A 55,517-nucleotide genomic window follows, 5' to 3' on the forward strand; every position below is an offset into this window, starting at 1 on the left:
CCCCAGGGGGATTACGCGCACTTCCGAACCCGCCCCTGACACCACGCCTCGTCCCCCCCCCCCCCCCGGGGGGCCCGCCCCCCCCGGGGGGGGGGGGGGGGGGGGGGGGGGGGCCCCCCCCCCCCCGCCCCCGAGGCCCCCCGCTGGGTGGTGCACGGGGACTCCATCACCGAGGGCTGGTGGTCCACCCGCCCCGCCCACGGCTGGCCCGCCGTCGCAGGCCGGGCGCTGGGCTTCGACACCGTCAACCTCGGCTACGCGGGCGCCGCGCGCGGCGAGCTCGCCACCGCCGAGCAGCTCGCCGCGCTCCCCGCCGACGTCCTCACCCTCGCCTTCGGCACCAACTGCTGGTCCCGCGTGCCCTTCACGGCCCCACTGCTGTACGAGACCACGCGCGTGTTCCTCGACCTGGTCCGCCAGGGCCACCCGACCACCCCCCTGCTGCTCCTGTCCCCCGTGCTGCGCCCCGACGCCGAACGCACCCCCAACCGCCTGGGCGCCACCCTGGGCGCGCTGCGGGACGCGATGGAGCGGGCCGTCCGGGACCGGATCGGCGCCGGGGACGGCCGCCTCGCCCTGCTGCCGGGCCGGGACGTGCTCGGACCCGAACACCTCGCGGACGGGCTGCACCCCGACGACACCGGACACCAGGTCCTCGGCCTCGCTGTGGTCACGGCCCTGAGGCGGGCCGGGTTCGACGGCGGGTGAGTGAAACACGCCATACCGCTCCCGCTGAACAGGGCGCCCCCGCGGCGCCGTGTCCCCCACAAGCAGCCGGGGTCCCGGGGCCGCGCACGACGCACCGGACCGGCCCCGGACCCGGCGGAGACACACGTGGGAGAGAACATCATGGGCATCAAGCGCGGAACCACCCTGGCCGCCGTCGCGGTCGTCGTCACCCTGGCGGCGACCGCCTGCGGCACGGACGTCAAGGGCGGCGCGACCGGTCCGGCCGGGGCCGCGTCCGCCCAGGCTCCCGCCGCCGACCCCTACGCCGACGGGCAGCAGCCCGCACAGCAGGCCGGTGACGCCAAGCCGGCCGGGCAGCTGGCGATCGCGTCCACCGACCAGCTCGGGTCGGTGCTCACCGACAGCGCCGGCTTCACCCTGTACCGCTTCGACAAGGACACCGCCAAGCCGCCCGCCTCCAACTGCGACGGGGACTGCGCCAAGGCCTGGCCGGTGGTCGCGGCCGGCGAGGTCACGGCCGCCGCCGGCATGGACCCCGCCCTGCTGGGCGAGGTGGTCCGCAAGGACGGCGGCAAGCAGCTGACGGTGGCGGGCTGGCCCGTGTACCGCTTCGCCAAGGACACCAAGGCGGGCGACCTGAACGGGCAGGGCGTCGGCGGCACCTGGTTCGCCTTCGCCCCCGACGGCAAGAAGGCCGCGAAGGCGGCGGCCTCCCCCGCCCCCGCCGGAGCCGGCCAGGCCGCTGGCGCGCTGACGGTGGCCAAGGACCCCAAGCTGGGCGACCACATCGTCGACGGCAACGGCATGACCGTCTACCGCTTCAAGCCGGACACCGCCTGGCCCATGGTCTCCAAGTGCACCGGCGACTGCCTGGCCAAGTGGCCGGTGGTGGCGCCGGTGGACCGGGCCAACGCCAAGGGGATCACCGAGAAGAACTACCTCGTCCTGGACCGCCCCGACGGCAAGAAGCAGCAGACGGTGAACTGCTGGCCCGTCTACACCTTCACCGGCGACAAGAAGCCCGGCGACACCAACGGCCAGGGCGTCGGCGGCACCTGGTACGCCGTCGCCCCCGACGGCGGGCTCATCACCCAGTAGCCCCCCGCCCCCACCCACCCGGAACCGCGCGGTCCCCGCCCCCATCCCCCCGGGCGGGGGCCGCGCACCGTTTGCCCTCGCACGGGCCCTGCCTAGACTCGGCCCCATGCTGCGCGTACTGGCCGTCGACGACGAGAAGCCGCTCCTGGAGGAACTCCTCTACCTGCTGCGCTCCGACCCCCGGGTGCGCAGCGCCGAGGGCGCCTCGGACGCCACGGAGGCGCTGCGCCGGATCACCCGGGCGGTGGAGAGCGGGCCGGACGGGCCCGACGCGATCGACGTGGTCTTCCTGGACATCCAGATGGCCGGGCTGACCGGGCTGGACATCGCCCGGCTGCTGGCCGGGTTCGCCCGGCCGCCGCTGATCGTGTTCGTCACCGCGCACGAGGGCTTCGCCGTACAGGCCTTCGACCTCAAGGCGGTGGACTACGTGCTCAAGCCCGTGCGGCCGGAGCGGCTGGCCGAGGCGGTCCGGCGGGCCCGCGAGCTGCTGGGCCGGCCCGTGCGGGAGCAGGAGCCGGAGCGGACGGCCGTCCCGGCGCTCCGCCGGCCGGCCGCCGAGGCGTCCGCCGCCGAGCGGGCTCCGGAGCAGATCGCCGTCGAACTGGGCGGGGTCACCCGGTTCGTGGCGATCGCCGACATCGCGTACGTGGAGGCCCAGGGGGACTACGCCCGGCTGCACACCGACGAGGGCAGCCACCTCGTGCGGATCCCGCTGTCCACGCTGGAGGAGCGCTGGGCGGCCCGCGGCTTCGTCCGGATCCACCGCCGGCACCTGGTGGCGCTGGGCCGGATCGACGAGCTCCGGCTGGACGCGGGCACCACCAGCGTCCGCGTGGGCCCGGCCGAGCTCCAGGTCAGCCGCCGGCACGCGCGCCAGCTCCGGGACCTGCTGATGCGGCAGGCCACCGGCTGACCCGGGCCCGCGGGCGGACCGGCGTACGACCGCCCGGCGTACCGGCGCGCCGTTCGTCGCGCGGGGACGGGCGTACGGCGATCCGCCGGGCCCGTCGGCCGCAGGGCCGCCGCCGGCGGCCCGTCGCGGGGACCGCGCGCGCCTATCGTGGACCATCCGGCCCAGGAGGAGCGATATGTCCGAGATCCAGGCGCTGTTGGACGCGCTGAGCGGACTGCCCCGCACCCGGCCCTCGGGGCCCGCCGAGGCCGAGGAGCTGCTGGCCCGGCTGCGCAGCGCGGCCGCCCGCTGGGCCGATGTGCTGTACGAGGCCCAGGAGGGCACCCGCTGCGTACTGCCGCCGCGCGCGGAGGCGGCCCTGACGCTCGCCTTCCGGCGCGCGGAGGAGTCGTACGTGGAGCTGGAGATCGCCCTGCGCGACTGCGCGGAGCACCGCGACCCCGCGGTGTGATCCAGGGGCCGGAACGGGCCTGTTGTCCCGTCGGAGGCGCTGCGTAGACTCCCAGGATCCCCTCCCCCGTCGAAGGACCCTCCCGTGAACCAGACGTATGCGCTGACCGCGGTCACCGTCGTCGTCCTGGTAACGGTGCTGGTCGGCGCGCTGGGGCTGCGGATATCCCGGACCACCTCCGACTTCTACGTGGCCTCGCGGACCGTCGGCCCCCGGCTGAACGCGGCGGCCATCAGCGGCGAGTACCTCTCCGCCGCCTCCTTCCTCGGCGTCGCCGGGCTGGTCCTGCTCCAGGGGCCGGAGATGCTCTGGTACCCCGTCGGCTACACGGCCGGGTACCTGGTGCTGCTGGTGCTGGTCGCGGCACCGCTGCGGCGCTCGGGCGCGTACACCCTGCCGGACTTCGCGGAGGCCCGGCTCCAGTCGCAGGCCGTGCGGCGGATCGCGGTGGTGTTCGTGCTCGGGGTGGGCTGGCTGTACCTGCTGCCGCAGCTCCAGGGGGCGGGGCTGACCCTGACCGTGCTGACGGGGGCCCCGCACTGGGCGGGCGGGGTGGTCGTCGCCTTCGTGGTCACGGCGGCCGTCGCGGCGGGCGGGATGCGCAGCATCACCTTCGTGCAGGCCTTCCAGTACTGGCTGAAGCTCTGCGCCCTGCTGGTGCCCGCCTTCTTCCTGCTGGCCGCGTGGGCCGGGGACGGGGCGCCGCGCGCCTCCTTCGACGGCGCGGCGGTCTTCCGCGAGCACACGGCCGTCACCCTCGGGCAGGACGTCCGGCTGTCGCTGGACGAGCCGCTCACCGTGACGGTGACGGGGCGGGTGGACGGGCTCGACCACGCGGACGCCCCGCTGACCCTGGCGGCCGGCCGGCACACGGTACGGGCGCACACCCGGCTGGAGTTCGCCCCGGGGACCGCCGTCCCGGAAACGGCGTCCCGGGCGGGCGCGGCGCCGGACTCGCCCGGCTGGGCGAAGCCGCTGTCGGCGGGCGACCGCGAGCACCGGCTGTACGCCACGTACGGGCTGATCCTGGCCACCTTCCTCGGCACGATGGGCCTGCCGCACGTCGCGGTGCGCTTCTACACCAGCCCCGACGGCCGGGCCGCCCGGCGGACCACCCTGGTGGTGCTGGGGCTGCTCGGGGTGTTCTACCTGCTGCCGCAGGTGTACGGGGCGCTGGGCCGGATCTACGCGCCCGAGCTGGCGCTGACCGGGGACGCGGACGCGGCGGTGCTGGTGCTGCCGGAGCGGATGCTGGGCGGGCTGCTCGGGGAGCTGCTGGGGGCGCTGCTGGCCGGGGGCGCGTTCGCGGCGTTCCTGTCGACGGCGTCGGGGCTGACGATGGCGGTGGCGGGGGTGCTGCACCAGGACGTGCTGCCGCGGCGCGGGGTGGGGAGTTTCCGCCTGGCGGTGGTGGTGGCGATGGCCGTGCCGCTGGCGGGCGGGGCGGTGGGGACGCGGGTGCCGGTCGCGGACGCGGTCGGGCTGGCCTTCGCGGTGTCGGCGTCCTCGTTCTGCCCGCTGCTGGTGCTCGGGATCTGGTGGCGGGGCCTGACCCCGCCGGGTGCGGTGGCCGGGCTGCTCACGGGGGGCGGTGCGGCGCTGGGCGCGGTGCTGGCGACGCGGGGCGGGATGGCGCCGCGGGGGTGGGCGCACGCGCTGCTGGCGTGGCCGGCGGTGTGGTCGGTGCCGCTGGGGTTCCTGACGATGGTGCTGGTGTCGCTGGCCACCCGGTCCCGGGTCCCGGCGGGGACGGCGGCGGCGCTGGCGCGGCTGCACCTGCCCGAGGGCGTGGCCGGTGAGCGGGCGGCGGGGGGTGCCTGGTGACCGGGGCGGCGCTCGGGGTGCTGGCGGCGGCGGGGGCGGTCCTGCTGCTGGGGCTGGGCTGGGCCGGGGGCCGGTGGCAGGCGCGGCGCGGGGAGCGGGCGGCGGGGCTGGGCCTGGGCACCCCGGTCGAGCGGGCCACCTTCCACACGCTGCACACCGCTTCGCTGGCCGCTCCCCCGCTGCGGGCGGGCCTGACCGAGGACGCCGCCCGCAAGGCGGCGCGGCGGCTGCGGTCGCTGCTCGGCACGGAGGCGCTGTGCCTGACGGACCGGGAGGCGGTGCTGGCCTGGGACGGCCCGGGCGCCGACCACCACCAGCGGCGGGCGATGGCCCGGGTGGCGGTGATGCTGGAGTCGGGGCGCAGCCAGAGCCTGCGTACGGACTGCCAGCGGCCGGAGTGCCCGCTGAAGTGGGCGGTGTTCGCGCCGCTCACCGGCGAGGACGGGGTGCTGGGGGCGCTGGTCGCGTACGGGTCGCGGGAGTCGGCGGTGCTGGTGCGGGCCGCGACGGAGGTGGCGCGGTGGGTCTCGGTGCAGCTGGAGCTGTCGGAGCTGGACCGGGCGCGGACGCGGCTGATGGAGGCGGAGATCAAGGCGCTGAGGGCGCAGATCTCCCCGCACTTCATCTTCAACTCCCTCGCGGCGATCGCCTCGTTCGTGCGGACGGATCCGGAGCGGGCGCGGGAGCTGCTGCTGGAGTTCGCGGATTTCACGCGCTACTCCTTCCGCCGGCACGGGGAGTTCACCACGCTGGCCGAGGAACTGCGGTCGATCGAGCGGTACCTGGCGCTGGCCGGGGCCCGGTTCGGGGACCGGCTGAAGGTGACGTTGCAGGTGGCGCCGGAGGTGCTGCCGGTGGCGCTGCCGTTCCTGTGTCTGCAGCCGCTGGTGGAGAACGCGGTCAAGCACGGGGTGGAGGACTCCACGGAGGAGTGCCGGATCACCATCGCGGCGCGGGACGCCGGCTCGGAGGCGGTGCTGACCATCGAGGACAACGGCGTGGGGATGGATCCGGAGCGGCTGCGGCGGATCCTGGCCGGGGAGCGGGCGGGGTCCGCGTCGGGGATCGGGCTGCCGAACGTCGACGAGCGGATGCGTCAGGTGTACGGGGACGAGTACGGGCTCGTCGTGGAGACGGGTCTCGGAGCGGGGACGAAGGTCACGGTCCGGATCCCCAAGTACCGCGCGGGAGTGCACACCTCGGCCCCGGGGGCGGGCAGGCCGGGCCCGCCGCCCGCCTAGGGGGTGTGGGCCGGGAACGCCCGTGGCCCCGGCCCCGCCGGAGGGCGGGGGCGGGGCCACGGGGACGGCGGACTAGCTCCAGCTGGCGTGCAGCGGCTTGCCCTCGGCGTAGCCGGCGGCGGACTGGATGCCGACGACCGCCTTCTCCTCGAACTCGGCCAGCGAGCCGGCACCGGCGTAGGTGCAGGAGGAGCGGACGCCCGCGATGATCGAGTCGATCAGGTCCTCGACGCCCGGGCGGGCCGGGTCGAGGAACATCCGCGAGGTGGAGATGCCCTCCTCGAACAGCGCCTTGCGGGCGCGGTCGTAGGCGGACTCCTCCGAGGTGCGGTTGCGCACGGCGCGTGCCGAGGCCATGCCGAAGGACTCCTTGTACAGGTGGCCCTCGGCCGACTGCTGGAGGTCGCCCGGGGACTCGTACGTACCGGCGAACCAGGAGCCGATCATGACGTTGGAGGCGCCGGCGGCCAGCGCCATCGCCACGTCGCGCGGGTGGCGGACGCCGCCGTCGGCCCAGACGTGCTTGCCGTACTTCTTGGCCTCGGCCGCGCACTCCAGCACCGCGGAGAACTGCGGGCGGCCCACGCCGGTCATCATGCGGGTGGTGCACATGGCGCCGGGGCCCACACCGACCTTGATGATGTCGGCGCCGGCGTCGATGAGGTCCTTGACGCCCTCGGCGGCGACGATGTTGCCGGCCACGATCGGGACCTTCGGGTCCAGGGCGCGCACGGCCTTGATCGCGTTGATCATCGACTCCTGGTGGCCGTGGGCCGTGTCGATGACGATCGTGTCCACTCCGGCGTCGAGGAGCTGCTTGGCCTTGCCGACGAAGTCGCCGTTGATGCCGACGGCGGCCGCGATGCGCAGCTTGCCGTTGGCGTCGGTGGCCGGGGTGTACAGGGTCGCGCGCAGGGCGCCCTTGCGGGTCAGGATGCCGACCAGCTTGCCGTCCTTGTCGACGGCCGGGGCCAGCTTGCGGTGGCCCGCGTCGAGCTGGTTGAAGGCGTCGCGGGGGTCGATGTCGGCGTCGATGAGCAGGAGCTCCTTCGACATGACCTCGGAGAGCTGGGTGAAGCGGTCCACGCCGGTGAGGTCGTGGTCGGTGACCACGCCGACGGGGCGGTTGTCCGCGTCGACGACCACGCCGGCGCCGTGGGCGCGCTTGGGCAGCAGCGACAGCGCGTCGGCGACGGTCTGGGTGGGCGCCAGCGTGATCGGGGTGTCGAGCACGAGGTGGCGGGTCTTGACCCAGGAGATGACGTCGGTGACGACCTCGATCGGGATGTCCTGGGGGATGACGACGATTCCACCGCGGCGGGCGACGGTCTCGGCCATCCGGCGGCCCGCGATGGCGGTCATGTTCGCCACGACGAGCGGAATGGTGGTGCCGGTGCCGTCGGGCGAAGAGAGGTCCACGCCCTGGCGGGAGCCGACCGCGGAGCGGCTCGGCACCATGAACACATCGTCGTACGTCAGGTCGTACGGCGGCTTCAGGTCATTGAGGAAACGCACGTGCTGAACATCCCAGTCGATCGAAGGATCTTTCTACGGCCTCGACGGGGCAGCCAGCCGAGGAAACGCACGTACTTCATTCTCCCACGACCTGGCGTTCACGCCGCCCGGGCTGATCGTCCAGGACATTCCGGGCCGGGTGGTCGTTTCCTACGGGACCTTGGTCCCGCGGGGCGGGAACGACCCGCCGGGCGGACAGTGGAAGGAGGGGGAAAAGCACCGACCCGCCGGGAGGAGCCATGACGAAGACGACGTGGGAACGGGCGACAGTCGAGGTGAAGGACGGGGGCCTCGAGTTCCGGGTCGAGGAGATCGGCGGGGGCCTCAGCGTGGGGTTCTTCCGCCTCCCCGAAGGGACCGACATGACCGGGCCGGTGCAGGGGCTGCCGGGAGACATGTGCCCGTGCCCTCACTGGGGCTACGTCACCAAGGGCCGCCTCCGGATGCACACCGCGGACGGGGACGAGGAGTACGCGGAGGGCGACGCCTTCTACTGGGCCCCCGGCCACATCCCCGTGGCACTGGCCGACACCGAGTTCCTCGACTTCTCCCCGACCGACGAGCTCCGCAAGGTCATCGACCACGTGAAGGCCCAGGCCGGGTAGCGGCCGGGCCGCGGCGGTGGATCGGGGTCCGGCCGCCGGTCAGCGGGGTCGCGGGGGCCGCGTGGCGGGCGGCGGTGAACTCGGCGGCGATCGACAGGGCCGTCTCCTCGGGGGTGCGGCCGCCCAGGTCCAGGCCGATCGGCGATCTGAGCCGGGCCAGCTCGGCCTCGGTCACCCCCTCGGCGCGCAGCCGGGCCGCCCGGTCCTCGTGGGTGCGGCGCGAGCCCATGGCGCCCACGTAGGCCAGCGGCAGCCGCAGGGCCCGGGTGAGGACGGGTACGTCGAACCGGGCGTCGTGGGTCAGTACGCATACCGCCGTACGGGTGTCCAGGCGCCCGGCGGCGGCCTCCGCGGCCAGGTGCCGGTGCGGCCAGTCCACGATCACCTCGTCGGCGCCGGGGAAGCGGTCCGGGGTCGCGAAGACGGCCCGGGCGTCGCAGACGGTGACCCGGTGTCCGAGGAAGGCCCCGATCCGGGCCAGGGCGGCGGCGAAGTCGACGGCCCCGTAGACGATCAGCCGGGGTCGGTCGGCGGCGGATTCCACCAGCAGGGTCAGCGGATCGCCGCAGAGCCCGCCGGCGGTGCCCAGCTCGGCGGTGCCGGTCCGCCCGGCCAGCAGCAGGGCCCGGACCCGCTCGGCGGCGGCCCGGTCCAGGGCGGCGCCGCCGCCGAGGCCGCCTTCCCAGGAGCCGTCGGCGTGGACGGCCAGGGCCCGCCCGAGCCGGCCGGGCGGGCCGGAGACCACCCGGGCCAGGGCGGCGCGGGCCCCGCCGGCGGCGGCGTCCAGCACCGCGCCGAGCACGGGCCGCACGGGGTCCTGCCCGCGTACCGGGGTGACCAGCACGTCCAGGGTCCCGCCGCAGGTCAGCCCCACCGCGAAGGCGTCGTCGTCGCTGTGGCCGAAGCGGTGTACGCCGCCGGTCCCGGTGGCGATGGCCTCCAGGCACAGCTCGTGCACGGCGGACTCCACGCAGCCACCCGAGAGGGAGCCGAGCGCGGTGCCCCCGGCGTCCACCGCCAGCGAGGCCCCGGGTCCTCGGGGCGCGCTGCCGCTGACGGCGACGACGGTGGCCAGGGCGAACTCCCGGTGCTCGGCGTACCAGGCCCGCAGCCCGGCGGTGATGTCGAGCATCAGGGGATGTAGGCGCGGCGCGCCGACTGTCCGGGGATCAGCGGCCGGGGCGGCAGTACGGCCGGCGGCCGGGCGGCGCCGGGGCCCGGGTAGCGGGCGGGGGCGCTGCGGGGCACCGGGTCGGGGGTCCGCCCGCCGGTGCCGAGGAGCCTGGCCGCGTGGGCCACGCTGGCGAGGGTGGCGTGGTGGTGCCAGCCGCGGAAGGAGCGGCCCTCGAAGTCGCGGATGCCGACGGGTTCGCAGGTCTCGGTGAAGTCCAGCGCGACCCGGTCGGTGAGTTTGGCCAGCAGGAAGAGCTGGGCGAGCGGCCGGTCGCCGATGTTGGTGATCCAGAACTCGGAGGGCAGCAGGGAGGTTTCGGTCCATGCGCCCATCAGGAGCAGCGGGGTGGGCGGCGCGGGCGCGGGGCGTTCCTCGCCGGGGGTGGCGAGTATGGCGGCCGAGGTGAGCAGGGTCACCGCTCCCTCGGTGCGGCCGTGCCGGGTCCATTCGACGACCCGCCGCTGGGAGCGCAGCGAGTCGATCAGTTCGCGGGCGGGCGCGGTGTACGGCCCGGGTTTGTGGCGGCCGGTGCCGCCGAAGGAGACGGGCAGGGAGCCGTCGACCTTGAGGACGAAGGGGATGTCCTGGAGGGCGAAGGCCTCGATGGTCTGCGGGAGGTCGGCGTTGGAGACCTCCATGACGACCGGCCGGCGCTGGAGCTGCCAGGTCGCGGCCATGCGCTGTACGGCGTGCACGGCGTCCTGTGCGGGGGTGAGGGACCGTGCGGTGTCGGGTATTCCGGCCCGCCGGCGGCGCAGCAGTTCGCTGGTCCAGGGGGCGGGGAGGGTGAGGGTCCATTCGACGGGGAAGCTGGCCTCGCTGGAGGCGAGCCAGATCCCGGAGGCCTGCTGGCAGTTGGCGGTGCGGCCGAGCTGGGGTACGAACTGCCTGCCGACGCCCACGGAGCGGTCGCCGGCCTTCTCGATGACCATGGGCTGTACCACCCAGGCCAGCGGGCGCTGTGCGGTGCGTTCGAGGTGCTGGGCGAGGGACCGGCGTACGGGGGTCCAGTCCCAGGGCGATTTGCTGATGAACTGCTGGAGGCTCTGCTCGACGGAACTCGCCCCTGTTCCGGCGATGTTTCGGATTGTTTTCTTCCCGGCGGTGCGGACGAGCCCGTTCAGATAAACGCGGGCCCAGTTTCGCTGGTCCCGCCGGGGTAAGGACTCGAAGAAAAGCGAGATCAATACGTCGATCAATTCGGAGATTTCCCTGGTGGAATCCTCCGGCAGCACTGCGCGAACCATCTGGAGCCTCCCCCGCGACCAGACTAGATCCTTGACCCTACTGGACCGCGGAGAACGGCCGTAGGCCCGGGCGGCTACTTCCTGAGGTCGCTGGCAGATTCGAGCCGCTCTTCCTCTACCACGAGCGGGATCGGGATTTGGTTCGCCGCATAGTAGAGCGCGATCAGGAAGTGTGCGACGAGAGTGAGAGGTGCCGAGAAGAAGGACAGGACCACGGTCAAGGGGTAGGCGACCGCGCCGAGCCCGAATCGGACGCGAGTGGCCCGGGCCCCTTCCTTGTCCACCGTTTCGTGGAAGAGGTGCCCGACCTTGGTGACGTACCACCAGAAGGCCAGGAAGGCGAGAGCGTACACGACGGTCCACGCGCTGTAGAGGATTGCGGCCACATTGGCCGATTCCCCGTCCGTGAGGTGCTCCGCGAGCACGTTGGTGGTGTACGGAATCACCGATACCACCATCAGCACCAGGAGATTCAGGAACAACAGCGGCCGGTCGACCCGCTTGAGGTGACTGAAGATCGTGTGGTGGTTCACCCACATGACGCCGATGATGAGGAAACTCACGAGATAGGCCGCGTAGTGCGGCCATTGCTCCCAGAGTCCGTGCCACAGCTCCGACCCCTGCTCTTCCGGAACCTTTAACTCCAGCACCAGAATGGTGATCACGATGGCGAATACGCCGTCGCTGAACGCCTCCACCCGGTTGGTTTCCTGCTCCATGGCCTCCCCTTCGTGAAAGTCATTCACGCGTGCGGGGAGGGCGCGGTCCCCGCCCTCCCCGCTCACGCTACCCAGGAAAGGGCCGTCAGCCGCCGAAGCCGGCCGTCTGGCGCCAGATCCGGCCATCGCGGACGACGAGCGTCCCGAACGCGTGCTCCGGCTCGCCGTTCAGGTTCATGATCGCCCGGTAGAAGATGGTGTCCTCGGTCTCGATGTACTCCTGCAGTTCGACCAGCGTGGGCTTCACCGTGAGATAGCCGGTGAACGTCTCGCGAACGGCCTCGATGCCCACCGACACGCCCTCGAAGCGCAGCAGCACGGCGTCGTCGGTGTAGTTCTTCATCACCGCCTCGATGTCCAGGGCGGCCAGCGCCTCCATCTGGCGGACGAAGACCGGGTGCAGCTTGGCGATGTCGTACTTGGCCATGTTCGACTCCCTTTCAGGGCGTGGAGGTTGTTTCGGATCCGGCGGGCGGTTCGGCGCAGGCGGCGGCCGCGCTCAGCGGCAGCCGGACGACCATCCGGGTCTCCCCCGGCTTGGAGCGGGCCGTGATCGACCCGCGGTGGCGCTGGGTCACGATGCGGTAGCTCAGGTGCAGGCCGAGGCCCGTCCCCTTGCCGACGTCCTTGGTGGTGTAGAAGGGCTCGAAGATCCGCGGCAGGGAGTCCGCGGGGATCCCGCGGCCGGTGTCCGTGATCTCCACGACCAGGCAGGCGCCCTCGGCGCGCACCCGCAGGGTCAGGGTGCCGGCGCCCTCCATGGCCTCGGCCGCGTTGTCGACCAGGTTGGTCCACACCTGGTTCAGCTCGCTCGGGTAGCCGTCCAGTTCGGGCAGCCCGGCCTCGTACTCGCGCACGATGGTGATCCCCGGCAGCTTGGAACGCAGCACGATCAGGGTGTTCTCCAGGCCGTCGGGCACGGAGAACCGCTGCTCGGGGGCCCGGTCGAGGTTGGCGTAGTCCCGGGTGGCCGAGACCAGCTGGGAGATCCGGGGCCCGGCCGCCCGCAGCTCGGCGGCCAGCGAACGGGCCTCCAGCAGCGCCGCCAGGTGGTCGAGGGCAGCGGGCAGGGCGGCCTCGCCGACCCCCTCCAGCCGCTCCAGCAGCCAGCCCAGCTCCAGCCCGAGGTCGGCCGCGCCGGAGCCGAGCAGCCCGGGGCGTTCGGCACCCGCCTCCTCGGCCCAGTCGGCGATCTCCTCCTCGGCGTCCGCCTGGGCGAGCGGATCGGTGGTGTCCGGCGGCGGGAGCTTGTCCAGCTCCTCGGCGAGCCGGTCCAGTACGGGGCGCTCCGCGCCGGAGGCGGCCGCGCCCCACGCGCAGGCGGTGGCGGTGAGCCGGTCCAGGGCGGGCGCCAGCTCCTGCGCGGCGCGGGCGACCGCCGCGGCCGGGTTGTTCAGCTCGTGCGCGAGGCCGGCGGCCAGGGTGCCGAGGGCCTCGACGGTGGCCCGTTTGCGGGCCTGGACCTCGGAGGACTTGATCCGCCACGCCAGTACCGGGATCAGCACGGCGGCCACCCCGTGGCAGCGGGTCAGCATCTCGAAGAACACCGGCTTCGGGTAGGCGACGACCGTGGTCGCGGGCCCGCTCGCGGACGCGGTGGCCACGTAGGAGCCGTCCGTCAGCAGGGGCAGTTCCCCGGTGAAGCGGTGTGCGGCGGAGGGCTTGCCGTCGTGGTCCTCGGCGGCCGCGCTCTCCTCCTCGGTGGAGTGCCGGGTGAGGACCTCCTCCCGGCCGTCGACGACCTTGGTGACGACGAGTCCGCCGGAGAGCAGGACGTGGAAGCCGGTGGCCTCCTCCCCGTCGCGGAAGAGGACCTCCCCGTCGGCGAGGACGCGCGGATCGGAGACGGAGGCCAGCCAGTCCAGCTGGTCCTCGGTGATCTGCGCGAAGATCTCCAGTCCGCGCAGGGCCGTACGCAGTTCCCCGGTGTTCACGCGGTGCTCCCCTCGGCCCTGGTGCGCGCGGCCAGCCGCAGGGTCGTCAGCAGGGCCAGCGCGCACACCCCGGCGACGGCCGCCATGAAGCCGACCGAGGTGCGCTGCAGCCCGTGGATGTTGGTCAGGAGTCCGGCGAGGACCGCCGGGACGCTCATGGCGAGGTACGCGAAGACGTAGACGGCGGCGGTGAGTTCGCCGCGGTGCGCCGGCTCGGCGAGCGAGCTGAGGGCGCGGAAGGAGCCGAGGAAGGCGGCGCCCCAGCCGCTGCCGAGGACGGCCGTGGCGACGAGGAACACGGCCGCCGAGCCGGTGCCCAGGGACAGCAGCACCAGGGCGAGCCCGGCGAGCAGCCCCAGCAGGCCGAGCACGGCGGTGCGCAGGGCCTCGGTACGGCCCAGCAGCAGCTGGGCGGCGGTGGCTGCGCCGGCGAGCAGGGCCACCGTGGCCCCGCCCAGCAGGTAGTTGGTGCTGCGGAACAGGGCGAGGGCCAGGTGCGGCCCGAGCGAGAGGTAGAAGCCGCCGACGGTCCAGACGGCGACCACGGTCAGTACGAGCACGGCGAACCTCCGCCGCACGGCGGCCGGCACCCGGATCCGGTGGGGTACCACCCGCAGCCGCCCGTCCGCCCCGGGGGCGCTCTCGGCCATCCGGGCCACTCCGACCAGGGTCAGTGCGAAGGCCCCGGCCAGCAGGAGGTAGCTCAGCACGGTCGGCGCGGGCGCGTACTGGACGAGCAGTCCCGCCCCGAGCCCGCCCAGGCCGATGCCCACGGTGGGCCCGGCGCTGTTGACCTGGGCGCCCAGCGCGGGCCGCGAGCGCGGGCTCAGCTCCAGCAGGGCGGCGCCCATCGCCCCGGTGGCCAGGCCCACCGCCAGCCCCTGTACGGCGCGGGCGGCGAGCAGCAGGCCGAGCCCCCGGGCCCCGGCGAACAGGCCCATGGAGACGATCGCGAGGACCAGGGCGGCGGCCAGGACGGGCCGCCGGCCCAGGGTGTCCGAGAGGGACCCGAACAGCAGCAGGCCGGCGAGCACGGTGACGGCGTACACGGCGAAGACCACCGTGACCACGCCGGAGGACAGCCCCCATTCCTGCTGGTAGAGCACGTACAGGGCCGAGGGCACGGAGGAGGACAGCATCAGCAGGACGAGGACCGTGCCCACCACCCGGAAGCCGGCGGCCCTCGCCGTGCGGGCGGTGCCCCCGCTCGCGGTGTCTCCCGTGTCCCTCGTCTCGGTCGGTTCGGCCACTGCGGTCAACTCCCCTCCTCCCGGCGGCCCCTGGGGGCGGTCAGGCGGTGATCAGGGCCGCCCGGGCCAGCGCGCGGGCGGTGAGTACGCCCGCGAGGTGGCCCAGGTATTCGGCCGAGGTGCCGCGCCCGGGGACGAACAGCTCCCGGGGCTCGGCTCGGAAGGCCGCCAGCACCGTCTCCGTCGTGTACGGGCCCCCGCGCAGCCGGTCCTCGACCCCGCGCAGGCGCAGGGCGCGCGGGGTGGCTCCGGTGACCGCGATCCGCGGCCCGTCGGGGGTGATGCGCACGGCGGCGGCGCACAGCGGGTAGCGGGTGGCCCGGTCGGCGGCCTTCTCGAAGGCGGCGGCCGGGCCGGCGGCGGGCACCAGCAGGGCGGTGACCACCGATCCGTCGGGCACTCCCGAGGCGGCGAGCCGCTCGGCGCCGACGGTGGTGCGCCCGCCGGGTCCGGCGAGCTCCACCCGGGCGTCGGCGGCCAGCGCCGCCACGGGCAGGTCGGTGGCGCGCCCGGCGGCGGCGAGGTTCCCCCCGGCGGTGCCGAGGTTGCGGACCTGGGGGTCGCCGTTGGCGCGGGCGGCGGCGGCCAGCTCCGGTGCCTCGGCGAGCACCAGGGGGTGCGCGGCGAGTTCGGCGAGGGTGGTCAGGGCCCCGATCCGCAGGGCTCCGCCGCCGCGGCCGACGCCGCGCAGCTCCTCCAGGTGCCGTACGTCGACCAGCAGGCGGGCCCGCTCCGCGCCGGTGCGCAGCCCGGGCAGCAGGCTCTGCCCGCCGGCCAGCACCCGGGCGCCGGGGGTGGCGAGCAGGCCGAGGGCCTCGTCCAGGGCGGCGGGCCGGGCGTAGTCGAAGTCGGTGAGGATCACGGGGCTTCCCCTCTCAGGCGGCGCCAGACCTTCTCGGGGGTGAGCGGCATGTCGATGTGCCGTACGCCCAGGTCGGACAGGGCGTCCACGACCGCGTTGACGACGGCGGCGGCGGGCGGCACGGTGGCGATCTCCCCGGCGCCCTTGGCGCCGAGCGGGTTGTGCGGGGAGGGCGTGACGGTCTTGTCCAGGGTGAAGAAGGGTGCGTCGGCGGCGCGGGGCAGGGCGTAGCGGTCCAGGTCGGAGCTGATCAGGATGCCGTTCTCGTCGTACTCGGCGGCCTCCATCAGGGCCTGGCCCAGGCCGTGCACGATGCTGCCCTCGATCTGGCCGAGGACCACCTTCGGATTGCCGATGTTCCCGGCGTCGTCGACGGCGGTGTAGTCCACGACCTCGGTCTCGCCGGTGAGTTCGTCGACCTCGACGACGGCGACGTGCGTGCCGAAGGGGTAGTTGAAGTCCGGCGGGTCGAAGTGGGTGGTCTCGTCGAGGGCCGGCTCGATCTCCGGGGGCAGCCCCCAGCCGTACCACATGGCCATGGCCAGTTCGGCGAAGGTCTTGGCGTTCCGCGGGTTGCCGTCCTCGTGGACCCCGCCGTCGGCGTAGACGACCTTCTCCTCGGGGACGCCCAGGAAGACGGCTCCGGCCCGGACCAGCTTCGCCTTGATCTTGCGGGCGGTGAGCGCGATGGCGGGGGCGGCCATGCTGTAGGAGCGGGAGCCGTAGGTGCCCTGCCCGTAGGGGGCCTTGAGGGTGTCGCCCTCGTACACCTGGACCTGGCCGGGGTCGATGCCCAGCTCGTCGGCGGCGACCTGCGCGAAGACGGTGCCGTGGCTCTGGCCGGTGGAGGCGGAGCCGACGGTGACGGTGACCTCGCCGGTGGGGTGGACGCGGATGTTGGCGCTCTCCCAGGTGCCGCCGAGCATGCCCTCCTTGGACATGCGGGTGGAGGGTCCGACGCCGCAGACGGCCACGTAGGTGGCGATGCCGACGCCGAGGCGCTTGCCGCGGGCGCGGGCCGCCGCCTTGCGGGCGGGCATCGCGTCGTAGCCGGAGAGTTCGAGGGCCCGGTCGAAGTTCAGCCGGTAGTCCCCGGAGTCGTAGGTCCAGCCGAGGCCGTTGTCGTAGGGGAACTTCTCCTTGGGCACCAGGTTCCGGCGCCGGACCTCCGCCGGGTCCATGCCGATCTCGGTGGCGTAGCGGTCGACGAGCCGTTCCATCAGGAAGGCGGCCTCGGCGCGCCCGCTGCCGCGCTGGGCGCCGAGCGGGACGGTGTTGGTGAAGGCCGCGTACACCTCGCAGAAGGCGGCGGGGATGTCGTACATGCCGCTGATGGAGCGTCCCATCAGGGCGGTGGCGACTCCGGGGCCGATGGTGGAGGGGTAGGCGCCGAGGTTGGCGTAGCTGGTGCAGCGCACGGCGGTGATGCGGCCGTCGCGGGTGCCGGCGAGGGTGACGTGCTGGCGGTGGTCGCGGCCCTGGACGGTGGAGTTCATCAGGCCGGTGCGGGTGTCGACCCATTTGACGGGGCGGCCGCCGAGCGCCTTGGAGAGGAGCAGGACCAGCGCCATGTCGGGGTAGAGGTAGCCCTTGGTGCCGAAGCTGCCGCCGACGGTCGGGGCGGTCACCCGGAGCTTGTTGAAGGGGATGCCGAGGACCAGCGCGGCGAGCAGGAAGCGGTGGTTGTGCGGGCCCTGGGTGGAGGCGTGGAGGGTGTACTCGCCGGTCGCCGGGTCGTACACGCCGACGGCTCCGCGCGGCTCCATGGGGCTGTTGATGGTGCGCTGGTTGACCAGGTCCAGCTCGACGGTGACCTCGGCGGCGGCGATGGCCGCGTCGGTGCGCTCCTCGTCCCCGCAGGTCCAGTACGCGTTCAGGTTGCCGGGGACGGCCTCGTGGAGCTGGGGCGCGCCTTCGGCGAGGGCGTGGTCGGCGCGGGTGACCACGGGCAGCGGCTCGTACTCGACGCAGATCGCGGCGAGCGCGGCGGCCGCCTGGCGCGGGGTCTCGGCTACGACGACGGCGATCGGGTCGCCGACGTGTCGGACGGTGTCGCCGGTGAGCACCGGGCGGGCGCCGGGAAGTCCGTACGGGTGGGGCGGGAAGTGGCTCTCGACCCCGCCGGGTATCCAGATGCAGGGCAGCGGCATCACGTCGGGGAAGTCGGCGGCGGTGGCCACCTTCAGTACGCCCGGGAGCTGCTCGGCGGCCTTGGTCCCGATGGACAGGATCCTGGCGTGGGCCACGGTGCTGCCCAGGATGGCCATGTGGGCGGTGCCCGGCAGGTCGATGTCCGCGACGTACACGGCTTCGCCGCGCAGCAGTCCCGGGTCCTCGCGGCTGTCCAGGGGCCGGCCGAGGACGCCGCCCCGTGCCTGTGCTTCCCGTTCCGGCTGGACGGTGGTCATCGCGGTCACCGCCCTTCGGGTTCGGCGGGGGCGCAGGCGCGCTGCACGCCCCGGACCACGCTGTGGTAGCCGGTGCAGCGGCACAGGTTGCCGGTGAGCCATTCGCGGATCTCGGGCTCGGTGGGGGGCGGGCCGCCGGCGGCGCTTTCGCCGAGCGCCGTCTCGACGAACTCGCCGAGGGCCATCACCATGCCGGGCGTGCAGAAGCCGCACTGGGTGCCGTGCTCCTGGCGCAGCGCCTCCTGGAGGGCGGTCAGCTCCCCGCCGGGGGCGGTGACGCCCTCGATGGTGGTGACCTCGGAGCCCGCGGCCGAGGCGGTGAGGATCAGGCAGCTCTTGACGGACCTGCCGTCCAGGCGGACCACGCAGGTCCCGCACTGGCCGGTGTCGCAGCCCACCTTGGTGCCGGTGAGCCCGAGTCCGTCGCGGAGCCGTTCCACGAGGAGTTCGCTCGGCGGGGCCGCGAACTCCTCGGGTCTTCCGTTCACGTGCAGGGTGAGTTCGATGCGCGTCAGATCCATGCGAGCGCCTGCGCTTCCGTGAGCGACCGGTTGAAGAGGGGACCGCCGGGCTGCTGGAGAATTCCTCCGGAGTGCAGCGGGCCGGTGTCGACGGGGGCGTATCCGAGGTCGGTGATGATTCCGGCGACGATTTCCTTCGCCTTCGTGTCGTCGCCCGCCGTGTAATGGGCGAGGCGCTCCGACGCCGTGCGGCCGGAGGCGGTACCGGCGACGGCGAGGGTTTCGAAATGCATGGTGTTCAGGGATTTCACGACCCTGGCTCCGGGGTACCACTCGGCGACGAGTTCGCTGGAGCCGCGCCCGCCGAGGTCGGCGGGGGTGCCGGGGCCGCTGAACGCGTTGGTGGCGTCCACGAGCACCTTGTCCTGCACGACGTGCGGGGGCAGCAGCCCGCGCACGCCGGCGAAGGGCACCATCAGCACCAGCAGGTCGGCCTCGCCCGCCGCTTCGACGGGGTGTGCCGCCGTGGCGTCGGGGCCGAGTTCGGCCAGGAGCGGGGTGAGTGAGCCCGGCCCGGTGGCGTTGGCGAGGACGACCGGATGGCCGGCCGCCACCAGGATCCTCGCGAGGGTCGAGCCGATCCGGCCGGTGCCGATGATGCCTGTCCGCATGAGTGGCTCCTCGATGGTGTGGTGTCAGTCCATGCCGATCCAGACCGACTTGGTCTGGGTGTAGCTCTCAAGGGATTCCGGTCCGCACTCGCGCCCGTAGCCGGAGGCCTTGTAGCCGCCGTAGGGCACGGAGGGGTCGTACTGGTTGTAGCAATTGACCCAGACCGTCCCGGCCTTGATCTGGGAGGCGACCCGGTGGGCGCGCCGCAGGTCCTTGGTGTGGACCCCGGCGGCGAGGCCGTACGCGCTGTCGTTGGCGATGCGTACGGCGTCCTCCTCGGTGTCGAAGGGGATGACCGACAGGACCGGGCCGAAGATCTCCTCCTGGGCGATCCGCATGCCGTTGTCGACGCCGGTGAAGACGGTGGGCAGGAAGTACAGGCCCTGGCTGGAGGCCCCTTCGGGGGTCCAGCCGGTGCCTCCGGTGCGCAGCAGGGCGCCTTCCTTCTCGCCGACCTCGATGTAGGAGCTGACCTTGTCGAACTGGGCGCGGTGGGCGAGCGGCCCGAAGAGGGTCTCCGGGTCCCTCGGGTCCCCGGGCTTGAGGGCGGCGGCCCGGCTGACCAGGCGTTCGACCATCTCGTCGTGGATGGGGCGGTGGAGCAGGAGGCGGGAGCCGGCGGTGCAGATCTCGCCCTTGTTGTAGTAGATGCCGAAGAAGGCGAGTTCCTCGGCGGCGTCGAGGTCGGCGTCGGCGAAGACGATGTTGGCGGACTTGCCGCCGAGTTCCATCGTCACCTTCTTCAGGGTGCCGGCGGACTTGCGGATGATCGACTGGCCGACCGCGGTGGAGCCGGTGAAGGCGATCTTGTCGATGTCCGGGTGGCCGGTGAGGGTCTCCCCCAGCTCGACTCCGGGACCGGTGACGACGTTCAGCACCCCGTCGGGGATCTCCGCCTCCTGGAAGAGCTCGGCGATCTTCAAGGCGGTCAGCGGGGTGGCCGGGGAGGGTTTGTGGACGACCGTGTTCCCGGCCGCGAGGGCCGGGGCGATCTTGGTCATCGACAGCAGGAGCGGGAAGTTGAACGGGGTGATGGCGCAGACCACGCCCAGGGGTTCGCGCAGGGTGTAGGCGAGCTGTCCGCCGGCCGGGGCCCGGGAGGAGCCGTCGACCCGGGTGACCGCGCCGGCGTAGTAGTGCATCAGCTGGGCGGCCATGGGCGCGTCGACGGTGCTGGAGAAGGCGAACGGCTTGCCCATGTCCACCGTCTCCAGCAGGGCTATCTCCTCCAGGTCCCGTTCGATCAGCTCACCGACGCGGTTCAGCCGCAGCGCGCGCTCCTGGGCGGACAGCCGGCTCCACGGACCTTCCTCGTACGCCGCGCGGGCGGCCGCGACGGCGGCGTCCGCGTCGGTCGCGGCGGCCTGGGCCACCGGCACGATCTCCTGACCGTCGATCGGGCTGATGTCCGGCTCCGTACGGCCGTCCCGGGCGGGGACCCATTGGCCGCCGATGAACAGCTTCCCGGGGTTGGCCAGGGGGTGGTCGCTGAGCACGCGCTTGGTCATGGCTGCACCTTCCGGTGTCTCGGGGGCTAGCCCTCTCCGAGCTGCCGCAAGAAGGTCTCGGCGAGGGCCTTGGAGGAGTAGGGGTTCTGACCGGTCGTGAGCCTGCGGTCCACGACGACGTGCGAGTCCCAGATCGCGTCGGCCTTCTCGTAGCGGGCGCCGAGTCTGGTCAGCTCGGCCTCCAGGATCAGCGGGAGCCGGCCCGCCATGTTGGTGACCAGTTCCTCACTGTGCGAGAACGCGGTCATCCGGTAGCCCTCGAAGGGCCAGTGCCCCTCGCCGTCCCGCAGGGACAGCAGTGCGGTGTGGCCGTGGCAGACGGTGGCGATCGGCTTGTCCTGTCCGATGGCCCAGCGCAGCAGCTGCGCCAGTTCGTCGGACTTGGGCAGGTCTCCGATGGCTCCGTGGCCGCCGCTGATGTAGATGCCGTCGTACTCGGCGACGTCCTTCTCGCCGAGGGATTCCACCGCGAGGGGCTGCTTGAGCTGGGGGGTCTGCTCGATGACGCGGACGTACTCGGCGGCGTTGGCCGCGTCCTGGTCCGGTGAGCCCTCGGGGCGGACCCACCGCAGGAAGTCGGGGTCGATGCTGGTCCGGTCGACCGTGGGGACCTCGCCCCCGATCGTCGCCACGTCGACGGTGTGGCCGGCTGCTCGGAAGAGGGTATAGGGAACGGCGAATTCCTCGGCCCAGAATCCCGAGGGGTGCTGTTCCCCGTCCAGCAGATGGAGGGTGGCCTTTGCCGTCAAGACGACGAGAATCCTCATGATTCTCTCCTTGTTCTGGATCGCTGCCGATTCAACACGCCCTCTCGCGAGGGGCGTAAGGGGGCGGCGTCAGGCCCGCGATACTTCGTCACGTGCGTCCAACGCCGTGAGGATCGTGCGGAATTCACCGACCAGGGGGTGGTCGGGAAGGGCTTCCGCGAATATGCGCTCTCCGTAGAGGGCCGCCATTTCCGGAACGTACGGGAGAATTCCGGCCAGGGGGGCGCCGTATACCTCCTCGGCCCTGCGGGCCACCGCCTCCCGGTCCACGCCCTCGGGTGCCATGCTCAGCACCAGGGCCCGCCGGCAGGCCAGCCGCCCGGCCAGGGCGATGGTCTCCTCCGCTCCGGAGAGGTCGACCCGGTCGGCCCTCGCCATGATCAGTACGATGTCGGCGCTGCCCATGGCGGTCACCGACTCGTTGTTGAGCCCGGCGTGCGTGTCGAGCAGCAGGACGTCGAGTCCGTGGCTCTCCGCCAGCCGGTCGAAGCCCTCCGGGAGCAGGCCCACGTCGTACCCGGTGGTCATCAGCTCCCGCAGGGCCGCCGTCCCGGTCCGGGCCGGTACGACGTACAGCCCGGGCACGGCGGTGCCCCGGGCCGCGGTCTCTATCTCGCAGCGGCCGAGGAGGTAGTCGGCCAGCGAGCCGGTGCCGGGACCCAGCCGGAACAGCAGGTCCAGGGTGGGTGACTGGAGGTCGGTGTCGACCACCCCCACCCGGCGCCCCCCGGCCGCCAGCAGCAGCGCGAGGTTCGCCAGCACCGAGGACTTCCCGGTGCCGCCGCGGTGCGAGTGCACCACGATGGTCCGGGTCATCACGCCACCACCCGGTAGCCGGTGTCGTCCGCGTGCGGCCCCCGCGCCGTACGCGGCCGGTGCACGGCCAGCATGGTGACGTCGTCGTGCTGTTCGGCGGTGCCGGTGTGCTCGCGCACCGCCCGGTCCATCAGGTCGACCGTGTCCCTGCCGCTCGCCGGGGGGCCGGCGAGCAGTTCCAGCATCCTCTCGTCACCGAGGAAGCTGCCGTCGGGGCAGCGGGCCTCGGGCACTCCGTCGGTGAACACGAAAAGGGTGTCGCCGGGGTTCAGCTGGGCGTAGCCGAGGGTGTAGACGCAGTCCGGCAGCACCCCGACCGCCGGCCCCGTGACCTCCAGGGCCCGGGGCACGGAGCCGTCGCCGGAGAGCAGCAGGGGCGGGTTGTGGCCGCCGTTGATGTAGACGAGGCTTCCGGTCAGCGGGTCCAGGACGCCGAAGAACAGGGTGGCGAAATAGCCCTGCCGCAGGTGGTTGCGGGTGAGGTAGCCGTTGGTGGCGGTGACCGCGTTGAGCAGCGGTGTGGCGCCGACGACCGGGGTGCGGCGGCTGCCGCCGGTGCGGCCTGCGGCCATCAGGTGCTGGAGCCCGCTGTTCTCGGCGGTGTGGCGCAGCAGGGAGCGGATGAGGGCCATGAACAGGGCCGCGCCGACGCCCTTGTCGCAGACGTCGGCGACGACCACCGCGAGGCGCCGGCCCCGGGAGATCTCGAAGACGTCGTAGAAGTCCCCGGCGACCTGCCGGGCGGGCCGGAAGCGCACGTCGATCTCCCAGCCGTCGGGGACGGGCAGCGCCTCGGGCAGAAAGCCGGCCTGGATCTCGCGGCCGATCTCCAGCTCCTTCTCGTACCCCATGAGTTCGGCGCGGGCGTCGGCCTCGCGCAGGGTGCGGCCGAGTCCGGCCCGTTCGGTGCAGCTGTGCAGGCGGGCTCCGACGAGGGCGGGCAGGAAGGGCGGGACGAGGTAGTCGTGGCCGAGGCGGACGTGCCGCTCCAGGGCGGCGAAGTCCCGGACGGTCCAGACGACGACGATGGGCGCGCCGGCCCACCGCCGCAGCCGGCGCACGGCGCTGCGTACGGTCTCCCCGTCGGCCTCGGCGGGGGCGAGCAGCACGTCGGCGACGGGCAGCAGTTCGAGGCGGCCGCGAAGCAGTTCCCCCAGGGTGCGGGGAACGAGTTCGGCGTCCATCCGCCGCAGCGCGTCCAGCAGTTCGATGGGCGGCGGCGGGTACACGTCCAGGATGATCACGGTCGTGGAGGGCATGCGTCCGTCCCCTCATCGGCCCTCACGGTCAGCGTGCTGATGTTCCGGCCGTCCGTGCGGGCATAGGCGTACGAGTCCACGCTGGTCAGGGCCAGGTGGATGCCGAGGCCGCCGACCCGGCGCCGTTCCGGGGGGATCCCGGGGGCGGGGGGCAGGCGGCCGGCGACGGGATCGAACGCGGGGGCGGTGTCCTCGATGACGATCCGCACCCCGTCGGGACCGGAGCGGCCGCGGATGGTGATCCGTCCGCCGCCGCCCCGGTACCCGTGCATCACGATGTTGGTGGCCAGCTCGTCCACGGCCAGCCGGATCCGGTACGTGGCCCCCTTGCCGAGGCCCGCCCGTCCGGCCAGCCGCAGGACGAACGCGGCGATCTCGCCCAGTGCCCCCACCGTCGCGGGCACGTCCAGCACGGCGGGCTTCCTCGCCAGTTCCACCATCTCAGTCACCGTTCCGGGCGTCGTGCTCAGTCATCGGAGAGGACGATGCTGCGGTCGAGCCCTGCCGTACGGATGGTCCGGGCGACGGGCTCGATGGCGCCGGTCACCTTGATGGTGACCTCGCCCCCCACCTTCTGCTGGGCGAAGACCAGGGAGCGCAGGCCGGCGCTGGCCATGTAGCCGACCCCGGCCATCCGGATCTCGACGGTGCCGGTGCCGTGCCCGGCGGCCTTCTCGATCGTCTGGTGGAACTCCGGGGCGGTCTTGGCGTCCAGCTCGCCCGTCAGCTCGATCACGGTGGTGTCGCCCTCGATGCTCAGGGACACGGAAAGCGGCATGTCAGGTCTCCTTCGGTCTGGGCGTGTCAGTCGTCTCGGGGCTCGGGGTCGTTGGCGCGGCCGACCAGGATGACGACCGAGCGCGGGCCGATCAGGTACTTGCCGGCGTTGTCGAGCTCCTGTTCCGCCCCCGGGGTGCGGATGTCGTGCGGTGCCTCGGCGCCGGTGTCGGCGAACAGGTGCCAGCTGCGGCCGCCGGGCAGTGCGGGCAGTTCCAGGTCGTGCGCCTCCCAGTGGGAGTTCATGGCCACGTACACCACGTCCTGGTCGCCGGTGCCGCAGCGGGCCACCGCCAGCAGCCGGCTGTCCGCCGACCAGTCGGGCTGCCAGGCCCGCTCCCCGTGCCAGCTGATGTCGGGCAGGCCGAGGCCCTCCCGGAGCCGTCCGGTGGGGTGCGAGGTGGAGCGCAGCTCGCGGTGGTGTCCCCGGAAGGCGATCATCTGGCGGGTGAACCGGAGCAGTTCGGCGTTCTCGTCGACCTGGTCCCAGTCGAACCAGGACAGTTCGTTGTCCTGGCAGTACGTGTTGTTGTTGCCCTGCTGGGTACGCGCGACCTCGTCCCCGGACAGCAGCATCGGGATGCCCTGGCTGGTGAAGAGGATCGCGAGCGCGTTCTTCATCTGGCGCAGCCGCAGGGCGTTGACCTCGGGGTCGTCGGTGGGGCCTTCGGCCCCGCAGTTCCAGCTGTTGTTGTCGTTGGCGCCGTCGGCGTTGCCCTCGCCGTTGGCCTCGTTGTGCTTGTCGTTGTACGAGACCAGGTCGGCCAGGGTGAAACCGTCGTGCGCCGTCAGGAAGTTGACGGAGGCCGAGGTCCCGCGGCCGGAGTAGAGGTCGGGCGAGCCCGCGACCCGGGTGGCCAGTTCGCCGGTGACCCCGGGGTCGCCCTTGAGGAAGCGGCGGACGGTGTCGCGGTACTTGCCGTTCCACTCGGCCCAGCGCCCGTAGGCCGGGAAGTTGCCGACCTCGTAGAGGCCGCCCGCGTCCCACGCCTCGGCGATGAGCTTGGTGTGCCGCAGCACCGGGTCGAAGGCGAGCAGTTCCAGAAGCGGCGGGTTGGGCAGCGGGGTGCCGTCCAGGTCCCGGCCGAGGATGGCCGCGAGGTCGAAGCGGAAGCCGTCGATGTGGTAGTCGGCGACCCAGTGGCGCAGGCAGTCCAGGACGTAGTTGCGGACCACGGGGTGGTTGCAGTTGACCGTGTTGCCGGTGCCGCTGAAGTTGAAGTAGTACCCCTCGGGCGTGAGCATGTAGTACGTGGCGTTGTCCAGGCCCTTGAAGGAGATGGTCGGGCCCTGCTCGTTGCCCTCGGCGGTGTGGTTGAAGACGACGTCGAGGATGACCTCGATGCCGGCGGCGTGCAGGTCCTTGATCAGGGTGCGGAACTCGTCGCCCTGCATCCCGTAGCGTCCGGTGGCCGCGTAGCCGGCCTTCGGTGCGAAGAAGGAGACGGTGTTGTAGCCCCAGTAGTCGTAGAGCTTCTCGCCGGTCTCGGGGTTGGTGCGCGGGTTGTCGCTCTCGTCGAACTCGAAGACCGGCAGCAGCTCGATGCAGTTGATCCCGAGCTCCTTCAGGTACGGGATCTTCTCCCGCAGCCCCGCGAAGGTGCCGGGGGCCGTGACCTGCGAGGACGGATGCCGGGTGAAGCCGCGCACGTGGGCCTCGTACACGACGAGGTCCTCGGCGGGGATCCGCAGCGGGGTGTCGTCGCCCCAGTCGAAGTCCTGGAGGCAGACCCGCGAGCGGTACTGGTAGCCGCGGCTGCGGTCCGGTTCCACGCCCCACACGTCGCGGCCGGCGATCAGCCGTGCGTAGGGGTCGGAGAGGACCTGCCGGGCGTCGAAGCGGTGGCCGATGGCCGGGTCGAAGGGGCCGTCGGCCCGGTAGCCGTACTCGATGTTCTCGTGGTCGAGGCCGAAGACCGTCATGGCGAAGACGCTGCCGGTGCGGAACTCCTCGGGGAATTCCAGCTCGGCCATCGGCTCGGGCTCTCCGCGCTTGTAGATGACCAGCGACATGGAGGTCGCCTGGTCGGAGAAGACGGAGAAGCTGACCCCGCCGGGGACCACGTTGGCCCCGAAGGGGAACGGCTTGCCCGCGCGGACGCGGTACCCGCCCACCTCGTGGGTCGGGTACGCGTCCACGCGCAGCACCTGCTCGGAGCGGGCCTCGCTCATCGCGCGGCCTTGGCCCTGGTGGCGGCCGCCTCGCCGGTCTCGAAGAAGTCGAGGAACCCGGTGGCCGACATGACGAACCGGACTTCCTCGCTCACCCCGTACAGGGTGACCGCGACCCCGGCGTGCTGCGCCTCGCGGTAGACGACGAGCAGGGTGCGCAGCCCGGCGCTGGAGACGTAGGTCACGGCGGTCAGGTCGATGCGCAGCGGCCGGCCCTCGCGGACCAGCGGCAGCAGGGACTCCAGCAGGGTGCCGGAGGTCTCGCTGTTGATCTCACCGGTGGCGACGAGCACGGTGGCCGTCTTGTTCCGGCGTTCCTTCACGTTCAGACTCATTGCTGCTTCCCCTCTTGTTGGGGCGCCCCCCGTTGGGCACTACTGCTTGGTCACCGGCCGGAGCCGGACCTTGACCTTGACCCGCCCCTGGACGTCGGGGAGGTGGACGGTCAGCGCCTCGGCGTCGAACTCCTCGTAGGGCTTCTCGTCGATCTCCACGGACGCGATCCGCACCGAGCCCGCGGGCAGCAGGTCGGGCGAGACGCGCAGGATCCGGTCGGGCAGGTCGGTCGGGTCGGGCTGGAAGTGGAAGTCCATCTCCCGGCCGTTGATGAGAAGGTTGTTGTAGACGGCGGCCAGGTAGCAGAGCTCCGCCGAGTGGTACATGGACATCGAGTGGCTGCCCTTGAGCCGCTCCGTGCCGAGCAGGTACGGCGTACCGCTGGCGAGCACGTTGAAGTAGACCGCTCCCTCGTCGTGGTCGAGGAAGAAGGTGTTGTAGAAGGCCTGGGCCTGGCGCGCCTCGCGCAGGTTCGCGTCGCCGCCGACCGTGCCGTTCAGGATGAGGTAGGCGAGGATCGCCTGCTCCTGCTGCCACCAGGCCTTGCGGTCGTGCCAGGCGAACCGGTACGACTCCTGGTCGCCCTCCTTCACGCGCTCCACGACGTCGTACCAGCCGCCGCGCTGCCGGTCGCTGCCGACGGCCGGCATGATCTCGCCGATCTTCCTGGCGAGCTGCTCGTAGGCGGGCTTGGCCTTCAGCGAGTTCATCCGCATCAGGTTCCAGGCGATCTTCAGGTTGTGCCCGACGACCGCGCGGTTCTGCTGCCAGCTGTGCGCGGTGTCGTGCGACCAGTCGCGGAAGAAGCGCTCCTGGACGAACGGGCTGTTCTTGTAGTCCGGGAACCTGTCCGCGATGGTGTCGAAGGTGTACTCCAGGAAATCGGCGTACTTCTGCTCGCCGGTCGCCAGGTACAGGTTGATGAGGTACGCGGGCGCGTGGTCGCCGACCGAGTTCCAGTTCTTGCGCTCGGCGTTCTCGCCCAGGGACTCGTGGTCGGCGCTGAAGAGGATCGGGTCGATGTGCGAGTAGTAGCCGCCCTGCTCCTCGTCCTTGAAGAACTTGTCGAAGAGCCGGATGGTGGCGTCCGCGTCGTTCCTGATCCGGACGTCGCCGGTGACCCGGTAGGTCTGGACGGGTCCGGCCAGCGCGTAGATCTGCTCGTACATCGGGATCGCGTCGTAGTCGTCGGAGAACTCCGAGGTGAAGAGCTTGCGCTCGCTGTCACCGTCGACGCTGATGCCGTGGTACCAGAAGACCACGTCCTCCTCGCTGTCCACGACCCGCATGTGCTTGCGCAGGTACTCGGTGCCGCGCTCGGCGATCTCCAGGTACTCGTCCTTGCCGGTGAGCAGGTAGGCCGAGGCCATGCCGTAGACCAGGCGGGAGATGGTGTCGGTCTCCTGGACGTGGCTGGCGGTCTTGTCGCCGCCGAGGCGGATCTCGGTGCGGTACTCGGTGAAGTCCACCGGGCCGTCGCCGAACTGGGCCCGCTTGTAGAAGTCGGCCAGCGACTCGATCTGCCGGATCCACCAGCCGGCCTCCTCGAAGCGGTAGTCCTCGGCGCCGCGGCCCAGGAACACCAGCCGCTTGGCGTCGAAGCGCCCGCCCTGCTCGGGGTAGTGGACCCCGTAGGCGAAGAGGAACCGGCCCGGGGAGAGCATCTCGTCGACGTGCCCGGAGGCGTCGACGTACGGCTCGTCCAGGTTGCGCACCAGCTCGGCGCTGGGCCCGGAGGCGAGGGAGACCTCGAACTCGCGGTCGTCGGTGGTCTTCAGCCGCAGCAGCCGGGACGAGGAGTCGAAGCGGACGACGTAGCCCGCGATCGTGTCGGAGAAGGAGAAGTTCAACGAGCCCGCCATGTCATGCACCGTCCTTGTCGTGTGAGCGGTCGTCCTCGTACCCCTGGCTGACCTCGACGATCACCCCGTCGGGGTCGCGCACCCAGACGGTCCGCCAGCCGCAGATGAAGTCGTCGAAGTCCAGGGGCCCCAGGGTCACCTCGGCCGCGTCGCCCAGTTCCGCGAGGAAGGCGTCGACGCTGTCGGTCTGGAAGGCCAGGTGCCGTATCCGGCCCGGGGCCGGCGGGCCGTCTTCGTGCGCCGCGCGGGCGGCCGGCTCGGCCCCCACCGCGAAGAGCTCCAGGTACGCGTCCCCCTTGCGCAGGAAGACGATCTGCGTGCCGCCGAGGTCGACGACCCGGGCCCGGGCGAAGCCGAAGTACCGGGTGTAGAACTCCTCGGTCGTCTTCTGGTCGGCGCAGTTGAGGCCCACGTGCGACCAGACCATCGTCCGGTCCCCGGCGGCCGGCATCAGCCGGCCCCCCTGCCCCGGCCCGCGGCGACCAGTTCGATGATCCGGCGGGCGAAGAGGTGGTGGTGGGCGCCGGTGCGGCCGGTGACCAGGTCCCCGTCGACCACCACGTCCTCGTCCACGTACTGGGCGCCCATGTTGCGGACGTCCCCGATGAGGTTGTTGTGGCAGACGACCTTGCGGCCGCGCACCTTCTCCGGGATCGAGGAGGCCAGCCACATGCCGTGGCAGATGATCCCCTTGAGCACGGTCGGCTCCTCGAAGGCCCGGCGCAGCAGCTCGGTCGCCGGGGCGAGGACGTCCACGTCCTCGGTGTAGCGCAGCCGGTCGGCGACCATGCCGGAGGGCACGATCAGGGCCGCGTAGCGGCGCAGCTCCTCGTCGTCCAGCCCCTCCAGGGACTTGGCCGCGGTGAAGGGCGCCCGGTACTCGTGCCCGGTGAAGGTGATGGAGTCGTTGCCCCACAGCCGGGTCAGGAAGTCGACCTCGGCCCCTTCCTCGGCGAAGCGGCGCTGGTAGTAGAAGATCTCCGGTTCGTAGAAGTCGCTCTCGACCAGGACCGCGATCCTGGTCCCGGTCAGCGCCCCCTCGCGCAGGACCACGTCAGGCACGGGAGATCCCCCTCAGGAAGTCCGCCGCGCGCTCGGCGATCATCGCGATGGCGGTGTGGCAGTTGCCCGACGGGACGGCGGGCATCACGCTGGCGTCGACGACGCGCAGGTTGCGTACGCCGTGCACCCGCAGCTCGGGGTCGACGACCGCGAGGTCGTCGATGCCCATGCGGCAGGAGCCGGCCTGGTGGTGGTAGCTCTCCGACTTCTGCCGGACGAAGGTCCGCAGCTCCTCGTCGGAGACGAAGCCCGGGCCGGGCTGGAGCTCCTGCTTGTACCAGGGCGAGAAGGCGGAGGTCGCGAAGAGCTCCCGGGCGAGCTTGACGCCCTGCACCATCCGTTCCAGGTCCCACCGGTCGCCCAGGTAGTTCGGGTGGATCAGCGGGTGGGCCAGCGGATCGGCGCTCGCGAGCCTGATCCAGCCGCGCGAGACCGGGCGTACGACGCCGGGCAGGATGGAGACGGTGTTCGGGTGGTCCTTGCCGACGATCACGTCGAACGGGACGTGGACGAAGGCGATCTGGAGGTCCGGGGCGGGCAGTCCGGGCCGGGAGGACAGGAACAGGGCGCTCTCGGACAGGTTCTGCGCCGGCGGCGGGAGTTCCTGGGTGACCTCGGCCATCAGCCCGGTCAGGACGTGGTTGTGGAAGTTCTCGCCCACCCCGGGGACGGCCGCGGTGACCGCGATGCCGTGCTCGCGCAGCCGCTCGGGGTGCCCGATGCCGGAGAGCAGCAGCAGCTTCGGGGACTCGATGGCCCCGGCCGCCACGATCACCTCGCGCCGGGCCCGTACGGTGTGCGCGCCGGGGCCCGCGGTGGTGCTGTGGCGGTCGCGGACGGTGCGGCCCGGAAACTCGGCAGGGGCCTGGAGCTGGACGTACTCGACGCCCGTGCAGGTGTCCCCCTCGAAGAGCAGCCGGGTGGACTGGGCGCTGGTGCGCAGGGTCAGGTTGGGGCGGACGAGCGCCGGCTCCAGGTAGGCGGCCAGGGTGCCCTGGCGGCGGCCGTCGGCGACGTCGATGTGGTGCCAGCCGGTGCCGAAGAGGCCGCGCCGGGGGCCGTCGGTGTTGAAGTCGGCGATCTCCTGGTGGCCCAGCTCGACGGCGGCGTCGATGAAGGCGCGGGAGACCGGGTTGGGGCCGTGCCGTCCGGCGTTCGTGATCCGCTGCGGTCCGGTCGTGCCGGTGGTGGCGGCGGTGGCGTCCTCCTGGGCCTCCAGCAGGGCGAAGTACGGCAGCACGTCCTCGTACGCCCAGCCGGCCGCGCCCTGGTAGGCCCAGTGGTCGAAGTCCGAGGCGTGGCCCCGGATGTGCATCATGATGTAGAGGTTGCTGCTGCCGCCGGGGGCCTTGCCGCGCGGTTCGTACGTACGGCGGCCGCCGAGGCCCGGCTGCGGGACGCTGGTGTAGCCCCAGTCGACGGGCCCGCCGAGCAGCTTGTACCAGGAGGACGGGTCGTCCACCTCGGGCGGGACGCGGGGGCCGCCGGCCTCCAGGACCAGGACGGAGACGTCCGGGTCCTCGGAGAGGCGGTTCGCGAGGACGCTGCCGGCGGTGCCGGAGCCGACGATCACGTAGTCGTACTGTTCCGTGGCCACGAGTCCGGTCCCCTCAGTCCTGGCTCAGCACCTGGAAGGGGGCGGTGTCGTGGTAGTTCGCCATGTAGGCGATCCGTCCGTCCACGATCTCGAAGTAGTTCATCACCTCGGCCTCGATGGCCTCGCCGGAGGCGCTGACGGCGCTGAGGTGGGAGACGGCCGCGGCCTTGGTCCCGTCGACCAGGAAGTGCACGGGCTCGTTGCGGAAGACCCGGTACATGGTCCCCATGCCCTTCATCATCGAGCGCAGGGTCTCCAGGCCCTCGATGTGTCCGGCGAGCTGCTCGTCCATGACCTGGTCGTCGGCGAACAGGTCGCACCAGCGGTCCCAGTCCCCGGCGTTGGCGTACTGGTAGTACTTGGTCAGGATCTCTCGGGCGTCCATCGCGTCTCTCATCCCCCTATCGGTCCCTTCGGGTCCCGTCCGGCGCGAACGGTGCCCAGAACTGGCTGAAGGCGGCCGCCGTGTCCCCGAAGAGCCCGTCGCGGCCCTCGGTGATCCGGCCGTCCCGCCACCGCATGAAGTGGAAGACCTGGTAGTCCATCCGCTCGTACGGGGAGGCGCTCGCCGGGTCGGCGCCGTCGCGCAGGGCGACGTTGCGGCACACGTCGGCGCTGCAGTCCTCCCCGACGAGGACCGCCTCCAGGTCCATCCGGAAGGTGCCTCCGGTGAGCTTGTGGGTCTGGCCCATCAGCTCCAGGAAGGCGTCCAGGCCCTCGTACCAGCCGGCGAGCGGGTGGTTGCCCGGCACCAGCCAGCGCAGGTCCTCGGCGTAGTAGTCGAGGATCCGGGCGCGGTCGCCGGAGCCCAGCGCCCGGTAGGCGGCCTCGACCCGCTCGCGTGTCACTCCGGTCATCGCCGCCGCCCCCTCAGAGCGAGCCCGAACCGGGCATCGGCGCCAGTTCGTTGACGGTGTACTGCTTGATCAGCGGTCCGTCGTCGCCGGCCACGAGCGTCCAGGTCTGGTCGGCGTCGAAGCCCAGCCACTGGCTGCGGGCGGCCGGCGCGTCCCAGATCTTGGCCTGCCAGTTGACGAGGACCCGGACGATGGCGCGGTCGCCCTCGATGACCGGCTCCACCTTGGTGACCGTGTGCACCTCGTCGAAGAACCGGTGGGTGACGGCGTCGTACCACCGGCCGAAGCCCTGGTGCCCGAGGAAGGTGTCCTCGGGGACCTTGAACTCCAGGTCCTCGGTGATGAGGGCGAGGACCTGCTCCAGCGGGAGGTGCCGGTCCAGGGCCACGTACCAGTTCTCGGCGAAGGCGCGGATCGCGTCCTCGGTCAGCCGCTCGGCGGGCATGCGGTCTCCTCCTGTCCGTCGGTGTGTCGCGTGGTGTGCCCCGGCCGGGCCGGGTGCGGGCACTGCTCAGACCTGGACGTCGACCAGGTACGGGCCGGAGTGGGCCAGCATCCGGGTGACGGCGGCCGCGGCCTCGTCGGGCTTCTCCACCCGGGTCCCCTCGGCGCCCAGCGCCCGGGCCAGCCCGGCGAAGTCGATCTCGGGGTGGGAGAGGTCGAAGGAGCCCGGGAAGGGGTGCTCCGCGATGTCCCGCTCCCGCCAGTACTGGGCGATGTTGTCGTCGAGCAGCCGGTACTTGCGGTTGTTGCAGACCACGAACTTGGCGGCGATGCCGTGCCGGACCGCCGTCCACAGCGCCTGGTAGGTGTACATCGACCCGCCGTCGCCCGCGAAGCCGACGACGAGCCGGTCCGGGTGGGCGAGCTTGGCGCCGACCGCTCCCGGGAAGCCGACGCCCAGCGAGCCGCCGCGGGTGAGGTGGTAGTCGCCGGGCCGCTCGGGCGGCAGGTGCCGGGTGACCAGCGGGGAGGTGGTGAGCGCCTCGTCGAAGACGATCAGGTCCCCGCCGGTGCGTTCCGCGAGCGTCCGCAGGAAGACGGCCATCGGCGTGTCGTCGTCCGTCCGCTCCAGGGCGGCCCGGGCCCGCTCGCGGGTCCGTACGTCCAGCCGGGCGGCCGCCGCCGCCCGCCGGGCCGGGGTCAGCCGCTGTTCCAGTACGCCGGCCAGCGCGCGCAGCGCGTGCCGCGGGTCGGCGGCCAGGCCCAGGTCCACGGGGTGGTTCTTGGCGATCTCGTAGGCGTTGAGGTCGATGTGCACGACCTTGGCTCCGGGCCGGAAGGGGTTCTCCAGTTCGGGGAACACCTCGGGGAAGACGTAGGTGCCGACGATCAGCACCCCGTCCGCCGCCGCGACCAGTTCCTTGCTGTGCGGGCCGAACATGTGGCCCGTCTGGCCCCGGCGCAGCGGGTGCGAGGCGGCGATGTTCACCTCGGAGGAGTCGACCTCGTAGACGTCGGCGCCCAGCAGCTCGGCGACGGCGGCGAGTTCGGCCTGCGCCCCGGAGAGCGCGACCCCGTCCCCGACGAGGACCACCGGGTGCTCGGCGCCGGCGAGCAGCTCGGCCGCCCGGCCGACCGAGGCCGGCGAGGGTGCCACGTCGGTGAGCGGCACCGTGGCGGGCAGCACGGGCTCGGAGTTGAGCTCGTCCAGCACGTCCATCGGCAGGGCCACGAACACCGGGCCCCGCGGCGGGGTCAGGGCGATCTTGACGGCCCGCCGGATCGTGCGGAGCACGGACCGGGGATCGGTGACCCGGGTCGCGTACTTGGTGACGGGTTTGGCCATGGCCACCAGGTCGGAGGCCATCTGCGCGTCCATGGCGTCGTAGCGCACCCCGGCGTCACCGGCGACCACCACGAGCGGGGTGTGGCCGCGCAGCGACTGGTAGAGCATGCCGATGCCGTTGCCCAGCCCCACGCCGGAGTGCAGCTGGAGCAGGGCCGCGCCGCCGGTGGCGCGGGCATAGCCGTCGGCGATGCCCGCGGCCACGGTCTCCTGGAGGGCGAGGACGTACTGGAAGTCCGCCGCCGCGTCCACCGCGTCGAGGAATCCCTGTTCCACCGTTCCCGGATTTCCGAACATGACGTTCAGGCCGTCGGCCTTGAACTGTTCGATCAGCCTTTCCCGTCCGGGAGTGGCTTCGGTATTCATCGGACTCCCCCTTTTTCCCCTACCACCCGTAGCGGGTGAGACCGTCCTCCAGGACTTCCACTATCTTCTGCCCCGTGAGGTACGAGTCGGGGGTGGAGCGGCCGGTCACGAAGGGATAGTCGACTATCACCGAAAGGGGGTGGCCAAAATTCCCGTGATAGGCGCCGCGCGGGCCGGTCGCATCGCGCAGGATGTACTCCAGCGGATACGGGGGCGGGCCCATGTTGAAGTCGGTGCCGAGGAATCCGGTGCCGTCCTTGTAGTCGTACTCCTTGCAGTGGCCGGTGACGTGCTTGCCCCAGATGATGCTCCTGCGGTCGTCCCAGTCCCGGGCGAAGGCCAGGCAGGCGACGCCGTAGCACTCGGCGGCGACGACCTTGCCGGCCTTCTTGAAGGCCAGGATCAGGGCGTGCACCCGCTCGTTGTTGGCGAGGTCGGCGATCGGACCGCTGCCGCCGACGATGAGGATCGCGTCGTACTCCGCGATGTCGGCGTCGATCTTGTCCAGGTCCCGGTGGTACTGCTCCAGCTTGCGCAGGTATCCCTCGTCGCTCGTGTACGGGCGTTCGGGGACCCACGCCTCGATGTCGAGGGGTGAGTCGAGCCGGTTCGACTGCTCGAACTCGCGGCCCAGCCGGGCGTTCTCCTCGGTGGTCACCGAGCGGCCCAGCGGGGGGTCGACGTAGTTCGCGTCGAGGCTCGGCGGAAGTGCGTGCGCGCGCTTTCCGGTCGGTGTGGCGAATACGATCTCGTAGCCCCGCTCGTCGAACTTGGAAACGGGCCCGATCAGTTCCTCGGACCAGTAGCCGTGTTCGGAGACAATGACCAGAATCTTTCTGCTCACAGATTCCTCCAGGCGCCGCCTGTTGTCGTTTGCGTCCCCCACACTGCGTGCGCCCGGGGCCCTCGTCAAAGCGCGTGAAGGCGACTTCGTGAGGTAGCGGGCAAGGTCGTGGCACCACCTCACCTAGTCGCCCGCCGAGGTCAGGAAGTACCCGCCGGACTTCCTGACCTCGGCCGGATCGGTGAACCGTTTCGGGTTCCCCGATTTATGGTCTGGACGCGCCGTGATGGACGGGCGCGACGGGGCGTACGAGTGCGCGAGGAGAGGGACGGGGACGATGACGATGGAGTTGTTGTGCACACACATCGACCAGATACGTCCGGTGAAGCCATCCGCGGAGGGCTGCGAGGAGTGCCTGCGGCTCGGTGACGGCTGGGTGCACCTGCGGATGTGCCTGAGCTGCGGACACGTCGGGTGCTGCGACTCGTCGAAGAACCGCCACGCCACCCGGCACTACAGGGCGACCACCCACCCGATCGCGGCCTCGCACGAGCCCGGCGAGGACTGGGCCTGGTGCTACGCCGACCAGCTGATGCTGGACCCGGCGTGAGCGCGGCACCGGAGGGCGCCGCCGCCCCCGCCACGACGGCCGCCACGGCGAGGACGACCGCCACGGCCACCGCCGCGGGCGCCGCCGAGCGCGCCGAGAGCCGCAAGCCCGTCATCCTGGCCGTGGACGACGACCCGCAGGTGCTGCGGGCCGTCCGCCGTGACCTGCGCAGTGCCTACGGCGACCGCTACCGGGTGCTCGGCGCCTCCTCGGCCGCCGACGCGCTGAAGATCCTGGACTCCCTCGACGAGCGCGGCCACGACCCCGCACTGTTCCTCGTCGACCAGCGGATGCCCGACGTCACCGGGGTGGAGTTCCTGCTGGAGGCGGTCAGCCGCTTCCCGGACGCCCGCCGGGTCCTGCTGACGGCGTACGCGGAGACGGACGCGGCCATCACCGCCATCAACCGGGTACGGCTGGACTACTACCTGCTCAAGCCCTGGGACCCGCCGCACGAGCGGCTCTTCCCGGTGCTGGACGACCTGCTGTCCGACTGGCTGGCCACCTACCGGCCGGCCTACGACGGGATCATCGTCGCGGGCCACCTGGTCTCCCCCGGCACCCACGCCGTCCGGGACTTCTTCACCCGCAACGGGCAGCCGTTCCGCTTCCTGAACGTCGAGCGGGACCCCGAGGCGCTGACGGTGATCGCCGCCGCGCAGGCCGACGCGGCGCTCCCGCTGGTCCGCTTCCCGGACGGCTCGGTGCTGGCCGCCCCGACGGACACCGAACTCGCCCAGCGGCTGGGCCTGGCCACCACCGCCTCCCGCCCGCACTACGAGTGCGTCATCGTCGGCGCCGGCCCGGCCGGGCTCGCCGCCGGGGTGTACTCGGCCTCCGAGGGCCTGTCCACGCTGATGCTGGACTCCCGCGCCCCCGGCGGCCAGGCCGGCACCTCCAGCCTGATCGAGAACTACCTGGGCTTCCCCTCGGGCCTCTCCGGCGGGGACCTGACCCGCCGGGCCACCATCCAGGCCTCCCGGTTCGGCGCCGAGATCCTGCACCCGGTCGAGGTGGTCTCCCTGACCCGGGACGACCCGGCGAAGATCCTGACCCTGGCGGACGGTACGGAGATCAGCGCGGAGACGGTGCTGCTGGCGACCGGGGTCTCGTACAACCGCCTCGACGCGCCCGGCGCGGACCGCTTCGAGGGCGCCGGGCTCTACTACGGCGCGGCGACCACGGAGAGCTCGGCCTGCATCTCCCAGCACGTGTTCATCGTGGGCGGCGCCAACTCGGCCGGGCAGGCGGCGGTCCACTTCGCCAAGTACGCGGCCAGGGTGACGATCCTGGTGCGCGCGGCCTCCCTGGACGCGAGCATGTCCCGCTACCTGATCGACGAGATCGACCGCACGCCCAACATCGAGGTGGAGGTCCGCACCACCGTCACCGCCCTGCACGGCGGGGAGCACCTGGAACGGATCACACTGCACGACGCCGACACGGGCGAGGACCGCGAGGTGCCGGCGCGGTTCATGTTCACCTTCATCGGTGCCCGCCCGCACACGGACTGGCTGGCCGGGGTGGTGGAGCGGGACGAGTACGGCTTCGTCCTCACGGGCTCCGACCTGATCGCCAACGGCGGCGAACTCCCGGCGGAGTGGAGCCTGGAGCGCGCCCCGTACCCGCTGGAGACCAGCGTCCCCGGCGTCTTCGCGGCGGGCGACGTGCGCGCCCACTCGGTCAAGCGGGTCGCCTCGGGCGTGGGCGAGGGCGCGATGGCGGTCTCCCTGATCCACCGCTACCGCTCGATGGGCTGAGAGCGAACGCCCTGCCCCTTGCGATCACGAGGAGAGCGGATGCAACGTTGATTACATGATTACAGCCGAACAGAGCGAAAAGCTCCGCGCGTGGTTCGCCGAGCGCCTGCCGGTGGACGTCTACGAGTCACTCGTCTCGGTCACCGTCGACCGGGAGGAGATCACGGTCGTCGGCAAGGCCCCGGCGTCCGAGTCGGTCAAGGAGTTCCGCGAGCGCACCCGCGAGCAGCGCGTCGAGGTGGCCCGCGAGGCGGAGGAGCTCTACCGCCGCAAGGTCGCCTGGGGCGTGAAGTCGGGTGAGGAGACGGTCCTCTTCACCCACCTCGCCGTCCCCGTCATGACCCGGCTGCGCCAGTCCGAGCGCCAGGTGCTCGACACCCTGGTGGCCGGCGGCGTGGCGCGCAGCCGGGCGGACGCCCTGGCGTGGTGCGTGCGCCTCGTCGGCGACAACGCCGACGCCTGGCTCGCCGAGCTGCGGGACTCCCTCGACAAGGTGCGGCAGGTGCGCGCCCAGGGCCCGGACATCCAGAAGTCTGGGTCCGAGTGACGGAAAACCTGTCCGGGTACGCATGATCCCGGAAAGGTAGCCGGGACGACCTGACCCCAGGGAGAGGCACGCAACCCATGACCACCACCGTCGAGTACATCCGCTACCGGATCGCCTCGCAGGACCAGCAGGCGTTCGAGGACGCGTACGCGAGGGCCGCCGAAGCCCTGGCCGCGTCGCCCGAGTGCATCGACTACGAGCTGGCCCACAACACGGACGACACCGAGCGGTACATCCTCCGCATCCGCTGGACCTCGGTCGACGCCCACCTGAACGGCTTCCGCAAGGGTGAGCACTTCCCGGCGTTCTTCAGCGCGATCCGCCCGTACGTGACGAACATCGAGGAGATGCAGCACTACTCCGTCACCGGCGTGGCGGGTCCGGGAAAGGCCGCCGGACAGTCATGAGCACGACGCCCACGATCTACGAGTGGATGGGCGGGGCACAGGCCCTGAAGAGGCTCACCGACGCCTTCTACGCCCATGCGCTGCGCGACGAGATCCTGGCCCCGGTCTTCGCGGGCATGGACTCGGAACACCCCCAGCACGTCGCGGTCTGGCTGGCGGAGGTCTTCGGCGGCCCGGCCGACTACTCGGCGCACCACGGCGGCCACCAGCACATGGCCACCAAGCACCTGGGGCGCGGCATCACCGAGGAACAGCGCCGCCGCTGGGTGGACCTGCTGCTGGACACGGCCGACGAGGCAGGCCTCCCGACGGACCCGGAGTTCCGGGCGGTGTTCGTCTACTACATCGAGTGGGGCACCCGGATGGCCCTGATCTACTCGGGCCCGAACCCGCCGCCGGTGGACGCGGCGAAGATCCCGGTCTGGTCCTGGGGCCAGACCCCGCCCTGGCAGCCGCAGGCGGCCGAGGCGGAGTGACACCCGGTCGGGGGCCGGTCCGGGCCGGCCCCCAACCGGACGTGCCACGGCCACTTGGGCGGAACGGTGACGTCCTGTCATGAGTCGGCAACAGAGCGCCGGTGGAGGGGCTCCGGGGCTTTCGCGGGGGGCATGACCGGGAGGTCGGCAACACCTCTCGACCCATGCGAAGCACACGGGGGCCCACCATGAGCACCGCCCGCAACAGATGGCAGACCTACGCCCTGGGAGCGGCGGCCGTCGCCGCGCTCCTCACCTCCACCGCCTGCGACTCCGGCAAGGACGACGGCAAGAACCCGACCGCGTCCGCCTCCCCGACCGCGTCCGCCCCCGCCTCCCCCGGTGCGAGCGCTTCCCCGAGCGCGGGCCCGTCCGCCTCCGCGAGCACGCCCGGAGGCGGCAAGGCGAGCCCCTCGCCGAGCGGCTCCGCCTCCCCGGCCGGGAGCGGCAAGCCCGCCGCCGCGGCCTGCACCGACAACGACCTCTCGATCACCCCGTCGCTCTGGCGGCAGGACTCGGGGCAGAACCTCCTGATCACGGCCACCAACATCAGCGACAAGCCCTGCACCCTCTACCACTACCCGTACGTCGGCTTCGGCACGGTCATCGAGGGCCCGCTCGCCCCGATGGGCTCCGCGCCGCGGGCGGTCGCCACGATCGGGCCGAAGGAGAAGGCGTACGCGGGCGCGTACCTCTTCCGCGGGGGCGAGCGGACGGTCGCCGTCACGGCGCTGTCCATCGGCTACCAGGACCGCGCGCTGGGCAGCAACAGGGAATCGGCGTGGCTCGAACTGGGCCTGGCCGCCCGGACCGGCGACCTCAACGTCGGCGGCAGCCCCAAGGTGACGTACTGGAACCTCGACCTCCGCGCGGTCGAGGACCAGCTGTTCAGGCCGGGCAAGGGGTAGGGCCAGGGCTAGGCCCTGGCCGGGCGATCTTCGCGGGCCCGCGACGTCCGGCACGGCACCTCGCCGCGTTGTCGGAGCGCACGAGTACGGCCGAGTACGAGCTGCGCTCCTCCGCCTTGCGATGCACCGCACCAGACCCCGCGGCCTGATCCACGAAGATCGCCCGGACAGGACCTAGGCGGAGAGCAGTACCGTCAGCGGGGGCGCCCCGTCGCGCTCCCGCTGCTCCCGCCAGAAGTCCGCCGCCCCCTCCAGTACCTCCGTGAGGGTGTCCCAGTCCTCCGGCCGCTCGGCCGCGTAGCCGCGCCACGAGGTCACCGCCAGCAGCCGTCCGGGGGCATCGGGCAGCCAGGACAGGTCGGCCAGCACGTCGGCCAGCGCGTCCCAGTTCCCGCCGAACCACTCCGGCGCCCGCAGGGCCCGCGCGCACCGCCGCATCAGCGCCGCCTTGCTGCGTACGCCGTCCAGGTCCAGCCGTACGACGCTCCAGCCGGCTTCCCCGGCGGTGGCCAGGGCGGGGGCGAGCGGCTGCGGGTCGAGGGTCATCGCAGAACCGCCTTGAAGGTCTCGTAGTGGTCGTCCGTGTAGTAGAACTCCCCGCCCCCGCCCGTCACGATCCGCCGGGCCCCGCGGTCACGCTCGCCCGGAGTCTTCACGGTGAACTCGTGGTAGTAGCCGCGCTTCTGCTTCGGCAGGGCCTTCTCGAAGTTCCCGAAGACGGTCCCGTCCTGCCGGTACGGGTACGGCCCGCCCCTGTCGATCAGGGCGAGCACCTCGCGCGCCTGCGGGGGCAGCGCGTCGGCCCGTACGGTGGGCATGCCCTTCGCCCAGGCCGGAGCGGCCGCGGTGGTGCTCGCGGCGGACGACGGACGCGCCGGGGCGGCCCCGCCGCCGCAGCCCGCGAGGGCGGCGGTCAGCGCGGCGCACAGGAACAGGGCCCCGAGCACGCGCGACAACGACCGGGGCACGTTCCTGAGGATCATGCCCTGATCGTGTCAAATATCCAATTCGGTGGCGAATCGCCCGGCGGCGTCAGAGCACGGACATCTTCCCGTAGGGACTCAGGACGCGCATTTGTACGGAACCGAAGTCGACGAGAACGGCCCCTTCCTCGACACCGACGACACGGCCGAGGCCGTGCTGGTCGTGGCTGACCCGGTCGCCCACGTCGAACCGCCTGACCGGCGGCTCCACGGGCGCCCTGAACGGGCTGGACGGCAAATGACGGCGAGGTACTGCTGATTTGGTCATTGGATCCAGTATGCGCCCGCGAGGGCGCTCCGCGACCACTCTCGCGGTCTCGATTGCAGCACCGTTCGCCCCGTGCGCCGCCGGGGGGCCTCCACGGGGAGGGTCCGGAGCGCGGGCCGGGGCCCCGTCAGTCGTCCGGGTCGGCCCGGTCCAGCGCCGGCCGCAGCCCGGGCTCGGACTCGGTCAGCAGGTAGTCGGCCACCGCCGTGTCCGTGACGAGGCTGGTCACCAGCCCGGAGCGGAGCACCGCGCCGATCGCCGAGGCCTTGCGCAGCCCGCCCGCGATCGCCACGACCTCGGGGATCCGGCGCAGCCGGTCGGCCTCGACGGTGATGCAGCGCTCGCCCAGGTCCCGGCCGACCCGGCGGCCCTCCTTGTCGAAGAGGTGGGCGGACATCTCGGCCGCGACGCCGAGCGAGGCGTAGTGCGCCCGCTCCTCGTCGGTCAGCATGTCGTGGACGGTCGAGATCCCCGGCTCCCAGGAGCCGATGGACACGGCGGCGACGGTGACCTTGTCGAAGTACTCGAAGGCCCGCGCGATCCCGGTCTGGCTGCGCAGCGCGGCCGCGGTCGCCGGGTCCGGGAGCAGCATCGGGGCGTAGATGGGGTGCGCGTCCCCGCCGGAGACCTGCGCGGCCCGGCGTACGGCCTCCACGGAGCCGCGCTCGGCGGTCCCGGCGTCGTACACGCCGGTCAGCTGGACGACGGTACACGGCGGCAGCCGGTGCAGGGAGGCGGCCATGTGGATGGTCGACCGCCCCCACGCCAGCCCGAGCACGTCGCCCTCGTTGACCAGTTCGCCGAGCAGGTCGGCCGCGACCGCTCCGAGGTTCTCCGGGTCCGGGGCGTCCTCGCTCGCGTCGGCGGGCGACTCCACCACGACGGCGTGCCGCAGCCCGTACCGGGCGCGGAGCGCGTCGGAGCGCTCCGCGTCCAGTTCCGCCGGTACCCGGATCTCGATGCGGACGAGGTCCCGTTCGAGGGCGGTCTCCAGGACCCGGGCCACCTTGAAGCGGCTCACGCCGAACTCCTCGGCGATCTGGATCTTGGACTTGCCCTCCAGGTAGAAGCGGCGCGCCATGGCCGCCGCCTGCACCAGCTCCGCGGGTCCCATCCGCAGGGCTGACCGTCCCGCCGACATTGCAGACACCGCGCTCTCCTCACTGCTGTTCACACTGTCGTGTTCACACTCTCGACTCGCCGTTCATCCTGTCAGATCCAACGGCCATTGATCAGCCTGGACGGCTTCCGTTCACCGAGCCGTCCTCTGGCGCCCGCCTCAGTGGTCGCAGGCCCAGGGCGCGGCGGCGATCGCCGCGCCCGCCTGGTCGCGCAGAGTACGGACCGCGGCGGCCGGATCGACCGCCCCGTAGACCGCGCTGCCGGCCACGAAGACGTCGGCGCCGGCCTCGGCCACCCGCTCGATCGTCGTGGCCGAGACCCCGCCGTCCACCTGGAGCCAGAGGTCCAGCCCGTGCTTGGCGATCAGCTCCCGGGTCCGGCGGACCTTGGGCAGCATGATGTCCAGGAAGGACTGGCCCCCGAAGCCGGGCTCGACCGTCATGATCAGCACCATGTCGAGCTCGGGGAGGATGTCCTCGTACTGCTCGATCGGGGTGCCGGGCTTGAGGGCCATGGCCGCCCGGGCACCCTTGGCCCGGATCTCCCGCGCGAGGCGCACCGGGGCCGCGGCGGCCTCGGCGTGGAAGGTGACCGATCCGGCCCCGGCCTCCACGTACTGCGGCGCCCAGCGGTCCGGGTCCTCGATCATCAGGTGCAGGTCCAGCGGGATGTCCGTGGCCCGGCTGAGGGACTCCACGACCGGCACGCCGAGGGTGAGGTTCGGGACGAAGTGGTTGTCCATGACGTCGACATGCAGCCAGTCGGCCCCCTCGACGGCCTTCGCCTCCTCGGCGAGACGGGCGAAGTCGGCGGACAGGATGCTGGGATTGATCTGAACGGCCATGCCCCCAAGCCTGCCATGCCTGCGGGCACTTCCGGCCACGGCCCCGGAACTCGGGGTTTTCGTAGCAGAGCTTAATTGATCATGACACGGATACTCGCTTGTCCTTCGCGGTGAAGTGCGACCAACGTTACGTACATGACAATCGCCACCCCCGCTGGCACCCCCACCGGTACCCCCACCGCTCCCCCGCCCGGAGCAAGTCCCTGGCGCAACCCCGACTTCCGCGCCCTGTTCGGCGCCGCGACCCTGAGCCAGTTCGCCGCCAACACCGGCTACATCGCCGTCCCGCTGCTCGCCCTGACCGCCCTCGACGCGGGCCCCGCCCAGGTCGGCGCCCTCGCGGCCCTGTCCACCGCCGCCTTCCTGCTCATCGGCCTCCCGGCCGGCGCCTGGGTGGACCGCATGCGCACCCGCCGGGTCCTGATCGCCGCCGACCTCTCCCGGGCCGCCCTCGTCGGCTCCCTGCCGCTCGCCTGGTGGCTGGACCTGCTCACCCTGCCCCAGCTGTACGCCGTCGTCCTCCTCACCGGCTGCGCCGCCGTGTTCGGGGAGGTCGGCTCCCAGAGCGTGCTGCCCCGGCTCGTCGGCCGGGACGGCCTGGTCCGGGCGAACGCCGCCATGGTGACCCTGATGGCCGTCGCGAACATCGCCGGGCGGGGCGCGGGCGGTGCCCTGATCGCCTTCCTGACGGCCCCCGTCGCCCTCGCCTGCGCCGCCCTCGGCCACCTCGGCTCGGCCCTGCGGATGCTGGCCGTCCGGCCGGTCCCGAAGCCGCCCGCCGCCGGGCGGACCCGGCTGCGCACCCAGGTCTCGGAGGGGCTGAGGCACGTACTGGGCCACCCGGAGCTGCGCGCCCTCGCGCTGACGGCGAGCATGATCAACCTGGGCGGCTCCGTGATCAACGCCATGCTGCCGGTGCTCTTCGTCAGCGAGCTGGGCCTGTCCGCCGCGGCACTCGGCCTGTTCTGGGCCGCCGGCGGGGTGGGGCTGCTGTGCGGAGCCCGGCTGGCCCGGCCCTTCGCGGCCCGGGCCGGCTACGGCCGCGCCCTGACCGTGAGCCTGGCCCCGGCGGCCCTGCTGGTCCCGGCGGCGGACCGCGGGCCCTGGCTGTGGGTGGCCGGGGCGGGCTGGCTGGTGTCCACGGTGACCGTCGGCTCCGGCAACGTCCTCGGCGTCAGCCTGCGCCAGCACCTGACCCCGGACCCGCTCCTCGGCCGCATGAACGCCACCTTCCGGTTCATGCTCACCGGCGCCATCGCCCTGGGCTCCGCGGCCTCGGGCCTGCTCGCCGAGCTCATCGGCCTGCGCGGCGCCCTCTGGACGGGCGCGGCGGTCGTGGCGCTCTCGTTCCTGCCGATCCTGCTGTCGCCGGTCCGCGGCCGGCGCTCCGCGGGGCAATGACCGACCCCACGGCTCCCTGGAGGACCGCGTGAAGACGGCTCCGGCGAACGTCCGGGGCCTGGACGGCCACCGGATCCTCGATCCCGGCGCTGTGGTGGCCGACGGCGCGGTGACTTGCACCGGCCCGCGCACCACCGCCCTGGACACGGCCACCCGGCCGACCGCGCCGGCACGCCGCCGGCCGGGACCTCAGGCCGTGCGGCGCAGCAGGGCCAGGTACATGGCGTCCGTACCGTGCAGGTGCGGCCACAGCTGGACGTCCGGGCCGTCGCCCAGCGCCGGCACGCCCTCCATGTACGGGCGGGCGTCGACCAGTTCGGCCGCCACCGGGAGGTTGCCCGCGCCCCGGCCCTTGAGCACGTCCTCGACGACCACCCGGGTCTCCGCCAGGTGCGGGGAGCAGGTCGCGTAGCCCACGACACCGCCCACGCGCACCGCGGCCAGCGCCTCGCGCAGCAGCGCCCGCTGGAGCGGCGCGAAGCCCTCCAGGTCCTCCGGGCGACGCCGCCAGCGGGCCTCCGGACGGCGCCGCAGCGCTCCCAGGCCGGAGCAGGGGACGTCCATCAGGACCCGGTCGAAGGAGCCCGGCAGCCACGCCGGACGGGTGCCGTCGGCCGCGATGACCTGGTACGGGCCCGGGTTGCCGGACAGCGCCTTCTCGACCAGGCGCGCCCGGTGCGGCTGCTTCTCCGAGGCCAGCAGGAAGGCCCCGCGCCGCGCCGCCAGCGCGCCCAGCAGCGCCGCCTTGCCGCCCGGGCCCGCGCAGCCGTCCAGCCACCGCTCGTCGCGGCCCTCGACCGGCACCGCCGCCAGGGCCATGGCCACCAGCTGGCTGCCCTCGTCCTGCACACCGGCGCGGCCCTCGCGGACCGCCTCCAGCGCACCCGGCTCACCGCCCTCGGCCATCCGGACGGCGTAGGGGGACCAGCGGCCCGGCAGCGCCGACTCCTCGCCGAGCGCCTCGACCAGCTCCTCGGGCGTGGACCGGCCGGGACGGGCCACCAGCGTCACCTCGGGCCGCTCGTTGTCGGCCTCCAGCAGGTCCTCGATGCCGGCGCGGCCGCCGCCCAGCGCGTCCCACAGGGCGCTGACCACCCAGCGGGGGTGCGAGTGGTACACCGCAAGGTGCTCCTCGGCGTCCTCCTCGTACGGCGGCGCGACCCGCTCCAGCCAGCCGTCCAGGTCGTGCGCGGCGATCTTGCGCAGCACGGCGTTGACGAACTTCGCCCGCCCGTCGCCGAGCACCACGCGGGCCAGCTCCACGCTGGCGGACACCGCCGCGTGGGTGGGGATGCGGGTGCCCAGGAGCTGGTGCGCGCCGAGCGAGAGCACGTCCAGGACCGGCGGGTCCACCTCGCGCAGCGGCCGGTCCACGCAGGCGGCGATGACCGCGTCGTACGTGCCCTGCCGGCGCAGCGTCCCGTAGACCAGCTCGGTCGCCAGGGCCGCGTCCCGCGCCTGGAACCGCTCGTCCTGCCGGGCCTTCTTCAGCAGCGGGGGCAGGACGAGGTTCGCGTACGCGTCGCGCTCGTCCACCGCCCGCAGCGCCTCGAAGGCCAGCATCCGGACGGGGTCCTTCTGCGGCCGGCGGTAGGGCTTGGCCTGCTTGCCGGCGCCCGTCTTGGGGGCGGGACGACGACGGGGCTGTTCGCTCACGTGAAAGGTGCTCCGGAGTTACGAGGTGCGGTTGCGTGGGGGCGGCTCGGGATCAGCCTACGTCGGCGGCGCCCAGGCGCTCGCCGGGAGCGATGCGCACCCCGCGGGCCCAGTCGGCGCCCTTCATCGGCTTCTTGCCCTGCGGCTGCACCCAGAGCAGCTCGACGGCGTGCGAGCCGGTGCCCACGAAGACGTTGTTCTTGGCCGGGGCCAGCACGCCCGGGGCGAGGTCCGTGCGGTCGGGGACCAGCCCGAGGGAGATCAGCTTGAGGCGCTCGCCGCGGAAGACGGTCCAGGCGCCCGGGGCCGGGGTGCAGCCGCGCACCACGCGGTCGGCGCGCAGCGCGGGGGCGTTCCAGTCGACGCGGGCGTCCTCGACGGTGATCTTCGGCGCGAGGGAGACCCCGTCGGCGGGCTGCACCATGGCGCGCAGGCTGCCGTCCTCGATCCCGTCCATGGTCGCGGACAGCAGTCCGGACCCGGCGAAGGCCAGGCGGGTCAGCAGGTCGCCGCTGGTGTCGGTCGGGCGGATCTCCTCGGTGAGGACCCCGAAGACCGGGCCGGTGTCGAGACCCTCCTCGATGCGGAAGGTGGAGGCACCGGTGACCTGGTCGCCCGCCATGATCGAGTGCTGCACGGGGGCGGCGCCGCGCCAGGACGGCAGCAGCGAGAAGTGCAGGTTGACCCATCCGTGGCGGGGGATGTCGAGCGCGCTCTTGGGGATCAGCGCCCCGTACGCGACGACGGGGCAGCAGTCCGGGGCGATCTCCCGCAGCCGGGCCTGGAACTCCTCGTCGCGGGGCCGGGCCGGCTTGAGGACCTCGATCCCCGCCTCCTGCGCGCGCTCGGCGACGGGGCTGGCGACCAGCCGGCGGCCGCGCCCCGCGGGGGCGTCGGGCCGGGTGACGACGGCGGCGACCTCGTGGCGCCCGGAGGCGATCAGGGCGTCCAGGGCGGGTACGGCGACCTCGGGGGTGCCTGCGAAGACCAGCTTCACTGGGTCCTACCTCGCTATCTCGGCTGTCAGCAGCACACCAGTCTATGGGACGCCCACCCCGGCCCACCTGCGGTATCGGGGGGCGTACGCACACACGCGCGCCTCTCGCATATGCCGACACGCCCCCAGTGCGTGACCTGGGCGCCCGGTGGCGCGTTGGTCAAGAGAGATTGACCGAAACGGGCCGCGATCAAGACGGTGTCTGCGGCCCGATCCGCTCTCCAGCACCGGTTCGAGAGGCTTCTCCATGGCCGACCACGCCACCCATGACGCCCAAGCACGGGCCAGCCTGCACCTCCTGGTGCGGGACATCGAGCGGGTTCGCCGACAGGTGGACGCACTGCGTACGCTCACGGCCCAGCTCGGCAACGTGTACCGCCCGCGCCGCTCCGGGCCCTCCACGGGCTTCGTCGTCTACGGCAGGGCCCCCGCCCCCACCGTCCGGCTCGCCCAGGAACTGAGGGACAGCGTCGAGACGCTGGTCACCGCCGCGGTGGACTTCGACCGCTCCCTCGGCTTCTCCTGGGACGCCGTCGGCTCGGCGCTCGGCGTCACCAAGCAGGCCGTGCACCGCCGCTACGGCGCACGCCGCGCGCAGGCCGCCGAGGCCGCGGAGCCGCTGGCCGAGGGCACCACGACCCGGACGCTGGGCCCGCTGCCCACGATCCCGGCGGCGCGCTCGGTGCCCCCGCAGCCCGTCCGCGAGGAGGTCCAGGCCGCCCGCCAGTCGGCCTTCCCCGGCCCCCGCAACGGCTGACGCCACCCCCGCCGCCGGGCCGCCGACCCCCGACGGCACATCCCCGGGCCCGTTCCCCGGGGGCTCCGCCCCGGACCCCGTTGCGCTCGAACGCCGCGCGGGGCTCCGGGGCGCAGCCCCGGGGAACGGGCGGAGGGCGGGCAGCGGACCACGGCCCGCGCAGCGGCCCACCCGCCCGCGACGAACCACCCGCCCCGGCCGAGGGCACCGGCCCGGCCGGCCAGGGGCCGGCGGACGGAGTGCGGCGCGTCGGAAATCGGGCCGGCTCAGCCGATGTCCGGCGGGTCGATCCGGATGCGGATCGGCTCCCCCGCCTGCGCGCCCCGCGCCATGCGGGCGGCCTGCGCGGCCTTGAGCGCCGCGGCCAGCGCCGCCCCGCTCCCCGGAGGGACCCGCACCAGCGCCCGTTCCCCCGCCGACGGCTCCCCCCGCCGCCCGGGCAGCGGCACGGGACCCAGTACCTCCGCGTCGGCCGGCAGCTCGACCGCTTCGAGGAAGGCCTCCAGGGCGTCCCCCCGGCCGGCCACCGCCGCCATCCGGGACACCGGCGGGAAGCCCAGCTGGGCCCGCTCGGCCAGCTCCCGTACGGCGTGCCCGACCGGGTCCCAGCGCACCAGGGCCTGCACGGGCCGCAGCGTCGGCTCGGCGACCACCACCACCTGCCCGTCCGCGCGGACCAGCGAGGCCGCGGCGATCCAGCGGCGCAGGGCGTCCTCCCCCGCCCGCAGGTCGGGCCGGGTCAGCATCGCCCAGCCGTCCAGCAGCAGCGCCGCCGCGTACCCGGCGCCCGTCGCGACCGGCTCGGCACCCGGGGTGCACACCACCAGCGCGGGCCGGTCGGACACCTCGTCCAGCACGTGGTCCCGCCCGGAGGTGCGCACCGGCACGGCGGGGAAGGCCCGGCCCAGCTCCTCGGCGGTCCGCCGCGCGCCCACCACCTGGGCCCGCAGCCGGAACGAGCCGCACTCCTCGCAGTGCCAGGCGCTCTCGGCGCGCCCGCACCAGCCGCAGTGCAGCTCCCGCTCGTCGGGAGCCTCCAGCGGCCCGGCGCACACCGTGCAGCGGGCGGGCGTCCGGCAGCGCTCGCAGGCCAGCCGGGGCACGTACCCGCGCCGCGGCACCTGGACCAGTACGGGCCCGCTCTTCAGGCCCTCCCGTACGGTCTCCCAGGCCAGGCTCGGCAGCCGCGCCGCGCGGGCCGCCCCGTCGCGGGCCAGCAGCTCGTCGCCGACGGTGCGGATGCGGGGCGCGGCGGCCCGTACGGTCTCCCGGTCCGCGACGAGCGGCCGGGCCCAGCCGGACTCCACCAGCTGGGCGGCCTCCACGGTGCAGCTGGTGCTCCCGGCCAGGAAGCCGCAGCCGTCGCTGACCGCGCGCAGCTCCAGCACCTCGCGCACGTGCGGGAAGGGTGCGTGGATGTCGCCGTGGCTGGAGTCACCGTCGTCCCAGACCGCGACCAGCCCGAGGTCCCGTACGGGGGCGAACATCGCCGCCCGGGTGCCGACCACGGCGCGGACCGAGCCCCGGCTCACCGCGAGCCATTCCCGGTAGCGCTTCTCGGGGCCCGAGTCGGCGGTCAGCAGCGCGTGCCGGCCCTCGCCCAGCACGGCGGTGAGGGCGGCGTCGACCCGGGCGGCGGTGCGCCCGTCGGGCACCACGGCGAGGGCCCCGCGTCCGGAGGCGAGGGTGGCGGCCATGGCCCGGGCGAGCTCGTCCGCCCAGCCGGGACCGGGCAGCGCGGTCCACACCGCGCGGGGGGTGCCGCCGGTGGCCAGGGCGCGCAGGAAGGCGGGCCCGGCCCCGTAGCGCGTCCAGCCGCCGGGCTCGGGCACGGCGGGCGGCGGCAGCGGTTCGGGCGAGGGCCTGGCCTCGGCGCGGGCGCTGCGCGGGGGCAGGGCCAGCTGGAGCACGTCGGCGAGGCTGCCGGCGTACCGGTCGGCGACGGCCCGGGCGAGGGCCAGCATGCGGGGCCCGAGGACCACCTCGGGCGAGACGACCTGGGCGAGGGCGGCCAGGGCGCCGTCGTAGTCGGACTCGGCGCACCGTTCCACGATGAAGCCGTCGATGAGCCCGCCGCCCTCGCGGCGGCCGCCGTGCACCCGGTGCCCGCCCGCGCCGAAGCGGACCCGGACGCGCACGCCGGGCCGGGCGGCCTCGGACAGCTCGGCGGGTACGGCGTAGTCGAAGAGCCGGTCGAGGTGGAGCACGCCCTTGTTCACGAGGACACGGGCGACGGGCAGCTCCTCGGCCACGGCGGCCCCGCGCCAGGTCCGCGGCTTGGCCTTGGGCGCCTTGGCCTTCGCCTCGGCGACCATCTCCCGGATCAGGGCGAGCTGTTCCGGCTGGGAATCGTTCGCGCTGCTCACACAGGCATTCTGGCAAACCCCACCGACAGCGGACCCCGACGACGACGAACGGCCCCGGACCGCGAGGGTCCGGGGCCGTTCGCCTGACGGCTCTGCCGCTTACAGGCCGGCGGCGGCGCGCAGGGCGTCGACGCGGTCGGTGCGCTCCCAGGTGAAGTCCGGCAGCTCGCGGCCGAAGTGGCCGTACGCGGCGGTCTGGGCGTAGATCGGGCGCAGCAGGTCGAGGTCGCGGATGATGGCGGCCGGGCGGAGGTCGAAGACGCTGGAGACGGCCTCCTGGATCCGCTCGTCGGGCAGGGTGCCGGTGCCGAAGGTCTCGACGAAGAGGCCGACGGGCTCGGCCTTGCCGATGGCGTAGGCGACCTGGACCTCGCAGCGCGCGGCCAGGCCGGCGGCGACCACGTTCTTCGCGACCCAGCGCATCGCGTACGCGGCGGAGCGGTCCACCTTCGACGGGTCCTTGCCGGAGAAGGCACCGCCGCCGTGGCGGGCCATGCCGCCGTACGTGTCGATGATGATCTTGCGGCCGGTCAGACCGGCGTCGCCCATCGGGCCGCCGATCTCGAAACGCCCGGTCGGGTTCACCAGGAGGCGGTAGCCCTCGGTGTCCAGCTTGATGCCGTCCTCGACGAGCTGCGCGAGCACGTGCTCGACGACGAACTCGCGGATGTCGGGCGCGAGGAGCGAGTCGAGGTCGATGTCGGCGGCGTGCTGCGAGGACACGACGACCGTGTCGAGGCGGACCGGCTTGTCGCCGTCGTACTCGATGGTGACCTGGGTCTTGCCGTCGGGACGCAGGTAGGGGATGGTGCCGTTCTTGCGGACCTCGGACAGGCGGCGCGAGAGGCGGTGCGCGATGTGGATCGGCAGCGGCATCAGCTCGGGCGTCTCGTCCGTGGCGTAGCCGAACATCAGGCCCTGGTCGCCGGCACCCTGCTTGTCGAGCTCGTCCTCGTCGCCCTCGACCCGGGACTCGTAGGCCGTGTCCACACCCTGAGCGATGTCGGGGGACTGGGCTCCGATGGACACCGACACGCCGCAGGAGGCGCCGTCGAAGCCCTTCTTGGACGAGTCGTAGCCGATCTCGAGGATCTTGTCGCGGACGAGCTGGGCGATCGGCGCGTACGCCTTGGTCGTCACCTCGCCCGCGATGTGCACGAGACCGGTCGTGATGAGAGTCTCCACGGCCACACGCGAGGTCGGGTCCTCGGTGAGGAGCGCGTCGAGGATCGTGTCGCTGATCTGGTCAGCGATCTTGTCGGGGTGACCCTCGGTCACAGACTCCGAGGTGAACAGGCGACGGGACACAACGCTCCCTGGGGTTGCAGCGGCTGCTGGCTGATCATTTGGCGGAACCACACCGGGGGCTGCGCCCGGTCACGTTCCAAGTGCAGTTTATCGGTCGCCACCGTCCGCCGGACCACCCGTCTCGCCCTGTGGGAGCCGTGTGACCTGCGGCACTCCATTCTTACGCACGGAACTACCGGCGAGAAGGGAAACGCTCAGGCGCGGTGAAGATCACGTCGGGGCGCGAGTCGCGGGGCGACCTGGTCCCAGATGACTTCCGCCAGAGTTTCCTTGGGACCATAGGGTACGGGAGTCTCCGCCCCGTCCGAAGCGAGGATGACGGCCTCGTTCTCCTCGGAACCGAAGGTCTTGGACTCCCCGACCTCGTTGACCACGAGGAGGTCGCACCGCTTGCGCCGGAGCTTCGCCCGGCCGTTGGCGAGCACGTCGTCCGTCTCGGCGGCGAAGCCGACGACGATCTGGCCCTCCCGGGCCCGATCGGCGGAGACCTCCGCGAGGACGTCGGGGTTCCGTACGAGGGCCACGGGCTCGGGGTCCTGCCCGTCCTTCTTCTTGATCTTGCCGTCGGCGTACACGGCGGGGCGGAAGTCCGCCACGGCGGCGGCCATCACCACGGCGTCGGCGTCCACGGCGGCCTTGAGCACCGCCTCGCGCAGCTGGAGCGCCGTGCCCACCCGCACGACGTCCACCCCGGCCGGGTCCGGCAGCGCAGTGTTGGCGGCCACCAGGGTGACCCGGGCGCCGCGCGCGGCGGCGGTACGGGCGAGGGCGTAGCCCTGCTTGCCCGAGGAGCGGTTGCCGAGGAAGCGCACCGGGTCCAGCGGCTCGCGGGTGCCGCCGGCGCTGACCACCACGTGCCGTCCGGCGAGGTCCGGCTCCGCCGCGCCCCGGGCCAGGACCCGGCGGCAGACCTCGAAGATCTCCTCCGGGTCGGGCAGCCGGCCCTTGCCGGTGTCCTTGCCGGTCAGCCGGCCCACGGCCGGCTCGATGACGACCGCGCCACGGCGGCGCAGCGTGGCCACGTTCTCCTGAGTGGCGGGGTGCTCCCACATCTCGGTGTGCATCGCGGGCGCGAAGACCACCGGGCAGCGCGCCGTGAGCAGCGTGTTCGTCAGGAGGTCGTCGGCCAGCCCGTGGGCGGCCTTGGCCAGCACGTCGGCGGTGGCCGGGGCGACGACGACGAGGTGGGCCCCCTGGCCGATGCGCACGTGGGGCACCTCGTGGACGGTCTCCCAGACCTCGGTGGAGGCCGGGTTCCCGGAGAGCGCGGCCCAGGTGGCCTCGCCGACGAAGTTCAGGGAGGCCGCCGTGGGCACCACCCGTACGTCGTGCCCGGACTCGGTCAGCCGGCGCAGCAGCTCACAGGCCTTGTAGGCGGCGATCCCGCCGCTGACGCCCAGCACGACCTTCGGCTTGTCCACCACGTACTCCCCATCGACGATTCGCGTACGACACCTATGACACACCACAGGCCCGGCAGTTGTACTGCCGGGCCTGTGGTGAAGGATTTCTCGCAGCCTACTGGGCCGGGGCCTCGATGGCCTCGGAGGTCAGCAGACCCGCGTTGATCTCGCGCAGCGCGATCGAAAGCGGCTTCTCGTGGACGTGGGTGTCCACCAGCGGGCCGACGTACTCGAGCAGGCCCTCACCGAGCTGCGAGTAGTACGCGTTGATCTGACGCGCGCGCTTGGCCGCGTAGATCACGAGGCTGTACTTCGAGTCCGTGGCCTCGAGCAGCTCGTCGATCGGCGGGTTGATGATGCCCTCGGGCGCGGTGATGGAAGAGGACACGCTCTACCTTCCGAAGATGGGTGAAGATCGCAGGAAAACGATCAAACAACTTTCATCAAGGCTAGCAGCTCACGCGCCACGTCCTCGACGGAGGTGTTCACCAGGGTGGTGTCGAACTCGGACTCGGCAGCGAGTTCGATCTTGGCGCTTTCCAGTCGGCGCTCGATGACCTCGGGCGACTCGGTGCCGCGGCCGGTGAGGCGGCGGACCAGTTCGTCCCAGCTCGGCGGGGCCAGGAAGACCAGCTGCGCGTCGGGCTTGGACTCGCGGACGAGCCGGGCGCCCTGGAGATCGATCTCCAGCAGCACCGGTTCGCCGTTGTCCAGGCGTTCCAGTACCGCGCCGCGCGGTGTGCCGTAGCGGTTGCCCGCGAACTCGGCCCACTCCAGCAGCTCGCCGTTGGCGATCAGCTTGTCGAACTCGTCGTCGTTGACGAAGAAGTAGTGGATTCCGTGTCGCTCACCGGGCCGCGGCTTGCGGGTGGTGGCCGACACCGAGAGCCATACCTCGGGGTGGACCTTGCGCATATGCGCGACGACCGTGCTCTTGCCGACCCCCGAGGGGCCGGAGAGCACGGTCAGCCGCGGACGAACCTCTGCTGCCATAGAGCGATTATCCAGGTTCTCGGGACTGCCTGAGAACGCCGGGAGAACTTCGGGCGACGCCTCAGGCGCCGCTACCGCCGAACTCACGCTCCAGAGAGGCGATCTGGTTGGAACCGAGACCTCGGACACGCCGGGACTCGGAGATGCCGAGGCGCTCCATGATCTGCTTGGCGCGGACCTTGCCGACGCCGGGCAGCGACTCGAGAAGGGCGGAGACCTTCATCTTTCCGATGACGTCGTTCTCCTGACCCGTCTTGATGACGTCGTGGAGGGAGGCGCCGGAGTGCTTGAGTCGATTCTTCACCTCGGCCCGCTCCCGGCGAGCCGCGGCGGCCTTTTCGAGCGCTGCTGCGCGCTGTTCAGGGGTAAGGGGCGGAAGAGCCACGCCTACGTCACCTCGGATGTCGAACTGTCGGATACGGACCGGCGGGGAGCCCGTGGGCACCACGCCAGGCGAGATCCCGAACAGCGATGGAATTCGCTCGCTGCTCGTTCACTCTGGTCGGAGACTAGCGGCCAAGGCCGCTCCAGTCAGCGAGAACGGACGAAAAGTCCTGGTCAGCCTCCACTGAACCGTACATCACGGACAAACCACCCCGGTTTTGTCCGGGGAAAGACGTTCGAATTTCGTCAGCCCGTGTCACACGCCGGTCCGGCACCCCGGGGATCAGCCCGCGACGGCCTCCCGCACCTCGTCCGCGAAGCGCTTCGCGGAGGCGCGCAGGGCGGCGGCGTCCGGACCGTGCTTCAGGACTCCCCGCGAGACGTTCGGGACCACGTTGGCGACGGCCGCGCCGAAGACCGCCGGGAGGTCGGCCGCGGTCGCGCCCTGGGCGCCGATGCCCGGGGCCAGCAGCGGACCGTTGATGTCCAGGTCGAAGGAGGACAGGTCGCCCAGCGTGGCACCCACCACCGCGCCGAAGGAGCCCATGGGCTCGGCGCCCGCGTTCTCCGCCGCCAGGTGGGCCAGCATGGTCGCGCCGATCGAGCGGCCGTCCTCGCGGACCGCGCGCTGGACCTCCGCGCCCTCCGGGTTGGAGGTCAGGGCCAGGACGAAGAGGCCGGAGCCCGATGCGCGGGCCAGCTCCACGGCCGGGGCGAGCGAGCCGTAGCCGAGGTACGGGGAGACCGTCAGGGCGTCCGAGAACAGCGGGGAGGACGGGTCCAGGAAGGCCGAGGCGTACGCGGCCATCGTGGAGCCGATGTCGCCGCGCTTGGCGTCCATGACCACCAGGGTCCCGGCGGCGCGGGCGTCGGCGACGGTCCGCTCCAGCACGGCAACGCCCTTCGAGCCGAAGCGCTCGAAGAAGGCGGCCTGCGGCTTGAAGACGGCGACGGAGTCGGCCAGGGCCTCGACCACCGTGCGGGAGAACCGCTCCAGGCCGGCGATGTCGTCCGCCAGGCCCCAGGAGGCCAGCAGGGCGGCGTGCGGGTCGATACCCACGCACAGGGGGCCCCGGGCGTCCATGGCGGCGCGCAGGCGGGTTCCGAAGGGGGTCACAGGGCTCACAGCGCGGCCTTTCGGGTCTCGGCGCCCACGGCCTCGGCCAGGGTCGCGTACGGGCTGGCGGCCAGGCGCGCGGCCAGGCCCTTGTGGATGGCGCGGGCGTAGAACGGGCCCTCGTAGATGAAGGCGCTGTAGCCCTGGACCAGCGTGGCGCCCGCCAGGATGCGCTGCCAGGCGTCCTCGGC

Annotated in this window: 58 protein-coding genes (1 of these 58 running past the window's edge); 15 read left to right on the plus strand and 43 right to left on the minus strand. The window is 72.7% G+C overall.

What is annotated here, in order from left to right:
• Positions 1–147: 147 nt before the first annotated feature.
• The 6 genes from ACZ7IF_RS13015 to ACZ7IF_RS13040 all read left to right on the plus strand — a co-directional run bounded on the left by ACZ7IF_RS13015 (position 148) and on the right by ACZ7IF_RS13040 (position 6,220).
• Positions 148–708, plus strand: coding sequence for a GDSL-type esterase/lipase family protein (locus ACZ7IF_RS13015; protein WP_470968438.1), 561 nt, complete (start codon positions 148–150; stop codon positions 706–708).
• Between the two features lie 141 nt (positions 709–849).
• Complete coding sequence (locus ACZ7IF_RS13020; protein ID WP_470969288.1) at positions 850–1,788, plus strand: SCO0930 family lipoprotein; 939 nt, start codon at positions 850–852, stop codon at positions 1,786–1,788.
• 106 nt (positions 1,789–1,894) lie between these two features.
• The gene (locus ACZ7IF_RS13025) at positions 1,895–2,704 is read left to right on the plus strand and encodes a LytR/AlgR family response regulator transcription factor (protein ID WP_470968441.1); all 810 of its coding nucleotides are present in this window, start codon (positions 1,895–1,897) and stop codon (positions 2,702–2,704) included.
• A gap of 175 nt (positions 2,705–2,879) precedes the next feature.
• The gene (locus ACZ7IF_RS13030; protein ID WP_470968444.1) at positions 2,880–3,155 is read left to right on the plus strand and encodes a hypothetical protein; all 276 of its coding nucleotides are present in this window, start codon (positions 2,880–2,882) and stop codon (positions 3,153–3,155) included.
• 84 nt (positions 3,156–3,239) lie between these two features.
• Entirely contained in the window at positions 3,240–4,979 is a 1,740-nt protein-coding gene (locus ACZ7IF_RS13035; protein WP_470968447.1) for a sodium/solute symporter, read from the plus strand.
• The gene (locus tag ACZ7IF_RS13040) at positions 4,976–6,220 is read left to right on the plus strand and encodes a sensor histidine kinase (protein WP_470968450.1); all 1,245 of its coding nucleotides are present in this window, start codon (positions 4,976–4,978) and stop codon (positions 6,218–6,220) included. The genes ACZ7IF_RS13035 and ACZ7IF_RS13040 overlap by 4 nt, the downstream gene beginning before the upstream one ends.
• A 72-nt stretch (positions 6,221–6,292) precedes the next feature.
• On the opposite strand, the gene ACZ7IF_RS13045 is transcribed toward ACZ7IF_RS13040, so the two are convergent.
• On the minus strand, positions 6,293–7,735 hold the full coding sequence (locus ACZ7IF_RS13045; RefSeq protein WP_470968455.1) for a GuaB1 family IMP dehydrogenase-related protein: 1,443 nt from the start codon (positions 7,733–7,735) through the stop codon (positions 6,293–6,295).
• A 239-nt stretch (positions 7,736–7,974) separates the two neighbouring features.
• On the opposite strand from ACZ7IF_RS13045, the gene ACZ7IF_RS13050 reads away from it, so the two are divergent.
• Positions 7,975–8,340 (plus strand): cupin domain-containing protein, encoded by a 366-nt coding sequence (locus tag ACZ7IF_RS13050; protein WP_470968459.1) that lies wholly within the window; start codon positions 7,975–7,977, stop codon positions 8,338–8,340.
• Here ACZ7IF_RS13050 and ACZ7IF_RS13055 read toward each other — a convergent pair.
• The 27 genes from ACZ7IF_RS13055 to ACZ7IF_RS13185 all read right to left on the minus strand — a co-directional run bounded on the left by ACZ7IF_RS13055 (position 8,309) and on the right by ACZ7IF_RS13185 (position 35,079).
• Complete coding sequence (locus ACZ7IF_RS13055) at positions 8,309–9,472, minus strand: XdhC family protein (RefSeq protein ID WP_470968462.1); 1,164 nt, start codon at positions 9,470–9,472, stop codon at positions 8,309–8,311. The genes ACZ7IF_RS13050 and ACZ7IF_RS13055 overlap by 32 nt on opposite strands.
• Positions 9,472–10,761, minus strand: a complete 1,290-nt coding sequence (locus ACZ7IF_RS13060) for an IS701 family transposase (protein ID WP_470968465.1) — start codon at positions 10,759–10,761, stop codon at positions 9,472–9,474. Before ACZ7IF_RS13060 ends, ACZ7IF_RS13055 begins: the two co-directional genes overlap by 1 nt.
• A 74-nt stretch (positions 10,762–10,835) precedes the next feature.
• Complete coding sequence (locus tag ACZ7IF_RS13065) at positions 10,836–11,480, minus strand: TMEM175 family protein (RefSeq protein ID WP_470968468.1); 645 nt, start codon at positions 11,478–11,480, stop codon at positions 10,836–10,838.
• Positions 11,481–11,565: 85 nt separating this feature from the next.
• Positions 11,566–11,907: a nuclear transport factor 2 family protein gene (locus tag ACZ7IF_RS13070; protein WP_267090358.1), complete on the minus strand. Its 342-nt coding sequence runs from the start codon at positions 11,905–11,907 to the stop codon at positions 11,566–11,568.
• Between the two features lie 13 nt (positions 11,908–11,920).
• Entirely contained in the window at positions 11,921–13,414 is a 1,494-nt protein-coding gene (locus ACZ7IF_RS13075) for an ATP-binding protein (protein WP_470968472.1), read from the minus strand.
• Positions 13,411–14,664, minus strand: coding sequence for an MFS transporter (locus tag ACZ7IF_RS13080; protein WP_470969293.1), 1,254 nt, complete (start codon positions 14,662–14,664; stop codon positions 13,411–13,413). Before ACZ7IF_RS13080 ends, ACZ7IF_RS13075 begins: the two co-directional genes overlap by 4 nt.
• A gap of 40 nt (positions 14,665–14,704) precedes the next feature.
• The gene (locus ACZ7IF_RS13085; RefSeq protein WP_470968475.1) at positions 14,705–15,526 is read right to left on the minus strand and encodes an FAD binding domain-containing protein; all 822 of its coding nucleotides are present in this window, start codon (positions 15,524–15,526) and stop codon (positions 14,705–14,707) included.
• Positions 15,523–17,934, minus strand: a complete 2,412-nt coding sequence (locus ACZ7IF_RS13090; RefSeq protein WP_470968480.1) for a xanthine dehydrogenase family protein molybdopterin-binding subunit — start codon at positions 17,932–17,934, stop codon at positions 15,523–15,525. The genes ACZ7IF_RS13085 and ACZ7IF_RS13090 overlap by 4 nt, the downstream gene beginning before the upstream one ends.
• A 5-nt stretch (positions 17,935–17,939) precedes the next feature.
• Complete coding sequence (locus ACZ7IF_RS13095) at positions 17,940–18,455, minus strand: (2Fe-2S)-binding protein (protein ID WP_470968484.1); 516 nt, start codon at positions 18,453–18,455, stop codon at positions 17,940–17,942.
• The gene (locus tag ACZ7IF_RS13100; protein WP_470968488.1) at positions 18,446–19,066 is read right to left on the minus strand and encodes an NADPH-dependent F420 reductase; all 621 of its coding nucleotides are present in this window, start codon (positions 19,064–19,066) and stop codon (positions 18,446–18,448) included. Before ACZ7IF_RS13100 ends, ACZ7IF_RS13095 begins: the two co-directional genes overlap by 10 nt.
• A 24-nt stretch (positions 19,067–19,090) precedes the next feature.
• On the minus strand, positions 19,091–20,575 hold the full coding sequence (locus tag ACZ7IF_RS13105) for an aldehyde dehydrogenase family protein (protein ID WP_470968493.1): 1,485 nt from the start codon (positions 20,573–20,575) through the stop codon (positions 19,091–19,093).
• Positions 20,576–20,601: 26 nt separating this feature from the next.
• Entirely contained in the window at positions 20,602–21,342 is a 741-nt protein-coding gene (locus ACZ7IF_RS13110) for a type 1 glutamine amidotransferase domain-containing protein (RefSeq protein WP_470968496.1), read from the minus strand.
• A gap of 69 nt (positions 21,343–21,411) precedes the next feature.
• Entirely contained in the window at positions 21,412–22,158 is a 747-nt protein-coding gene (locus ACZ7IF_RS13115) for a MinD/ParA family ATP-binding protein (RefSeq protein WP_470968500.1), read from the minus strand.
• Positions 22,158–23,417 (minus strand): PP2C family protein-serine/threonine phosphatase, encoded by a 1,260-nt coding sequence (locus ACZ7IF_RS13120; protein WP_470968503.1) that lies wholly within the window; start codon positions 23,415–23,417, stop codon positions 22,158–22,160. Before ACZ7IF_RS13120 ends, ACZ7IF_RS13115 begins: the two co-directional genes overlap by 1 nt.
• The gene (locus ACZ7IF_RS13125; protein WP_470969300.1) at positions 23,399–23,857 is read right to left on the minus strand and encodes an ATP-binding protein; all 459 of its coding nucleotides are present in this window, start codon (positions 23,855–23,857) and stop codon (positions 23,399–23,401) included. Before ACZ7IF_RS13125 ends, ACZ7IF_RS13120 begins: the two co-directional genes overlap by 19 nt.
• A 26-nt stretch (positions 23,858–23,883) precedes the next feature.
• Positions 23,884–24,195 (minus strand): STAS domain-containing protein, encoded by a 312-nt coding sequence (locus tag ACZ7IF_RS13130; RefSeq protein ID WP_007262990.1) that lies wholly within the window; start codon positions 24,193–24,195, stop codon positions 23,884–23,886.
• 26 nt (positions 24,196–24,221) lie between these two features.
• A complete protein-coding gene (glgX, locus tag ACZ7IF_RS13135) occupies positions 24,222–26,366 on the minus strand; it encodes a glycogen debranching protein GlgX (protein WP_470968507.1) in 2,145 nt (714 codons plus the stop codon).
• Positions 26,363–26,701 carry an STAS domain-containing protein gene (locus ACZ7IF_RS13140; RefSeq protein ID WP_470968510.1) on the minus strand — a complete coding sequence of 113 codons (339 nt, stop codon included), beginning with the start codon at positions 26,699–26,701 and terminating at the stop codon, positions 26,363–26,365. Before ACZ7IF_RS13140 ends, glgX begins: the two co-directional genes overlap by 4 nt.
• A 39-nt stretch (positions 26,702–26,740) precedes the next feature.
• Complete coding sequence (locus ACZ7IF_RS13145; protein WP_470968513.1) at positions 26,741–28,564, minus strand: AGE family epimerase/isomerase; 1,824 nt, start codon at positions 28,562–28,564, stop codon at positions 26,741–26,743.
• 1 nt (position 28,565) lies between these two features.
• Positions 28,566–29,015 (minus strand): VOC family protein, encoded by a 450-nt coding sequence (locus ACZ7IF_RS13150; protein ID WP_470968516.1) that lies wholly within the window; start codon positions 29,013–29,015, stop codon positions 28,566–28,568.
• Positions 29,015–29,626, minus strand: coding sequence for a DJ-1/PfpI family protein (locus tag ACZ7IF_RS13155; protein ID WP_470968519.1), 612 nt, complete (start codon positions 29,624–29,626; stop codon positions 29,015–29,017). Before ACZ7IF_RS13155 ends, ACZ7IF_RS13150 begins: the two co-directional genes overlap by 1 nt.
• Positions 29,619–31,223, minus strand: coding sequence for a GMC family oxidoreductase (locus ACZ7IF_RS13160; RefSeq protein ID WP_470968521.1), 1,605 nt, complete (start codon positions 31,221–31,223; stop codon positions 29,619–29,621). The genes ACZ7IF_RS13155 and ACZ7IF_RS13160 overlap by 8 nt, the downstream gene beginning before the upstream one ends.
• Positions 31,224–31,236: 13 nt before the next feature.
• The gene (locus ACZ7IF_RS13165) at positions 31,237–31,608 is read right to left on the minus strand and encodes a nuclear transport factor 2 family protein (RefSeq protein ID WP_007262997.1); all 372 of its coding nucleotides are present in this window, start codon (positions 31,606–31,608) and stop codon (positions 31,237–31,239) included.
• Between the two features lie 16 nt (positions 31,609–31,624).
• Positions 31,625–32,080 carry a nuclear transport factor 2 family protein gene (locus ACZ7IF_RS13170; RefSeq protein WP_470968524.1) on the minus strand — a complete coding sequence of 152 codons (456 nt, stop codon included), beginning with the start codon at positions 32,078–32,080 and terminating at the stop codon, positions 31,625–31,627.
• Positions 32,081–32,093: 13 nt separating this feature from the next.
• The gene (locus ACZ7IF_RS13175; RefSeq protein WP_405981640.1) at positions 32,094–32,525 is read right to left on the minus strand and encodes a nuclear transport factor 2 family protein; all 432 of its coding nucleotides are present in this window, start codon (positions 32,523–32,525) and stop codon (positions 32,094–32,096) included.
• A 66-nt stretch (positions 32,526–32,591) separates the two neighbouring features.
• Positions 32,592–34,235, minus strand: a complete 1,644-nt coding sequence (locus ACZ7IF_RS13180; RefSeq protein WP_470968527.1) for a thiamine pyrophosphate-binding protein — start codon at positions 34,233–34,235, stop codon at positions 32,592–32,594.
• Positions 34,236–34,254: 19 nt separating this feature from the next.
• Positions 34,255–35,079, minus strand: coding sequence for a type 1 glutamine amidotransferase domain-containing protein (locus ACZ7IF_RS13185; RefSeq protein ID WP_470968530.1), 825 nt, complete (start codon positions 35,077–35,079; stop codon positions 34,255–34,257).
• Positions 35,080–35,362: 283 nt separating this feature from the next.
• Here ACZ7IF_RS13185 and ACZ7IF_RS13190 point away from each other — a divergent pair, with 283 nt between their 5' ends.
• The 6 genes from ACZ7IF_RS13190 (at position 35,363) to ACZ7IF_RS13215 (ending at position 39,727) form a co-directional block, all read left to right on the plus strand.
• Positions 35,363–35,629: a UBP-type zinc finger domain-containing protein gene (locus ACZ7IF_RS13190; protein WP_470969306.1), complete on the plus strand. Its 267-nt coding sequence runs from the start codon at positions 35,363–35,365 to the stop codon at positions 35,627–35,629.
• A 116-nt stretch (positions 35,630–35,745) separates the two neighbouring features.
• Positions 35,746–37,389 carry an FAD-dependent oxidoreductase gene (locus ACZ7IF_RS13195; RefSeq protein WP_470969310.1) on the plus strand — a complete coding sequence of 548 codons (1,644 nt, stop codon included), beginning with the start codon at positions 35,746–35,748 and terminating at the stop codon, positions 37,387–37,389.
• Between the two features lie 55 nt (positions 37,390–37,444).
• Positions 37,445–37,936, plus strand: a complete 492-nt coding sequence (locus tag ACZ7IF_RS13200) for a hypothetical protein (RefSeq protein ID WP_470968533.1) — start codon at positions 37,445–37,447, stop codon at positions 37,934–37,936.
• Positions 37,937–38,013: 77 nt separating this feature from the next.
• Positions 38,014–38,343, plus strand: coding sequence for a putative quinol monooxygenase (locus ACZ7IF_RS13205; protein WP_470968537.1), 330 nt, complete (start codon positions 38,014–38,016; stop codon positions 38,341–38,343).
• Positions 38,340–38,819 carry a group II truncated hemoglobin gene (locus ACZ7IF_RS13210; RefSeq protein ID WP_470968539.1) on the plus strand — a complete coding sequence of 160 codons (480 nt, stop codon included), beginning with the start codon at positions 38,340–38,342 and terminating at the stop codon, positions 38,817–38,819. Before ACZ7IF_RS13205 ends, ACZ7IF_RS13210 begins: the two co-directional genes overlap by 4 nt.
• Before the next feature lie 188 nt (positions 38,820–39,007).
• The gene (locus tag ACZ7IF_RS13215) at positions 39,008–39,727 is read left to right on the plus strand and encodes a DUF4232 domain-containing protein (protein ID WP_470968542.1); all 720 of its coding nucleotides are present in this window, start codon (positions 39,008–39,010) and stop codon (positions 39,725–39,727) included.
• Between the two features lie 174 nt (positions 39,728–39,901).
• Here ACZ7IF_RS13215 and ACZ7IF_RS13220 read toward each other — a convergent pair whose 3' ends face one another.
• From ACZ7IF_RS13220 to rpe, 5 genes are all read right to left on the minus strand, one after another.
• Complete coding sequence (locus ACZ7IF_RS13220) at positions 39,902–40,273, minus strand: barstar family protein (RefSeq protein ID WP_470968546.1); 372 nt, start codon at positions 40,271–40,273, stop codon at positions 39,902–39,904.
• Positions 40,270–40,710: a guanyl-specific ribonuclease gene (locus ACZ7IF_RS13225; RefSeq protein ID WP_470968550.1), complete on the minus strand. Its 441-nt coding sequence runs from the start codon at positions 40,708–40,710 to the stop codon at positions 40,270–40,272. The genes ACZ7IF_RS13220 and ACZ7IF_RS13225 overlap by 4 nt, the downstream gene beginning before the upstream one ends.
• A 49-nt stretch (positions 40,711–40,759) precedes the next feature.
• A complete protein-coding gene (locus ACZ7IF_RS13230; protein WP_470968555.1) occupies positions 40,760–40,978 on the minus strand; it encodes a hypothetical protein in 219 nt (72 codons plus the stop codon).
• Positions 40,979–41,105: 127 nt separating this feature from the next.
• Entirely contained in the window at positions 41,106–42,119 is a 1,014-nt protein-coding gene (locus tag ACZ7IF_RS13235) for a sugar-binding transcriptional regulator (RefSeq protein WP_042800630.1), read from the minus strand.
• Positions 42,120–42,257: 138 nt separating this feature from the next.
• On the minus strand, positions 42,258–42,944 hold the full coding sequence (gene rpe / locus ACZ7IF_RS13240) for a ribulose-phosphate 3-epimerase (protein ID WP_007263012.1): 687 nt from the start codon (positions 42,942–42,944) through the stop codon (positions 42,258–42,260).
• A gap of 135 nt (positions 42,945–43,079) precedes the next feature.
• Between rpe and ACZ7IF_RS13245 the strand changes: the two genes are divergently transcribed.
• Positions 43,080–44,345 (plus strand): MFS transporter, encoded by a 1,266-nt coding sequence (locus ACZ7IF_RS13245; RefSeq protein ID WP_470968559.1) that lies wholly within the window; start codon positions 43,080–43,082, stop codon positions 44,343–44,345.
• Positions 44,346–44,534: 189 nt separating this feature from the next.
• Here ACZ7IF_RS13245 and ACZ7IF_RS13250 read toward each other — a convergent pair whose 3' ends face one another.
• Together ACZ7IF_RS13250 and fmt are read right to left on the minus strand one after the other, a co-directional pair.
• Entirely contained in the window at positions 44,535–46,001 is a 1,467-nt protein-coding gene (locus tag ACZ7IF_RS13250; protein WP_470968563.1) for an RsmB/NOP family class I SAM-dependent RNA methyltransferase, read from the minus strand.
• A 52-nt stretch (positions 46,002–46,053) separates the two neighbouring features.
• On the minus strand, positions 46,054–46,998 hold the full coding sequence (fmt, locus tag ACZ7IF_RS13255; RefSeq protein ID WP_470968567.1) for a methionyl-tRNA formyltransferase: 945 nt from the start codon (positions 46,996–46,998) through the stop codon (positions 46,054–46,056).
• Positions 46,999–47,245: 247 nt separating this feature from the next.
• Here fmt and ACZ7IF_RS13260 point away from each other — a divergent pair, with 247 nt between their 5' ends.
• On the plus strand, positions 47,246–47,755 hold the full coding sequence (locus ACZ7IF_RS13260) for a hypothetical protein (protein ID WP_470968571.1): 510 nt from the start codon (positions 47,246–47,248) through the stop codon (positions 47,753–47,755).
• Between the two features lie 266 nt (positions 47,756–48,021).
• Here the strand turns inward: ACZ7IF_RS13260 and ACZ7IF_RS13265 are convergent, their stop codons facing one another.
• From ACZ7IF_RS13265 to ACZ7IF_RS13300, 8 genes are all read right to left on the minus strand, one after another.
• Entirely contained in the window at positions 48,022–50,121 is a 2,100-nt protein-coding gene (locus ACZ7IF_RS13265) for a primosomal protein N' (protein ID WP_470968574.1), read from the minus strand.
• A gap of 99 nt (positions 50,122–50,220) precedes the next feature.
• Complete coding sequence (gene metK, locus ACZ7IF_RS13270) at positions 50,221–51,429, minus strand: methionine adenosyltransferase (RefSeq protein WP_470968579.1); 1,209 nt, start codon at positions 51,427–51,429, stop codon at positions 50,221–50,223.
• A gap of 194 nt (positions 51,430–51,623) precedes the next feature.
• Entirely contained in the window at positions 51,624–52,850 is a 1,227-nt protein-coding gene (coaBC, locus tag ACZ7IF_RS13275; RefSeq protein ID WP_470968582.1) for a bifunctional phosphopantothenoylcysteine decarboxylase/phosphopantothenate--cysteine ligase CoaBC, read from the minus strand.
• A gap of 97 nt (positions 52,851–52,947) precedes the next feature.
• Positions 52,948–53,220, minus strand: coding sequence for a DNA-directed RNA polymerase subunit omega (gene rpoZ, locus ACZ7IF_RS13280; RefSeq protein ID WP_004948662.1), 273 nt, complete (start codon positions 53,218–53,220; stop codon positions 52,948–52,950).
• Positions 53,221–53,261: 41 nt separating this feature from the next.
• Complete coding sequence (gene gmk / locus ACZ7IF_RS13285) at positions 53,262–53,825, minus strand: guanylate kinase (protein ID WP_470968586.1); 564 nt, start codon at positions 53,823–53,825, stop codon at positions 53,262–53,264.
• A gap of 61 nt (positions 53,826–53,886) precedes the next feature.
• The gene (locus ACZ7IF_RS13290) at positions 53,887–54,210 is read right to left on the minus strand and encodes an integration host factor (protein WP_030234009.1); all 324 of its coding nucleotides are present in this window, start codon (positions 54,208–54,210) and stop codon (positions 53,887–53,889) included.
• A gap of 282 nt (positions 54,211–54,492) precedes the next feature.
• Positions 54,493–55,335 carry an orotidine-5'-phosphate decarboxylase gene (gene pyrF, locus ACZ7IF_RS13295; RefSeq protein ID WP_470968589.1) on the minus strand — a complete coding sequence of 281 codons (843 nt, stop codon included), beginning with the start codon at positions 55,333–55,335 and terminating at the stop codon, positions 54,493–54,495.
• Positions 55,332–55,517, minus strand: partial view of a quinone-dependent dihydroorotate dehydrogenase gene (locus ACZ7IF_RS13300; protein WP_470968592.1) — the 3' end only. Its footprint extends 924 nt past the window's final position; 186 of the gene's 1,110 nt are visible here — the last part of the coding sequence; the start codon falls outside the window, past its right edge; its stop codon occupies positions 55,332–55,334. Before ACZ7IF_RS13300 ends, pyrF begins: the two co-directional genes overlap by 4 nt.

The sequence above is a fragment of the Streptomyces sp. NPDC037421 genome, assembly GCF_055602105.1.

Coding starts and splice junctions, on each gene's coding strand:
- ACZ7IF_RS13020 (WP_470969288.1), top strand. CDS start 850: ATGGGCATCAAGCGCGGAACCACCCTGGCCGCCGTCGCGGTCGTCGTC.
- ACZ7IF_RS13025 (WP_470968441.1), top strand. CDS start 1,895: ATGCTGCGCGTACTGGCCGTCGACGACGAGAAGCCGCTCCTGGAGGAA.
- ACZ7IF_RS13030 (WP_470968444.1), top strand. CDS start 2,880: ATGTCCGAGATCCAGGCGCTGTTGGACGCGCTGAGCGGACTGCCCCGC.
- ACZ7IF_RS13050 (WP_470968459.1), top strand. CDS start 7,975: ATGACGAAGACGACGTGGGAACGGGCGACAGTCGAGGTGAAGGACGGG.
- ACZ7IF_RS13055 (WP_470968462.1), bottom strand. CDS start 9,472: ATGCTCGACATCACCGCCGGGCTGCGGGCCTGGTACGCCGAGCACCGG.
- ACZ7IF_RS13060 (WP_470968465.1), bottom strand. CDS start 10,761: ATGGTTCGCGCAGTGCTGCCGGAGGATTCCACCAGGGAAATCTCCGAA.
- ACZ7IF_RS13065 (WP_470968468.1), bottom strand. CDS start 11,480: ATGGAGCAGGAAACCAACCGGGTGGAGGCGTTCAGCGACGGCGTATTC.
- ACZ7IF_RS13070 (WP_267090358.1), bottom strand. CDS start 11,907: ATGGCCAAGTACGACATCGCCAAGCTGCACCCGGTCTTCGTCCGCCAG.
- ACZ7IF_RS13090 (WP_470968480.1), bottom strand. CDS start 17,934: ATGACCACCGTCCAGCCGGAACGGGAAGCACAGGCACGGGGCGGCGTC.
- ACZ7IF_RS13095 (WP_470968484.1), bottom strand. CDS start 18,455: ATGGATCTGACGCGCATCGAACTCACCCTGCACGTGAACGGAAGACCC.
- ACZ7IF_RS13100 (WP_470968488.1), bottom strand. CDS start 19,066: ATGCGGACAGGCATCATCGGCACCGGCCGGATCGGCTCGACCCTCGCG.
- ACZ7IF_RS13105 (WP_470968493.1), bottom strand. CDS start 20,575: ATGACCAAGCGCGTGCTCAGCGACCACCCCCTGGCCAACCCCGGGAAG.
- ACZ7IF_RS13110 (WP_470968496.1), bottom strand. CDS start 21,342: ATGAGGATTCTCGTCGTCTTGACGGCAAAGGCCACCCTCCATCTGCTG.
- ACZ7IF_RS13115 (WP_470968500.1), bottom strand. CDS start 22,158: ATGACCCGGACCATCGTGGTGCACTCGCACCGCGGCGGCACCGGGAAG.
- ACZ7IF_RS13120 (WP_470968503.1), bottom strand. CDS start 23,417: ATGCCCTCCACGACCGTGATCATCCTGGACGTGTACCCGCCGCCGCCC.
- ACZ7IF_RS13125 (WP_470969300.1), bottom strand. CDS start 23,857: ATGGTGGAACTGGCGAGGAAGCCCGCCGTGCTGGACGTGCCCGCGACG.
- ACZ7IF_RS13130 (WP_007262990.1), bottom strand. CDS start 24,195: ATGCCGCTTTCCGTGTCCCTGAGCATCGAGGGCGACACCACCGTGATC.
- glgX (WP_470968507.1), bottom strand. CDS start 26,366: ATGAGCGAGGCCCGCTCCGAGCAGGTGCTGCGCGTGGACGCGTACCCG.
- ACZ7IF_RS13140 (WP_470968510.1), bottom strand. CDS start 26,701: ATGAGTCTGAACGTGAAGGAACGCCGGAACAAGACGGCCACCGTGCTC.
- ACZ7IF_RS13145 (WP_470968513.1), bottom strand. CDS start 28,564: ATGGCGGGCTCGTTGAACTTCTCCTTCTCCGACACGATCGCGGGCTAC.
- ACZ7IF_RS13150 (WP_470968516.1), bottom strand. CDS start 29,015: ATGCCGGCCGCCGGGGACCGGACGATGGTCTGGTCGCACGTGGGCCTC.
- ACZ7IF_RS13165 (WP_007262997.1), bottom strand. CDS start 31,608: ATGGACGCCCGAGAGATCCTGACCAAGTACTACCAGTACGCCAACGCC.
- ACZ7IF_RS13170 (WP_470968524.1), bottom strand. CDS start 32,080: ATGACCGGAGTGACACGCGAGCGGGTCGAGGCCGCCTACCGGGCGCTG.
- ACZ7IF_RS13175 (WP_405981640.1), bottom strand. CDS start 32,525: ATGCCCGCCGAGCGGCTGACCGAGGACGCGATCCGCGCCTTCGCCGAG.
- ACZ7IF_RS13180 (WP_470968527.1), bottom strand. CDS start 34,235: ATGAATACCGAAGCCACTCCCGGACGGGAAAGGCTGATCGAACAGTTC.
- ACZ7IF_RS13190 (WP_470969306.1), top strand. CDS start 35,363: ATGGAGTTGTTGTGCACACACATCGACCAGATACGTCCGGTGAAGCCA.
- ACZ7IF_RS13200 (WP_470968533.1), top strand. CDS start 37,445: ATGATTACAGCCGAACAGAGCGAAAAGCTCCGCGCGTGGTTCGCCGAG.
- ACZ7IF_RS13205 (WP_470968537.1), top strand. CDS start 38,014: ATGACCACCACCGTCGAGTACATCCGCTACCGGATCGCCTCGCAGGAC.
- ACZ7IF_RS13210 (WP_470968539.1), top strand. CDS start 38,340: ATGAGCACGACGCCCACGATCTACGAGTGGATGGGCGGGGCACAGGCC.
- ACZ7IF_RS13215 (WP_470968542.1), top strand. CDS start 39,008: ATGAGCACCGCCCGCAACAGATGGCAGACCTACGCCCTGGGAGCGGCG.
- ACZ7IF_RS13220 (WP_470968546.1), bottom strand. CDS start 40,273: ATGACCCTCGACCCGCAGCCGCTCGCCCCCGCCCTGGCCACCGCCGGG.
- ACZ7IF_RS13225 (WP_470968550.1), bottom strand. CDS start 40,710: ATGATCCTCAGGAACGTGCCCCGGTCGTTGTCGCGCGTGCTCGGGGCC.
- ACZ7IF_RS13230 (WP_470968555.1), bottom strand. CDS start 40,978: ATGACCAAATCAGCAGTACCTCGCCGTCATTTGCCGTCCAGCCCGTTC.
- ACZ7IF_RS13235 (WP_042800630.1), bottom strand. CDS start 42,119: ATGTCGGCGGGACGGTCAGCCCTGCGGATGGGACCCGCGGAGCTGGTG.
- rpe (WP_007263012.1), bottom strand. CDS start 42,944: ATGGCCGTTCAGATCAATCCCAGCATCCTGTCCGCCGACTTCGCCCGT.
- ACZ7IF_RS13245 (WP_470968559.1), top strand. CDS start 43,080: ATGACAATCGCCACCCCCGCTGGCACCCCCACCGGTACCCCCACCGCT.
- ACZ7IF_RS13260 (WP_470968571.1), top strand. CDS start 47,246: ATGGCCGACCACGCCACCCATGACGCCCAAGCACGGGCCAGCCTGCAC.
- gmk (WP_470968586.1), bottom strand. CDS start 53,825: ATGGCAGCAGAGGTTCGTCCGCGGCTGACCGTGCTCTCCGGCCCCTCG.